Raw genomic sequence first — 56,519 nt, forward strand, 5'->3', positions numbered from 1 at the left:
GGATCAGGATGCTGATGAGCAAATCGATCAGCGGGCGGGGTTTGTGCGTGGCAGGCATGGTGTGCGTGGTATCGGTCATGTCGATCTGGGCGCAGGGATGAGTGGCGATGATCGCCTGCCTGGGCCGCCGCCGCCAGCCCAACCGTCGCCTCGACTGTGACAAAGTTGTGCGCGGGCCATGCTTAGGGGGGCTGCAGACGGCGAAAACTCGCCGGCGCGGCTGCCTGCCGGCGGGTTTTCGCCAGACGCCGGCGGTGGCGCATGCGGCCCGTGCTGATTCGCCGAGTTGGCGAGATAATTGCCTTTTATGGAGGCCGGCCGCGATCACCGCGGGCCGGCCCTGGTCCAACCGTCGCCCTGGAACCTGCCAATGCCGATCTTGCAACGAGCTTCACACCATGAACTGCGCAGCGCCTTTCGCGGCCTGCTGGGCTCCACTGGCTGCTACCACACCGCCTCGGTATTCGACCCGATGTCGGCACGGATCGCCGCCGACCTCGGCTTCGAGGTCGGCATCCTCGGTGGCTCGGTTGCCTCGCTGCAGGTGCTGGCCGCGCCGGACTTCGCCCTGATCAGCCTCAGCGAGTTCGTCGAGCAGGCCACCCGCATCGGCCGCGTCGCCCGCCTGCCGGTGATCGCCGACGCCGATCACGGCTACGGCAATGCACTCAACGTGATGCGCACCGTGGTCGAACTGGAGCGCGCCGGGGTTGCCGCCCTGACCCTGGAGGACACCCTGCTGCCGGCGCAGTTCGGTCACAAGTCCACCGATCTGATTGCCGTCGAGGAGGGCGCCGGCAAGATCCGCGCGGCCCTGGAGGCGCGGGTCGACCCCGACCTGGCGATCATCGCCCGCACCCATGCCGGCGTGCTTGCGGTGGACGAGGTGATCCAGCGCACCCAGGCCTACCAGGGCGCCGGGGCCGATGCCATCTGCCTGGTCGGCGTCGAGGATTTCGCCCACCTGGAGCGGATCGCCGAGCACCTGAGCGTGCCGCTGATGCTGGTCACCTACGGCAACCCCAAGCTGCGCGACAATGCGCGCCTGGCCGGGCTCGGCGTACGCATCGTGGTCAATGGCCACGCCGCCTACTTCGCCGCGATCAAGGCCACCTATGACTGCCTGCGCGAACAGCGTGGAATCGACGCCTGCGAGCTGAGTGCGTCCGAGCTGGCGTACAAGTACAGCCTGCCCGAGGACTATATTCTCTGGGCCAAGGAGTTCATGGACGTCGAGGAGTGAGGCTTCGCCCGCAGGGCGCGGGGCGCAAATGGGCCTGGGTCATAGCCGAGCGTGGCAAGGTGCTGCGACCAGTGGTAGGGCCCGGCGCTTGAAAAAAATGCCAGGCTGGCGCATATGCGCAGTTTGACACCGATTGAGGAGGGCAGATCATGGCAGGCGGATGGGCCAGCGATGGCGCCGTGCAGGAACAGATCGACAGCAGCATCGAGGACGCCATCGCCCGCGCCCGCAGCCAGCTGCCGCGTGGGGAAAGTCTGAGCCACTGCGAGGAATGCGACTGCGTCATTCCCGAGGCGCGCCGCCAGGCCGTGCCGGGTGTGCGGCTGTGCGTGGCCTGCCAGAGCGCCCATGACCGCGAGCAGCAGGCCGGCAGCGGTTACAACCGGCGCGGCAGCAAGGACAGCCAGTTGCGCTGAGCTAGGCTTTAAACAGGGTGCGTAATCCCGCGCGCCCGGCAGATTTGTTGGGGGGCTGCGAGTCTTTCTTCCTAGAGGAGGAGACATCATGAAACGCTACCCCCTGCTGGTCGGCGCCCTGCTTACCTCCCTGCTGCCGGCTGCCGGCCTGGCCAAGGACAAGGCCCCCTTCACCGACAGCTTTCCGCTGGCGCAATGCGCCCTGAGCAGCGTCGGATCCAACCCCTACTTCCCGCTGCAGCCCGGCCGAATGGCGCGCTTCAACAACTTCCGCTGCGTTGCCGAGGGCGACTGCGACGAGGCCGAGGAACTGGTCATCAGCGTGCTCGAGGAAACCCGGGAGGTAACCCTGCTGCTCGATGGCGTGGAGACCACGGTGGCGACCCGGATCGTCGAGGAAGTCGAGATGGTCGACGGGCAGCTGGCGGAGATCTCCCGCAACTACTTCGCCGAGTGTGCCGCCACCCAGGACGTCTATTACTTCGGCGAGGAAGTCGATCTCTACGAGGATGGTCAGCTGGTCGGCCACGAAGGGGAGTGGCTCGCCGGGGTGGACGCTGCCCGGCCTGGCATCATCATGCCGGGCGGGGCGTTCCTGCTGGGCGCACGCTATTTCCAGGAAGTGGCGCCGGGTGTCGCACTGGATCGGGCCACCCATGTCGCCAGCGGGTTGGCCGTCGCGGTACCGGCGGGCGCGATGGAGAACTGCGTCGAGGTGGAGGAAACCACGCCGCTGGACAAGAAGGCCGTCTCGACCAAACGCTATTGCCCCGGGACCGGGCTGGTGTTCGATGATGGCCTGGAGCTCGAGTTTGTGAGCGAGCCATAGGCACGAGCGGGACGCCAGCGATTATCCTGGGTGCGGAGCACGAATGGCCGTCTGCAGACGCAGGCGGCGTATGAGCAGGAGTCCCCAGGAGTGGCCGGCATGAAACCCTACCTGATGATAGCGCTGTGCTGCGGTCTGTACGCCGGCCTGGTGGCGGCGGTCGAGCCCATCACCGTGGCCTGGCGCGACAAGGCGCCCTACCACTATCGCGAGAACGGCATCGAGCAGGGCTTCCTGCTGCGGCGTGCCAAGCACATCTTCGCCCTGGCCGAGGTCCCGGCGGTATTCGTCGAGCGGCCGTCCAAGCGGATCTGGCGCGATTTCGAGCGCGGCAAGTCCTCCTACTGTTCGATCGGCTGGTACCGGCTGGCGGAGCGCGAGCGAATCGCCCAGTTCAGCGTGCCTTTCCATGTCGACCCCCCTCATATGCTGCTGGTCAGCCCCGGGGCGCGGGCGACGGTCCAGGCCCACAAGGGTGTCGCCACGCTGTTGCAGGATGGACGCATCAGCGTTGGCGTCGTCGACGGAGTCTCCTATGGGCCAGCCCTGGATCGGCTGATCGCGGGCAGTGCCAATCAGGTCGAGCGGGTCACGGTTGCTCCCGCCAGCCTGATGCAGATGGTGGCCGCCAACCGGATGGACTACATGTTCGCCGACGAAGCCGACTGGGAATACCTGCGTCGGCACGAGGAGGGGCTCGATGCGATCGTCGAGCAGCGCTTTGCCGACATGCCCGCGGGGCTCGAGCGCTATATCGTGTGCAGCAAGGATGTCCCGGCACAGGTGATGACGCGGATCAACCGGGCGATCGGGGCATTGTCCGACGCGGCTCCGGGGGACTGACCCCGGCGCCGTGGCAGGACCAGCTATCATTGGCGCATGGGAGCGGGCCAGGAAGCTGGCTTATACTCTCGGGCGGCCTGCCCGGCGGGCTGAACAGCCGCCTGCTGTGCAGAAAGAGCGCCAGACGTGGCGGCGGTAGGAGCGGTTCTTGTCCAGAATGCGATTGTTTCGACGACCTGGTTTTGCGTGCTGGCTGCTGGCGTGGCTGCTTCTCGCTGTCCAGCCATCGGCCCAGGCGGCGACGCTGAAGCTCTACACCGAGGAGAACCCGCCGCTCAACCTCAGTAGCGAGGGACAGGTGACCGGCTTCTCCACGGAGATCGTTCGGCAGCTGGCCGAGCGCACCGGCGACCGGGTGCAGATCGAACTGGGGCCCTGGACCCGCGGCTACGCCAAGGCGCAGAGTGAGCCGAACGCCGGGGTGTTCACCACCGCGCGAATTCCCGAGCGGGAGCAGACGTTCCAGTGGGTCGGTCCGCTGACCCACACCCTCAGCCGTTTCTACACCCTCAAGAGCGCCGGCCTGCGCATCGGCAGCCTGGAGGATGCACGGGCCCGGCGCCTGGTTCTGCCTCGCCAGTGGTACAGCTACGAGTACCTGGTGACCCAGGGCTTCGACAACATCTACACCGTGACCACGGCGGAAAAGATGATGCAGATGTTCAGCAGGGGGCGTGCCGACATGCTGGCTGCCAGCGAGATCGCCTTGCCCGGCCTGCTGGCGATGGTGGGCATGACGCCGGACCAGGTCGAGTCGCAGTACGTGTTCCTCCAGCACGAGTCGTACCTGGCCTTCTCCCCGCGTACCGATCGGCAGATCGTCGACCGCTGGCAGGCGGCCCTCAACCAGCTCAAGGCGGACGGCGGCTTCGCCAGCACCTTCGAGCGCTGGTTCCCCGGCCAGGCGATCCCGCCCGAACTGATCGAGACGCGCCGCTAGCGCCTCAAAACAGGAAGTAGCGTTGGGCCAGCGGCAGCACCTCGGCCGGTTCGCACCAGAGCAACTGGCCGTCGGCCTTGACTTGGTAGTTCTGTGGGTCGACCTCGATGCTCGGCAAATAATCGTTGTGGATCAGGTCGCTCTTGCGCACCCCGCGGCAGCCTTTTACCACGCCGATCTGCTTCTTCAGTCCCAGCTGCTCGGGCACGCCGGCGGCCAGCGCCGCCTGGCTGATAAAGGTCAGGCTGCTGGCGTGCAGGCTGCCGCCGAAGCTGGCGAACATCGGCCGGTAGTGCACCGGCTGCGGCGTCGGGATCGAGGCGTTGGCGTCGCCCATCAGGCTGGCGGCGATGGCCCCGCCCTTGAGGATCAGGCTCGGCTTGACGCCGAAGAAGGCCGGACGCCAGAGCACCAGGTCGGCCCACTTGCCCACCTCGATCGAACCGACCTCGTGGCTGATGCCATGGGTGATGGCCGGGTTGATGGTGTACTTGGCGATGTAGCGCTTGGCGCGGAAGTTGTCGTTGCCGGGGCCGTCGCCGGACAGCGGGCCGCGTTGCTGCTTCATCTTGTCGGCGGTCTGCCAGGTGCGGGTGATCAGCTCGCCGACCCGGCCCATGGCCTGGCTGTCGGAGCTGATCATGGAGAAGGCGCCCAGATCGTGCAGGATGTCCTCGGCGGCGATGGTCTCGCGGCGGATGCGGCTTTCGGCGAAGGCCACGTCCTCGGCGATGCTCGGGTCGAGGTGGTGGCAGACCATCAGCATGTCGAGGTGTTCGTCGATGGTGTTGCGGGTGAACGGCCGGGTCGGGTTGGTCGAGCTGGGCAGCACGTTGGCGAAGCCGCAGGCCTTGATGATGTCAGGCGCGTGGCCGCCGCCGGCGCCCTCGGTGTGGTAGGTGTGGATGGTGCGGCCCTTGAAGGCGCCCAGCGTCGTTTCGACGAAGCCGGACTCGTTCAGGGTGTCGGTGTGGATCGCCACCTGCACGTCATACTGGTCGGCCACGCTCAGGCAGTTGTCGATGGCCGCCGGGGTGGTGCCCCAGTCCTCGTGCAGCTTGAGGCCGATGGCGCCGGCCTTGACCTGCTCGATCAGCGGTTCGGGCAAGGAGGCGTTGCCCTTGCCGGTGAAACCCAGGTTCATCGGGAAGGCGTCGGCGGCCTGGAGCATGCGCATCATGTGCCAGGGGCCGGGGGTGCAGGTGGTGGCGTTGGTGCCGGTGGCCGGCCCGGTGCCGCCGCCGATCATGGTGGTCACCCCGCTCATCAGCGCCTCCTCGATCTGCTGCGGGCAGATGAAGTGGATATGAGAATCTATCCCCCCCGCCGTAAGAATCATGCCCTCGCCGGCGATCACCTCGGTGCCGGCACCGATGGCGATGGTCACGTCCGGCTGGATGTCCGGGTTGCCGGCCTTGCCGATCGCGGCGATGCGCCCGTCCTTGAGGCCGACGTCGGCCTTGACCACGCCCCAGTGGTCGAGGATCAGCGCGTTGCTGATCAGGGTGTCGACCACCTCCGCCGCGCACAGCTGGCTTTGGCCCATGCCGTCGCGGATCACCTTGCCGCCGCCGAACTTGACCTCCTCGCCGTAGGTGGTGAAGTCCTTCTCCACCTCGATCCACAGGTCGGTGTCGGCCAGGCGCAGCTTGTCGCCGACGGTGGGGCCGAACATGTCGGCATAGGCCTGGCGGGAAATCTTCATCCTTTGATCCTTGGTAGGGTGGATGGCCGCAGCCATCCACCAGTCATTCCTTGGTGGAAAAGCCTGCGGCGTTTTCCACCCTACGAAACTCGTGACTCAGAGTTGGCCCATCACCCGTCCGGCGAAGCCGAACACCCGGCGCTCGCCGGCCAGCTCGACCAGTTCCACCTCGCGGCTCTGCCCCGGCTCGAAGCGCACTGCGGTGCCGGCGGCGATGTTCAGGCGCATGCCTCGGCTACTCGGCCGATCGAAGCTCAGGGCGTCATTGGTCTCGAAGAAGTGGTAGTGCGAGCCGACCTGAATCGGCCGGTCGCCGCGGTTGGCCACGCTCAGGGTCAGGGTGCGGCGGCCGGCATTGAGCTCGATCTCGCCGCCCTGGATCTGGTATTCGCCGGGAATCATGCGTGCGCTCCGTGCAGGGTCTTGAAGTAGAGGGCGGTGGGGTGGAAGTCGCCGTTGGGGGCGCAGGTGTAGTCCGGGATCTCGCCGACCCGGCTGTAGCCGAGCGAGCGGTAGAAGGCTTCGGCCGGGGCGCCGACCTGCACGTCGAGGGTCAGCAGGCCGCGCTTGTGTTGCAGGGCGCCCTGCTCCAGGGCGGCCATCAGTTGCTGGCCGAGGCCGTGGCGTTGCGCCAGCTGGCGCACCAGCATCTTCTGCACCTGCGCCCGGTGGCCAGCATCGGGCTGCTGGCACAGCTCGAGTTGCACGCTGGCCTGCACCAGCTCGTCCCTGACCACCACCCAGAGCAGCAGCTTGCCCTGCTGGATATCCCCCAGCACCTGGTCGAAGTAGCGGCGGGCCTGCTCGGCATCCAGGTCGGCCCTGAACCCGAGCGACCAGCCCTGGCCGACGGCTTCGAGCAGCAGCTCGATCAGGCCGGGGCGGTAGTGGGCGAAGCTTTCGGCGGTGACGCGACGCAGTTGGGCAGTGTTCATGATGAGGTCACTCCGTTCAGGCGATAGGCGGCTCCGCGCCGGGGTTGAGGGTCAGTTGCATCAGGGTCAGGTCGAGCCAGCGGCCGAACTTGCAGCCGACCTGGGGCATCTGTCCGCAGGTGATGAAGCCCAGGCGCTGGTGCAGGTGGATCGAGGCGGCGTTGCCGCTCTCGATAGCGGCGACCATCACGTGCTTGCCACAGTCCCGGGCGCGCTCGATCAGCGCGCCCAGCAGCGCCGGGCCGAGACCCAGGCCGCGCTGGTCGGCGCGCACGTAGACCGAGTGCTCGACGCTGTGGCGAAAGCCGTCGAATGGCCGCCAGTCGCCGAAGGAGGCATAGCCGAGCACCTCGCCGGCGTCGTCCACCGCCACCAGGATCGGGTAGCCCTGCTGACGGCGCGCGGCGAACCAGGCCTGGCGGTTGGCCAGGTCGACCGGGCTGTCGTTCCAGATCGCCGTGCTATTGAGCACGGCGTCGTTGTAGATGGCCAGGATGCCCGGCAGGTCGGCGGTGCTGGCGTCGCGTATCGAATAGTTCATGGCTCAGGCGATCGGTTGGTGGACGGTGACCAGCTTGGTGCCGTCGGGAAAGGTGGCCTCGACCTGGATTTCCGGGATCATCTCCGCCACGCCCTCCATCACCTGGTCGCGGCTAAGCAGGGTGGTGCCGAAGTGCATCAGCTCGGCCACCGTCTGGCCGTCGCGGGCGCCCTCGAGCAGCGCCGCGGAGATCAGCGCCATGGCTTCCGGGTAGTTGAGCCGGAGGCCACGGGCCAGGCGCCGCTCGGCCACCAGGCCGGCGGTGAAGATCAGCAGCTTGTCTTTCTCTCTCGGGGTCAGGTCCATCAGGTGCTCCAGATTCGCGGGGGGACGGCGCTGCGCCCGAGCAGGGCGGGACGCAGCAGGCGCCAGAGTTCGATCAGCCAGGCGCGGGCGTGCAGGGCCTCGGCGGCCAGGCAGCGGGCCGCCAGCAGGCCCGGCAGCTGGCTGAGGTCGCCACGCAAGCCAGCCGGCGCCGGCAGCTCGCGGCAGCGTTGCAGCAAGGCGTCGTCGATTTCGCCGGTGATCAGTAGGGTGGCGAACACCGGCTGGCCGGCCAGGCCGATCGGCGAGTCGAGCAGGCCGTCGCCGCCGACCACCCGCTGGCGCTCGTGCCAGAGCAGCTGGCCGTCGCGGCGGATGTCCAGGCGGGCCTGGAAATGGCCGGCATCGAAGCGTTCGCCGCTGGCCGGGCGGCCGAGGGCGACCAGGTCCCAGTAGCACAGGCGGGCATCGCCTTCGAGCTCGATGCTTGTGCTCAGTTCGGCCTGGGCGCCGGCGTAGACGATGCTTTCCTGGGGCAGCCATTCCAGGGTGGCGCCGGAGCCGACGCGCAGCTGGATGTTCTGCTGGGCCGGGCCGGCGGCGCGGTACCACTTGGCCGCGCCCGGGCTGGTCAGCTGTGCCCAGGCGCCGGCGCCCAGTTCGGCACGGATGTCCAGGCGGTCGCCGCCGGCGATGCCGCCGGGGGGGTGGACGATGATGTGCTGGCAGACCTCGGGCCCTTCGCCGTAGAGGTGCTTCTGCACCCGCAGCGGCCCCCGGTGACGGCGCAGCACCGGGCGGGTGCTGGTGCCGTCGCGGGCGTAGCCGAGTTGCAGTTCGGCGTGCCAGCTGGGAGTGAAGAGGGCGGCGGGTGCATTCATGGGTTTACCGGAATCAGCGTCATGACTGAGATACAGCAAATGCCGTGCCTGTGCGCCAGGATAGTGCGGGCAGGGCCGCTGGCCTTGCTGACCGCAGGGTCAGGAGGGGGATCGAGGGTAGGGGCATCATGCTCACTGATGGTGCGCCAGGGTCGACGATAGGCTGCAATTGCCTGGCATTGGTGCGTCGGGAGCGCTATCGACCCTGGCTAGCTGTGAGCAGGCGGATCAGATCGCTACCAGGCCGCGCACGCCGTCGGTTTCCATGCTTTCGCCACGACCCTGCTGGACGATCTCGCCGCGGCTCATCACCAGGTACTGGTCGGCCAGTTCGGCGGCGAAGTCGTAGAACTGCTCGACCAGCAGGATGGCCATGTCGCCGCGCTCGGCCAGTTGGCGGATCACCGCGCCGATCTCCTTGATCACCGAGGGCTGGATGCCCTCGGTGGGCTCGTCGAGGATCAGCAGGCGCGGCTGGCTGGCCAGCGCGCGGCCGATGGCCAGTTGCTGTTGCTGGCCGCCGGAGAGGTCGCCGCCACGCCGCTGCTTCATCTCGGCCAGCACCGGGAACAGCTCGTAGATAAAGGCCGGCACTACCCTGGCCTGGCTGCCGGGAAAGCGCGACAGCCCCATCAGCAGGTTCTCCTCCACCGTCAGGCGGCCGAAGATCTCCCGGCCCTGGGGCACGTAGGCGATGCCGGCCTGCACCCGCTGGTGCGGCTTGAAGCTGGTGATGATCTGGTCTTCCCAGCGCACCGCGCCCTCCTTGGCCGGGATCAGGCCCATCAGGCACTTGAGCAGGGTGGTCTTGCCCACCCCGTTGCGCCCGAGCAGGCAGGTGACCTCGCCGATCCTGGCCTCGAAGGACAGGCCACGGAGGATATGGCTGCCGCCGTAGTACTGGTGAAGCTGTTGCACTTGCAGCATGGAAAGATCCTTGTGTCTTGGTGGACGGCTGCGCCGTTGTCCACCCTACAGGGGAGCGCCCTAGGCTGGATGGCCGCCGCCATCCACCGTCATAGACTCAACGACCGAGATAGACCTCGATCACCCGCTCGTCGGCCTGCACCTGCGCCAGCGAGCCTTCGGCCAGCACGCTGCCCTGGTGCAGCACGGTGACGTGGTCGGCGATCGAGCCGACGAAGCTCATGTCGTGCTCGACCACCATCAGCGAGTGCTTGCGCGCCAGCGATTTGAACAGCTCGGCGGTGAACTCGGTCTCGGCGTCGGTCATGCCGGCCACCGGCTCGTCGAGCAGCAGCAATTGCGGGTCCTGCATCAGCAGCATGCCGATCTCGAGGAACTGCTTCTGGCCGTGGGACAGCAGGCCGGCCGGGCGCTGGCGCGAGGCGTCCAGGCGAATGGTGGCGAGCACCTCGTCGATGCGGTCCCTCTGCTCGCCGCGGAGCACGGCGCGCAGGCTGGCCCACACCGACTTGTCGGTCTTTTGCGCCAGCTCGAGGTTCTCGAACACGCTCAGGGCCGCGAACACCGTGGGCTTCTGGAACTTGCGGCCGATGCCGGCCTGGGCGATCTCGACCTCGCTCATCTGGGTCAGGTCGAGGGTCTCGCCGAAGTAGGCGTGGCCGTTGTCCGGGCGGGTCTTGCCGGTGATCACGTCCATCATGGTGGTCTTGCCGGCGCCGTTGGGGCCGATGACGCAGCGCAGTTCGCCGACGCCGATGTACAGGTTGAGCTCGGTCAGCGCCTTGAAACCGTCGAAGCTGACGTTGATCCCCTCCAGCGTGAGGATGGTGCCGTGGCGGACGTTCAGGCCCGGCCCGGCCGCGCGGCCGGCGCCGATGGCGTCGCGGGCGCTGCCGATCGGGTCGAAGACCGGCTCGAGCATCAGCTCGGGGGTGGGCGTGCTTCTCATTGGTCCTTCTCCGTGAAAGTCCTCAGGAGCGCGTAGCGAGCAATTCCAGCTGCAAGGCGCGCGGCGCACAGCGACGAGGCAGTACGGTTGGGTACGGCGAGGAGCGAGCACCGCGCAACGCCGCAGATGGAATGCGCAGTAGCGATCATGATGACTTCCTCTTCAACAGACCGATTACGCCCTGGGGCAGGAACAGGGTGATGAGGATGAACAGCGCGCCGAGGGCGAACAGCCAGTATTCGGGGAAGGCCACGGTGAACCAGCTCTTCATGCCATTGACCAGGCCGGCGCCGAGCAGCGGGCCGATCAGCGTGCCACGGCCGCCGAGGGCGACCCACACGGCGGCCTCGATGGAGTTGGTCGGCGACATCTCGCTGGGGTTGATGATGCCCACCTGCGGCACGTAGAGCGCGCCGGCCAGCCCGCAGAGAACAGCGGAGAGCACCCAGATGAACAGCTTGTAGCCGCGCGGCTCGTAGCCGCAGAACATCAGGCGGTTCTCGGCATCCCTGAGCGCGGTGAGCAGCCGGCCGAACTTGCTGCGCGCCAGGCGGAAGCCCAGCGCCAGGCTGCCGACCAGCAGCGCTACGGTGGCGAGGAACAGCGCGGCGCGGGTGGCCGGCGCGGTGATGTCGTAGCCGAGGATGCGCTTGAAGTCGGTGAAGCCGTTGTTGCCGCCGAAACCGGTCTCGTTGCGGAAGAACAGCAGCATGCCGGCGAAGGTCAGCGCCTGGGTCATGATCGAGAAGTACACGCCCTTGATCCGCGAGCGAAAGGCGAAGAAGCCGAACGCCAGGGCCAGCAGGCCCGGCGCCAGCACCACCAGGCACAGCGCCCAGAGGAAGCTTCCGGTGCCATACCAGTACCAAGGCAGTTCGTTCCAGGCGAGGAAGCTCATGAATGCCGGCAGGCCTTCGCCGGCGCTCTGGCGCGACAGGTACATGCCCATGGCGTAGCCGCCGAGGGCGAAGAACAGGCCATGGCCGAGCGACAGCAGGCCGGCGTAGCCCCAGACCAGGTCGAGGGCCAAGGCGACGATGGCGTAGCAGAGGATCTTGCCGACCAGGGTCAGGGTGTAGGCGCTGACCTGCAGCGGGTGGTCCGCCGGCAGCAGGTGCAGCAGCGGCAGGGCCAGGAGCACGACCAGCGTCAGAGCGCCGACGGCCAGCGACAGTTGCGGGCCGAGCCGGGCGCTGGCGCGGGCCAGCAGGGTCTGATTGGGCGGTGTGGGCGTGAGTGGCATGGTCATCAGTCGATCACCCTTCCTTTCAGTGCGAACAGGCCCTGGGGGCGTTTCTGGATAAACAGAATGATCAGCGCGAGGATGAGGATCTTGCCCAGCACAGCGCCGATCTGCGGCTCGAGGATCTTGTTGGCGATGCCCAGGCCGAAGGCCGCCATCACGCTGCCGGCCAGCTGGCCGACACCGCCGAGCACCACCACCAGGAAGGAGTCGATGATGTAGCTCTGGCCCAGGTCCGGGCCGACGTTGCCGATCTGGCTGAGGGCCACGCCGCCGAGGCCGGCGATGCCCGAACCGAGGCCGAAGGCGAGCATGTCCACGCGGCCGGTCGGCACGCCGCAGCAGGCGGCCATGTGGCGGTTCTGGGTCACCGCGCGCACGTTGAGGCCCAGCCGGGTCTTGTTCAGCAGCAGCCAGGTCAGGGCGACCACGAACAGGGCGAAGCCGATGATGACGATGCGGTTGTAGGGCAGTACCAGGTTGGGCAGCACCTGGATGCCGCCGGACAGCCAGTAGGGGTTGGCCACCTCGACGTTCTGCGCGCCGAACAGCACCCGTACCAGCTGGATCAGGATCAGGCTGATGCCCCAGGTGGCCAGCAGAGTTTCCAGCGGGCGGCCGTAGAGGTGGCGGATAACCGTGCGCTCAAGAGCCATGCCGATGGCGGCGGTGACAAAGAAGGCCACCGGCAGCGCCACCAGCGGGTAGAGCGCCAGGGCTTCGGGGGCCAGGCGCTGGAAGCCGAGCTGGACCATGTAGGTGGCGTAGGCGCCGAGCATCAGCATCTCGCCGTGGGCCATGTTGATCACCCCGAGCAGACCGAAGGTGATCGCCAGGCCAAGGGCGGCGAGCAGCAGGATCGAGCCCAGGCTCATGCCGCTGAAGGCCTGGCCGAGCAGTTCGCCGACCAGCAGGCGGCGCTTGACCTGGGCCAGGCTGGTGGCGGCGGCGGTGTGCACCGCCGGATCGCTCTCCACCCCATCGACCAGCAGGTTCTCCAGGAGTACCCGCGCCAGCGGCTGGCCGGTCTCGCCGAGCAGGCGCACCGCGGCCAGGCGCACGGCCGGGTCGGGGTCGACCAGCTGCAGGTTGGCCAGGGCCAGGCTCAGGGCTTCGCGCACAGACTCGTCCGTCTCGCCGGCCTGGCGCTGCTCGAGGAGCGCCAGTTGCGCCGGCTTGGCCTTGTTCTGCAGGGTCTGGGCCGCGGCCTGGCGCAAGGCCGGGTCCTCGGCGAACAGCTGGTGGCTGGCCAGGGCGGTATCGATCAGGCCGCGCAGGCGGTTGTTCAGGCGCAGTTTGCGCACAGCGCCGACGGGCGTCGTGGCGCCGTCGAGGGGGCGGTACTGGCCGTCATCTTCGAGGAACGGCTGCTTCTCGCCATCGGCGACCACCCGCCCCTGGGACAGGGCCTGGAGCAGGGGCAGGCGGGCGGGTTCGGGGGCGGCGGCCCAGTGCTCGAGCAGTTTGGCCTGCTTCGACGAGCTGGCGGCGGCGAAGTCGCTGGCGTCGCCGGCGTGGCTGGGCAATGGCAGCACGACCAGCAGCAATAGGAGAAAGCGGGACAGGGCAGTGGGCATCACGGGGTCCTTCGGTATGCACCAGGAGCGGGGGCCCGCCTAAGGGAGAGGGCGGCCCTCTCCCCAAGGCGGGCCCCGCCCCACTTCCTTGGGGAAGTGAGGCGGCGACGGTTCGCTTAGTTGGACTTGACCGCGTAGTCCGGCTTGGCGTCGTTGCCTTCGATGTACGGGCTCCAGGGCTGGGCGCGCAGCGGGCCTTCGGTCTGCCAGACCACCTCGAACTGACCGTCGTCCTGGACCTCGCCGATCATCACCGGCTTGTGCAGGTGGTGGTTGGTCGCATCCATGGTCAGGGTGTAGCCGCTCGGTGCGGCGAAGGTCTGCCCGGCCATGGCCTCACGGACCTTGTCGACTTCGGTGGTACCGGCCTTCTCGACCGCCTGGGCCCACATGTTGATGCCGACGTAGGTGGCTTCCATCGGGTCGTTGGTCACCGCCTTGTCCGCGCCCGGCAGGCCCTTGGCCTTGGCGTAGGCCTTCCACTTGGCGACGAACTCGCTGTTGACCGGGTTTTCCACCGATTGGAAGTAGTTCCAGGCGGCGAGCTGGCCGACCAGGGGCTTGGTGTCGATGCCGCGCAGCTCTTCCTCGCCGACCGAGAAGGCCACCACCGGCACCTCGGTGGCTTCGATGCCCTGGTTGGCCAGTTCCTTGTAGAAGGGCACGTTGGAGTCGCCGTTGACCGTGGAGATCACCGCAGTCTTGCCGCCGGCGGAGAATTTCTTGATGTTGGCGACGATGGTCTGGTAGTCGGCGTGGCCGAACGGGGTGTAGACCTCCTCGATGTCCTTGTCGGCCACGCCCTTGCTGTGCAGGAAGGCGCGCAGGATCTTGTTGGTGGTGCGCGGGTAGACGTAGTCGGTGCCGAGCAGGAAGTAGCGCTTGGCGGCGCCGCCGTCCTCGCTCATCAGGTACTCGAGCGCCGGGATGGCCTGCTGGTTTGGCGCGGCGCCGGTGTAGAAGACGTTCGGCGACAGTTCTTCGCCTTCATATTGCACCGGGTAGAACAGCAGGCCGTTGAGTTCCTCGTAGACCGGCAGCACGGATTTGCGCGACACGCTGGTCCAGCAGCCGAAGGTCACCGCGACCTTGTCCTGGGTCAGCAGCTGGCGGCCCTTCTCGGCGAACAGCGGCCAGTTCGAGGCCGGGTCGACCACCACCGGCTCGAGCTGCTTGCCGAGCACGCCGCCCTTGGCATTGATCTCGTCGATGGTCATCAGGGCCATGTCTTTGAGCGAGGTCTCGGAAATCGCCATGGTGCCGGACAACGAGTGGAGAATGCCGACCTTGATGGTCTCGGCGGCCTGCAGGCTGAAGGGGAACAAACCGCTGAGCATCAAGGCGCTGGCGGCGAGGGTGGACTTCAGAAAGGGACGGCGTTTCATCGTAATGGCTCCGTGCGCGACTGTTGGGTGGGACCCCGAGGGTCGCCAGTCCAATGGCAGCATCCGTGCCAATCCTTGCAAGGCCTTGAAATGAAGACGCTTTTTCCGCAATGCGGCGAACGGCCGGGCGTCCTGATGCGCCGCGCTGGTGCGTGGGACGGCCGCTGTCCGGGCTAAGCGGCCGCCGCGCACCGGATCAGGGCGCGAGGTAGTTCTTCACCCCGGTGAAGATGATCTGCGCAGCCAGGGCGCAGACGAACAGGCCCATCAGGCGGCTGACGATCTGCAGGCCCTGGTCGCCGAGCAGGCGCTCGAACTGGTTGGACAGGTACAGCACCACGCCGACGGTGAAGCTGGCCAGGGCGATGGCCAGCACCGCCAGCAGCTTGTCATCCCAGTGCGGCTGGCTGGCGCCCATCAGCAGCAGCGCACCGATGGTGCCGGGGCCGACGGTCAGCGGGATGGTCAGCGGTACTATGGTCACGTCCTGCTGGACGTTGTCGCTCTGCACCGCCGACTTGCCTTGGGCCATGCCCAGGGCGGAGATGAACAGCACGCTGCCGGCGCCGATGCGGAAGGCGTCGATGGTGATGCCGAACAGGGTGAAGATGTGCTTGCCGAACAGGTACAGCAGCACGCTGGCCACCACCACGCCGGCGGCGACCTTCCACGCCAGGCGCTTGCGCTCCTTGACCGTGTAGCCGCGGCTCAGGCCGATGAAGCAGGACAACACGAAGAAGGGGCTGTAGAGCACCAGTAGCTTCAAATACAGACTGAACAGCTCGGACGCCATGGCAGGGGCTCGTCTCTTGGGCAGGGTGGGGAAGTGTAATGGCAGTATCGGCGATCAGGCGACGCGCACTGCCCGATCAGTGCGTGACGCCGGCCGCTGGGCGGCGGATTTCCCGCTGGGCAATCCAGTGCTCGATCAGCTCGCGCAACTGCGACAGCTCCACCGGCTTGGCCATGTGACCGTCCATGCCGACGTCGCGGGCGCGCTCCTTGTGCTCGTTGAGGATATGCGCGGTCAGGGCCACCACCGGGGTGCGCTCGCGCTGCTCGGCGGCTTCCCAGGCGCGCAGTTGCGCGGTGGCGGAGAAGCCGTCGAGTACCGGCATCTCGCAATCCATCAGCACCAGGTCGTAGCGCCGGGCCTTCATCGCGCTCAGCGCTTCGGCGCCGTTGCAGGCGGTGTCCGGTTGCAGGTTGAGCTTGCCGAGCATGCCGCGGATCACCTTGGTCGAGATGCTGTTGTCCTCGGCCACCAAGATACGGAAGTCGCTGGGCACCTCCAGCGGCGCGCTGGCCGGCGCGGCCTCCCGTTGCGCCGAGCTGCCGCGCTGGCTCAGCTCGTCGGCGAGGGTGGCCTTGAGGGTGTAGCCGGCCACCGGCTTGGCGAGGATGCGCTTGATCCCGGCGTTGCGCGCGATGATCTTGCTCGGCGCCTGGCTGATGCCGGTGAGCATGACGATCAGGATGTCGTGGTTGAGGCTCGGGTCTTCCTTGATCTTGGCCGCCAGCTGCATGCCGGTCATGCCCGGCATGTCCTGGTCGAGCAGAACCACGTCGAAATACTCGCGCATGTGCGCCTTGGTGCGCAGCATGGCCAGGGCCTCCTTGCCCGAGGGCACGGCGCTGACCTGCAGGCCCCAGGCGTTGCATTGCTGCACCAGCACCTTGCGGCAGGTGTCGTTGTCGTCGACCACCAGCAGGCGGGCGCCTTGCAGCGGCCCGTCCAGATCGGTGGTCGGCTGCTGCAGGCGCTCGGCGTCCAGCGGCAGGGTCAGCCACAGGGTCGAGCCCTGGTTGCCGCCGCTCTGGATACCGAATTCGCCGCCCATCAGGCGCACCAGCTGGCGGGCGATGATCAGGCCGAGGCGACCGCCGAGCTTGGTCGCGGCGAGGAAGTCCTTGCTGTGCAACTGGGCGCTGAGCAAGGCTTCGCGTTCGCTGGCCGGCAGCGGCTGGCCGCTGTCCTGCACGGCGAAGCGCAGGCGCGGCTTGCCGCTGGCGTTGTCGAGGGCGACCACCAGCAGGATTTCGCCTTCGTCGGTCTGTTTGAAGGCGTTGTCGAGCAGGCTTAGCAGGGTCTGGCGCAGGCGCGTCGGGTCGCCGCCGATCACCCGAGGCACCTGCGGCTGCATGAAGCTGATCAGCTCGACCTTCTGCTGCTCGGCCTTGGCGCGGAAGATGTCCAGGCAGTCCTCGATCAGCGCGTTGAGATCGAACTGCACGTCGTCCAGCTCGATCTGGCCGGACTCGAGCCTGGAGATGTCGAGAATCTCGTTGATCAGATTGAGCAGCTCGTTGCCCGAGCTGTGAATGGTTTGCACATAGTCGCGCTGCTTGGCCGACAGCGGCGTGCCGAGCAGCAGTTCGGTCATGCCCAGCACGCCGTTCATCGGGGTGCGGATCTCGTGGCTGATCTTGGCGAGGAATTCGGCCTTGGCCTTGAGTTCGGCGGAGCTGGCCGCCAGCGCGGTGCGCTCGCTCAGGGTGGTGCGCTGGAGCTGGCGCTGGCGCTCGGCCAGGGCGGTGCTGAGGAATATGCCGCAGACGATGGCGAGGCTGAAGGTGGCGATCACCAGCCAGCCGGGATTGAGCTGGTCGAGGCCCAGCAGCACTGGAATCAGCGCGCTGAAGCCGAGGGTGAAGACCAGCAGACCGACGACGATGAAGCGGGCCGGCTGGTAGCCGCCGTACCACAGCCAACTGGCCACCAGCAGCGTGCCCAGGGCGCCGCAGAGCACCAGCAGGTAGATCAGCCAGCCGTGCCAGAGCAGGCCGCTGACGGCGATGACCAGGCCAATGCCGAGGGTCAGCAGGGCATTGCCCAGCAGCAGGTACTTGAGCAGCCGTGGCGGGTTGGCGGTGCCGCGCATGAAGCTGATGCAGTAGACCTGCAGGCAGAAGACCGCGAGCAGCGCGCTGAGGTCGGCGACCAGCGACTGGTGCTGGCTCTGCTGCGGCAGCAGGCTGGCGAACAGTCCCAGGTTGGCGGCGGCGCAGAGCGCCAGGCTGATGTGCATGGCGCTCAACCACAGGCTGCTGCGGGTGCGGCTGTAGAGAAAACGGATGAGGTTGTACAGGGTCAGCAGGAGCAGGGCGCAGAGCAGGGCGCCCAGCAGGTAGGCGGAGGTTTGCTGGGCCAGCAAACCGCTCTCGTCGATCACCTTGAACCAGGCTATCAGTGGTTGGCTGGAGGTCATGCGCACATAGGCTTCGCGGGGCTGGCCGTCATTGGGCAGCAGCATCAGGAAGGCGCGGGTGTCGAGGGTGCTAGCGTTGCGCGGCCTGGCTTCGCCGCCATGGACGCTGCGCTCGAGCTTGCCGGCGCGCAGCAGGTAGTAGTCCAGATACTGGACACGCGGGGCGAAAATCCACAGCCAGTTGGGTTGCTGGTTAGCCGCCAGTTCGACGCGCAGCCAGATGGCCTGATCGCCGGACGGGTAGCTGAAAGCCTGCTGGCTCATGGGCTGGAAGCGCTGGGGGCGCTTGCGCACATCCTCCAGGGTCATGCTCGCCTGCGGGTCGAGCAGGTATGACCAGGCCTGCGGCGGCATGCCGGGGGCGTCCGCTGCGTCGGCTGCCAGGGCATATGAGCCAAGAGCGCTCATAAGCAGGCCGACGAGTAGTCCTATGGCAATCCCAAGCCCGCGCACGGTGAATTCCCTTCGAAAGTAAGTGGCCGAATTATAGCCAAGCCGATAGTGGGCGAAACAGGTCGCAAAAGGCCAGCGCAGAGCGATCATCCCCCGACGATTGGCGCCTGGCCAGCGGCAATCGTCGCTTATGGGGCGGGCGGCTCCTGCGCCTGTGCCGGCAATCGCCTGCGGGGAGCCGCTGCGCGGCCTTAACCCTCGCCGTGCTCTCGGGCGATTGCCCGGTAACCGATATCCCGGCGGTAGAAGCAGCCATCCCAGCGGATCTTCTCCGCCAGGCGGTAGGCCTGCTGCTGGGCATCGCCGACGCTGGCGCCAATGGCGGTGGCGCAGAGCACCCGGCCACCGGCGGTGACCACCTGGCCGTCCTTGAGCGCGGTGCCGGCATGGAACACCTTGCCATCCAGGGCTGCGGCCTCGTCCAGGCCCTCGATCACATCGCCCTTGCGATAGTCGCCCGGGTAGCCGCCGGCGGCCAGCACCACGCCCACGGTCGGACGCGGGTCCCAGGTCGCCTCGACCTTGTCCAGGGCCTTGGCCAGAGCCGCCTCGACCAGCAGCACCAGGGAGGATTCCAGGCGCACCATGATCGGCTGGGTTTCCGGGTCGCCGAAACGGCAGTTGAACTCGATGACCTTGGGCGCACCGCGCTTGTCGATCATCAGGCCGGCATAGAGGAAGCCGGTATAGACGTTGCCCTCGGCCGCCATGCCGCGCACGGTCGGGTAGATCACCTCGTCCATCACCCGCTGGTGCACCTCGGCGGTGACCACCGGGGCCGGCGAGTAGGCGCCCATGCCGCCGGTGTTGGGGCCGCTGTCGCCGTCGCCGACACGCTTGTGGTCCTGGCTGGTGGCCATCGGCAGCACGTGCTCACCGTCGACCATGACGATGAAGGAAGCCTCTTCGCCGTCGAGGAACTCCTCTATCACCACTCGCGAACCTGCCTCGCCGAAGGCATTGCCGGCGAGCATGTCGCGCACCGCGTCTTCGGCCTCGGCCAGGGTCATGGCCACGATCACGCCCTTGCCCGCGGCCAGGCCGTCGGCCTTGATCACGATGGGCGCACCCTGCTCGCGCAGGTAGGCCAGGGCTGGCTCGACCTCGGTGAAGTTCTGGTAGGCGGCGGTGGGGATGGCGTGGCGGGCGAGAAAGTCCTTGGTGAAGGCCTTGGAGCCTTCCAGCTGGGCGGCGCCGGCGCTGGGGCCGAAGATGTCCAGGCCGCGCGCGCGGAACAGGTCGACCACCCCGGCCACCAGCGGCGCCTCGGGGCCGACGATGGTCAGCTGCACGTTCTTTTCGGCGAAGTCGGCCAGTTGCTCCAGGGCCAGCACGTCGATGGCGACGTTCTCGCACTTGGCCTCAAGGGCAGTGCCGGCATTGCCCGGGGCGACGAAGACCTTCGCCACCCGCGGGTCCTGGGCGACCTTCCAGGCCAGGGCGTGTTCGCGACCGCCACTGCCGATGATCAGTACGTTCATGTTTCTCTCCTTGTGGAGGCGGGCCGGTGGCCCGTTCGGTGGATAGGAAAAGCGCTATCCACCCTACGAAATCTTGCTTCTAGCGATCTTTCGGGCCGTGATGGAGCGCCTGGCTGCTAGGCGGAGGTTGGTTCGACGAGCGCAGTTGCCGTCTGGCAATGAGCATCGGCGAGCCTGCCTCCAACAACGCAGACGGGCGCTTCAGCGCGGCCCACGCACGTTAGTGGCGGAAATGACGCATTCCCGTGAACACCATGGCGATGCCCGCTTCATCGGCGGCGGCGATCACTTCGGCGTCGCGCATCGAACCGCCGGGCTGGATCACGGCGGTGATGCCGGCCTTGGCCGCATTGTCGATGCCGTCGCGGAACGGGAAGAAGGCGTCTGAGGCCATCACCGCGCCGGCGACCGGCAGGCCGGCGTGCTCGGCCTTGATCGCGGCGATGCGCGCGGAGTTGACCCGGCTCATCTGGCCGGCGCCGACGCCGACGGTCTGGCGGTTCTTGGCATAGACGATGGCGTTGGATTTGACGAACTTGGCCACTTTCCAGGCGAAGATCAGGTCATGGATTTCCTGCTCGCTGGGGGCGCGCTGGGTGACGATCTTCAGGTCGCTTGCTGCGATCATGCCGATGTCGCGGCTCTGCACCAGCAGGCCGCCGTTGACCCGCTTGAAGTCCCAGCCGGCGGCGCGTTCGGCCGGCCACTCGCCGCACTCGAGCAGGCGCACGTTGGCCTTGGCCGCGACCACGTCGCGGGCAGCCTGGGAGATGGTCGGGGCGATGATCACCTCGACGAACTGGCGTTCGACGATGGCCTGGGCGGTGGCGCCGTCCAGTTCGCGGTTGAAGGCGATGATGCCGCCGAAGGCCGACTCGGTGTCGGTGGCGTAGGCCAGCTCATAGGCCTGGCGGATGCCGCCGTCTTCCTCGGGGACCACGGCCACGCCGCAGGGGTTGGCGTGCTTGACGATCACGCAGGCCGGCTTGACGAAGCTCTTCACGCACTCCAGGGCGGCGTCGGTGTCGGCCACGTTGTTGAACGACAGTTCCTTGCCCTGCAGCTGGATGGCGGTGGAGACGCTGGCCTCGCCCTTCTGCGCCTCGACGTAGAAGGCCGCGCTCTGATGCGGGTTCTCGCCGTAGCGCATCTCCTGGGCCTTGATGAACTGGCTGTTGAAGGTGCGCGGGAAGGCGCCGCGCGCTTCGGTGGACAGGGTCTCGGCGGTGCGGTCGATGGTGCCCAGGTAGTTGGCGATCATGCCGTCGTAGGCGGCGGTGTGCTCGAAGGCCTTGAGTGCCAGGTCGAAGCGCTGGGCGTAGGTCAGGCCGCCGGCCTTGAGGGATTCGACGATGCCGGCGTAGTCGCCGGCATTGACCACGATGGCCACGTCCTTATGATTCTTCGCGGCGCTGCGGACCATGGTCGGGCCGCCGATGTCGATGTTCTCGATGGCGTCTGCCAGGTCGCAGCCGGGCTTGGCCACGGTGGCGGCGAAGGGGTAGAGGTTGACCGCGACCAGGTCGATCGGCTTGATGCCGTGCTCTTCCATCACCGCGCCGTCCAGTGCGCGACGGCCGAGGATGCCGCCGTGGATCTTCGGGTGCAGGGTCTTGACCCGGCCGTCCATCATTTCCGGGAAGCCGGTGTAGTCGGCGACTTCCACGGCCGCCACGCCATTGTCCTTGAGCAGCTTGTAAGTGCCGCCGGTGGAGAGGATCTCCACGCCGAGGGCGGACAGTTCACGGGCGAATTCGAGGATGCCGGTCTTGTCGGAGACGCTGATCAGGGCGCGGCGGATGGGGAGGCGGGTGGTCTGGTCGGTCATTTCAGAATCCATCAGAGCGGGGAAATCAACGAAAAAGGCGGCTCTCGACGGGCCGCCCTGTTCGGGTGAATGAGGGTTAGAGCAAATCGTACTGCTTGAGTTTCTTGCGCAGGGTGCCGCGATTCAGGCCGAGCAGCTCGGAGGCCTTGGTCTGGTTGCCCTTGACGTAATTCATCACCGTCTCCAGCAACGGCGCTTCCACTTCGGTCAGCACCAGGTTGTAGACATCGGTGACGTCCGCGCCCTCGAGGTGGGCGAAATAGTTATGCAGCGCCTTCTCGACACTGCCGCGCAGGGTCTGCCCTTCTTCGCTCGGCGTATTGAGGTGCTGTTTCAAACCTGTGTTGTCGCTCACGGGTGCAATTCCACTTCCTAAGGTCTCTGTCATCAATGTCATGCGGCCACCCCATCTCCCTCGTTATGCCGTTCGCCGAAGAACTGGCGAACGCTGGCGCACTGTGCGTCCGTACTGTCCAGACGATTGAACTGGGCGCGAAACTCCCTGGCGCCTGGCAGGGTTGCGAGATACCAGCCGACATGCTTGCGGGCGATACGCACGCCCATCACGTCGCCGTAGAAGGCGTGCAGTGCGGCCAGGTGTTCTAGCAGGATGCGTTCCACTTCCAGCAGGCCCGGCGCCGGGAGCTTTTCGCCGGTGCGCAGGTAATGCTCGATTTCACGAAAGATCCAGGGCCGGCCCTGGGCGGCACGGCCGATCAGCAGGGCGTCGGCGCCGGTGGCGGCGAGCACGGCCTTGGCCTTCTCCGGCGAGTCAATGTCGCCGTTGGCGAAGACCGGGATCGATACCGCCTGCTTGATCGCGGCGATGGTGTCGTATTCGGCTTCGCCGGTGTAGAGGTCGGCGCGGGTGCGGCCGTGCACGGCCAGGGCGACGATGCCTGCCTGTTCGGCGATCTTCGCCACCTCTACGCCGTTCTTGTTCTGTCGGTCCCAGCCGGTACGGATCTTCAGGGTCACCGGCACCTCGACCGCGGCGACCACCGCCTGAAGGATCTCGCGGACCAGCGCCTGGTCCTTGAGCAGGGCCGAGCCGGCGGCCTTGTTGCAGACCTTCTTGGCCGGGCAGCCCATGTTGATGTCGATGATCTGGGCGCCCAGTTCGACGTTGCGCCGGGCCGCCTCGGCGAGCATCTGCGGGTCGCCCCCGGCGATCTGCACCGAGCGCGGCTCGGGATCACCCTGGTGCAACAGGCGCAGGCTGGATTTGCGGGTGTTCCACAGGCGCACATCGCTGGTGACCATTTCCGAGACCACCAGACCGGCGCCGAGGCGCCGGCACAGCTGGCGGAACGGGCGGTCGGTGACTCCGGCCATGGGCGCGAGAATCAACGGGTTGGGCAATGTGTAGGGGCCGATGCGTAGCGCCGACATAGGGCTTCCCTGCTCAAGAGACTCGCTGTTGAGGCCAGTAGGAGAGTGTGAAAAAGGGGAGGGAATCATACCCGCAACGAGTGACCGGATAAAGGCTGTTTTGAACAAATTATGAACAGCTGCCGGCTTATCGCCAAGGGTTAGGATGTGCGCGGATGGGCGGCCATGCCGCGGGCGACGGGCTATTCCGGCGAGTGGAAGCTGAGGCTGTAGTTCACCGCCTCGGGGCCGGGGTCGAGAATGTCCAGGGATACATGGATGGGCGTCTGCGGTGGCATCTCCGCCTGGCCGGCCAGTTCCCCGCCGAGGTACTCGCTGGCCTTGAAGCGTCGGCTGGCGAGCAGCTGGCCGTTGATGTCGGCGAAGCGCATCTCCAGCAGCGGGAAGGGTTGGGCGAAGGGTGCGCGGTTGTACAGGATCGCATCCACCACCAGGGCGCCGCTGAATTCCGGGTGGCTGCGTACCACCAGGTTGCTGCTCTTGATCTGGCTGATGTCGACCTTGGACGGCAGGCGGCAGCCGATGCTCGGGCAGAGTTGCTCGAACCAGGGGCGGTAGTCGTCCTGGCGGGCCAGTTCATCGAAATGATAGGTCGCGTACTGGCCAACCAGGGCGGCGGCGGCGAGCAGGCTCAGCAGGCTCCAGCCGATCAGTCGACCCCAGGGTTTGCGCGGCCGCTGCCAGTCCAGTTGCAGGGGTTCATCGTCCAGGTCGAACAGGTGCTCGCCGCGCAGGTCCGGTTCGTTGCGGACGGCCTTGGTGGTCGCCGCGCGGCTGGTCGGCGGTTGCTCGTCGAGCTCGTCGAGGGCGCCAGCGAGGTCTTCCGGGACCTCGTCGCGGCGAGCGGCCAGCGGCAAGTCCGTCAGGGCTGCCGCGCTGTCGTCCTCCAGCTCCGGCTCGTTCGGTTCGAGGCTTGGTTCGCGGCGTGCAGGCGCTGCCGCCGGTTTCGCCGCTGTTCGAATCTTGTCGACGGCGGGCCGCTCGGCGGTGAGTTCGGGCTTGGCGCCTTCCTCGCTGAGCAGGGCTTCGGCCCACTGCTCGTCATGCGCCTCCTGGTCGTTGTCTGGCGGCGCCTGGAAGCCCTGGCTGGGCGCGGCACTGCGCTCGAGATCGAGAAACTGCTGCGACAGCTGCTGTTCCTGCTCTTCCAGCTTGGCCAGCTCTTCGTCCAGGTCGAGGTCGTCGAGATCGAGGTCGTCGTGAATCCACAGGGTCTCACCGGCGGGTTTCTTCGTGGCGGCAGGCGGGCTGGGTCGGGCGGGTGGGGCGGCGCTACTGGGCTGGACGGATGGCGTCGGGCTGGGCGCCGCCGTGGGCAGGGCCTGGCCTTGTTCCAGCAACTGCTGCGCCGCGTTGAACACCTGCAGGCAGGCGCCACAGCGCACGGCGCCACGGGCGGCGCCGAGTTGGGTGAGATTCACGCGAAAGCTGGTGCGGCAGTGGGGGCACTGGGTGACGAAACTCTCGGTCATGCGACGATCCGGCGGCCTGCTATTCAGGTGAATCAAGGCGCTTAGTCTAACCCAAGTGCCCGCTAAAGCAGCAGGGCTGCGCCTTCGACGGTTAGCGGCGGGTGCCGCTGATACGCACCCAGCCTTCCTTTTCCGCGGTCGGGTCGAGGTCGAAGGCGTTCTGGTAGGCAGCGCGGACTTCTTCGGCCTGCTCGCCGAGGATGCCCGACAGGGCCAGGCGACCACCGGGCTTGACCAGCTGGGTGATCTGCGGCGCCAGCGCCACCAGTGGCCCGGCGAGAATATTGGCGACCACCACATCGGCCTGCTCCTGGGGCAGGTCGGCGGGCAGGTACAGGGCGAAGCGTGCCGGGTCGATACCATTGCGCCCGGCGTTGTCGCGCGAGGCCTCCAGGGCTTGCGGGTCGATGTCGGTGCCCGTCGCCCGCTCGGCGCCCAGCAGCAGCGCGGCGATGGCCAGGATGCCCGAGCCACAGCCGAAATCCAGCACGTTGCAGCCTTGCAGGTCCTGGCCGTCCAGCCACTCCAGGCACAGGGCGGTGGTCGGGTGGGTGCCGGTGCCGAAGGCCAGGCCGGGGTCGAGCAGCAGGTTGACCGCCTCCGGCTCAGGCGCGGCATGCCAGCTGGGCACTATCCACAGGCGCCGGCCGAAACGCATGGGCTGGAAGTTGTCCATCCAGCTGCGTTCCCAGTCCTGGTCCTCGATCTGCTCGACCTGATGGGCGGGCAGGGCTGCCCCGGTCAGCAGCTGCAGGTGGGCGAGCAGGGCGTCAGGGTCGGTGTCGGCCTCGAACAGCGCCAGCAGATGAGTGTTGCTCCACAGGGGGGTGGTGCCCAGGTCCGGCTCGAAGATCGGCTGGTCTTCGGCGTCCATGAAGGTTACCGAGACGGCGCCGACGTCGAGCAGGGCGTCTTCGTAGGTTGGCGCCTGATCGGGGGTGATGGCGAGACGGACTTGTAACCAGGGCATGGCAAACCTCTTGAGCGGTGAAGCGGCCAGGCAGGCCGGCGCTATAGGCGGGCAAGCTTACTTGACGGGCGGGCGCGCTGCCACCGCGCCGGCTGCCACCGCGGCCGGAAACAACGAGGGCCGCCCTTGGGCAGCCCTCGTTTGCACGGCACATTCGAGACTCAGTGCTTGTCCATACCCAGTTTCTTTTCCAGGTAGTGGATGTTCACGCCGCCTTGATTGAAGCCCTTGTCGCGCACCAGGTCGCGGTGCAGCGGGATGTTGGTCTTGATCCCGTCCACCACGATCTCGTCCAGGGCATTGCGCATGCGCGCCATGGCTTCGTCACGGGTGGCACCGTAGGTGATCAGCTTGCCGATCAGCGAGTCGTAGTGCGGCGGCACCGTGTAGCCGCTGTACAGGTGCGAATCGACCCGCACGCCGAAGCCGCCAGGGGCGTGGAAGTGCTTGACCTTGCCCGGGCAGGGCATGAAGTTGTCCGGGTCTTCGGCGTTGATCCGGCACTCCAGGGCATGGCCGCGGATGACCACATCTTCCTGCTTGATCGACAGCTTGTTGCCGGCAGCGATGCTGAGCATCTCCTTGACGATGTCGACGCCGGTAACCATTTCGGTAACCGGGTGCTCGACCTGTACGCGGGTGTTCATCTCGATGAAGTAGAAGTTGCCGTCTTCATAGAGGAACTCGAAGGTGCCGGCGCCGCGGTAGCCGATCTCGATGCAGGCGCGTACGCAGCGATCCAGCACTTCGGCGCGAGCCTGCTCGTCGATCAGCGGGGCCGGGGCCTCTTCCAGCACCTTCTGGTGGCGGCGCTGCAAGGAGCAGTCGCGATCGCCCAGGTGGATGGCGTTGCCCTGGCCGTCGGACAGCACCTGGACTTCCACGTGGCGTGGGTTGCCGAGGAACTTCTCCAGGTAGACCATCGGGTTGCCGAATACCGCGCCGGCTTCGCTGCGGGTCAGCTTGGCCGACTTGATCAGGTCTTCTTCGTGGTGCACCACGCGCATGCCGCGGCCACCGCCGCCGCCGGCGGCCTTGATGATCACCGGGTAGCCGACTTCACGGGCGATCGCCAGGGCGGTCTCCTCGTCCTCCGGCAGCGGGCCGTCGGAACCGGGGACCACGGGTACGCCGGATCTGATCATGGCGTCCTTGGCCGAGACCTTGTCACCCATCAGGCGAATGGTCTCGGCGCGCGGGCCGACGAAGGCGAAGCCGGAGTTCTCCACCTGTTCGGCGAAGTCGGCGTTCTCCGCGAGGAAGCCGTAGCCGGGGTGGATGGCGGTGGCGCCGGTGACTTCGGCGGCACTGATGATCGCCGGAATATTCAGGTAGGACAGGGCGCCGGAGGCCGGGCCGATGCATACCGATTCGTCGGCCAGGGCCAGGTGCATCAGTTCGCGGTCGGCGGTGGAGTGCACCGCGACTGTCTTGATGCCCAGCTCTTTACAGGCGCGCAAGACGCGCAGGGCGATCTCGCCGCGGTTGGCGATCAGAACTTTTTCCAACATCGCAGGCTCTCCTCGGTTCAAACGATGGTGAACAGAGGCTGGTCGTATTCCACCGGCTGGCCGTTCTCGCTCAGGATGGATTCGACCGTGCCGCTGGTCTCGGCCTCGATGTGGTTCATCATCTTCATGGCTTCGACGATGCAGAGAATGTCGCCTTTCTTCACGGTCGAACCGACCTCGACGAAGTTGCCCGAGGTCGGCGAGGAGGCACGGTAGAAGGTGCCGACCATCGGCGAGCGGACCACGGTGCCATTCAGCTTGGCGGCGGCCGGAGCGGCGGCCTCGCTGCTGGCGGCAGGGGCCGGCGCGGCGGCAACGGCAGCAGGAGCAGGCGCCTGGGCGTAGACCGGCTGCTGGGCGTAGGTCGGCTGCTTGCCGTGGCGGCTGATGCGCACGGACTCTTCGCCTTCGCGAATCTCCAGCTCGTCGATGCCGGACTCTTCCAGCAGTTCGATCAGTTTTTTGACTTTACGGATATCCATAGTGGCTCAACTCCCAGTGAGGTCAGGGTCGTTCAAGTTGTTCGAGCGCGGCCTCCAGGGCCAGCCGGTAACCGCTGGCGCCAAGGCCGCAGATCACCCCTACGGCTACATCGGAGAAGTAGGAGTGATGGCGGAAAGCTTCACGTTTGTGCACGTTGGACAGATGCACTTCGATGAATGGGATGCTCACCGCCAGCAATGCGTCACGTAATGCGACGCTGGTATGGGTAAAAGCGGCGGGATTGATCAGGATAAAGTCGACACCTTCGTCCTTCGCGGCATGAATGCGCTCGATCAGCTCGTACTCGGCATTGCTCTGCAGGTGCAGCAGGTGGTGGCCGGCTTCGCGCGCGCGGCGCTCCAGGTCGAGGTTGATCTGGGCCAGGGTGGTGGCGCCATAGACGCCCGGCTCGCGGCTGCCGAGCAGGTTGAGATTGGGGCCGTGCAGCACCAGTAGGGTGGCCATGTCGATTTTTCCCGTTGCCATTGCTGCGCAGGACTATGCCGGAGACCACTTGGTCCTGTCCAGTTCTCGGTAGTAGTCGGCACGATGGCAGCAGTTTATGCCAGAAATATGACCGAGGGGCTTAGAAACGTTCTCGTGCCCGGCTCAGGCGAGCGCTGAAGGTGGCCGCATCCACCTCGCCGACGACCCGCAGGTCCTGCCACTCTTTACCGCGGCCATCGAACAGCAGGATCGCCGGGGGGCCGAACAGCTGGTAGCGGTCGAGCAGGCTGCGCTGCGCCGGGGTGCTCGCGGTCATGTCGAAGCGCACCAGGCGGTAGTCGGCGAGTTGTCGGCCCACCGCCGCATCGGTCAGCACCTCGCGTTCGATCACCTTGCAGCTGATGCACCAGTCGGCATACCAGTCGAGCAGCAGGGGCTGGCCGCCGCTGCGCGCGCTCGCCAGGGCCTGGTCCAACTCGGCCGGGCTGCTGACCGTGTGCCAGCCGCCGCTGCTGACCGGCGCCGCCGTCGTGCCGCTCAGCAGCGCACGGCCGAGTGGGCGCAGCGGGTCGTCCTGACCCTGCAGGGCGCCGGTCCAGGCGGCCAGGGCGTACACCAGCAGGACCAGGCCGAGCAGTTGCCCGAGCTTCTGTCGGTGGGTCTTGGGGCCAAACTCCAGCGCGCCGAAGAACAGTGCCACGCCGCCGGCGAGTAGGCCCCACAGGGCCAGGGCCAGCTGCCCCGGCAGGACCCGCTCGAGCAGCCAGATGGACACCGCCAGCAGCATCACGCCGAAGGTGTTGCGAACCGTGACCATCCAGGTGCCGGATTTGGGCAGCAGGGCGCCGCCGCCGGCGCCGATCAGCACCAGCGGGGTGCCCATGCCCAGGCCCAGGGCAAACAGTTGCAGGCCCCCGCCCAGGGCGTCGCCGCTGGCGCTGATATAGAGCAGCAGGGCGGTCAGCGGGGCGGTGACGCAGGGCGAGACCAGCAGGCTGGACAACACGCCGAGGGCGGCGGCGCCGGCGATGGTGCCGCCGTGGGTTTGCGCCGCCTTGCGGTCGAGGCGTTCGCTGATGAAGTGGGGCAGGCGCAACTCGAACAGGCCGAACATGGCCAGGGCGAACAGTGCGAAGAAGCCGGCGAAGGGCACCAGGATCCAGGGCGACTGCAGCATGGCCTGCAGGTTCAGACCGGCGCCGAACAGGCCCATCAGGGCGCCGAGGAGGGCGTAGCAGGCCGCCATGGGCAGCACGTAGGCCAGCGAAAGGACCAGGCCGCGTCTGTTGCTCGGGCGTCCGCGCAATACCACCCCGGAGAGGATCGGCAGCATAGGCAGCACGCAGGGGGTGAAGGTCAGGCCCAGGCCGGCGGCGAAGAACAGGGCCAGGTCGGTCCAGTCCCAGCCGGCGCTGGCCGTGTCGACGGGGCTGGCGACGGTGCTGGCAGGCAGGGCGGCGCCATCGCCGATCTGCAGTTGCTCGGTCTCGGGTGGGTAGCACAGGCCCTTGTCGGCGCAACCCTGGTAGGTGACGCTGAGTTCGAAGGGCAGCTGGCCGGGGTTGTCCAGGGGCAGTTCGACATCGGTGATGCCGTAGTAGACCTCGACTTCGCCGAAGAACTCGTCGGTCTTGGCTTTGCCGGCCGGCAGTCGGGCCGTGCCCAGCTTGACCCCGGTGGCTTCCGCGGCGAATTTGAAGCGGTGCTGATAGAGGTAATAGCCGTCGGCGGCGACGAAGCGCAGGGTGATCCTGTCCGCGTTGCTGTCCACCAGGCTCAGCCGGAAGGCCTCGCGCACCGGCAGGAAGTCCCCGCTGTTGTTCAGAGGCCCCCCCAGCGTCGCTGCTGGCGGGGGGTTATCGAACAGGTTGGCGCTGGCGGGCAGGGCGACCAGCAGCAGGAGCAGGCAGAGCAGGCGGCGCATGGAAGTCTCGCAGGTCGAAAGTGCCTGCATCATAACCAAGCCGGCGCCGTAGCGGCAGGCCGCAAGCTGTAAGCGGCTTTGTCGGGTGCGCGGGCGGCAGGCTTCGCCCGCTTCCGCTAAACCCGGAAGGCCTGCACCGCCGTGTGCAGCTGGCCGCCCAGGTGCAGCAGCTGTTCGCCCTGCTGGCGACCCTGGCCGATGCGCAGCAGGTTGTCGCCGCCGAGCTGGTGGATGCGTTCGCTGTGACCGCGGATCTCGCTGACGGCGCCGCTCTGCTGGGCGGTCGCATCGGCGATGCGTTCGGCCATGCTGGCGATGGTGCGAATGGCCGCGACTATCGCATCCAGCGCGCCGTCGGCGGCCGCGGCCTGGCCGGCGGTCGCCTCGGCGTGGGCGACCTGGGCGCGCATGGCGTCGACCGATTGGCGCGCCGCCTGCTGCAGGCGGCCGATCAGTTCCTGGATCTCGGCGGTGGCGCTGCTGGTGCGCTGCGACAGCGAGCGAACCTCGTCGGCGACCACCGCGAAGCCGCGCCCGGCCTCGCCGGCGCGGGCCGCCTCGATGGCGGCGTTGAGGGCCAGCAGGTTGGTCTGTTCGGCGATGCCGCGAATCACCGTGAGCACGCTGCCGATGGTCGCGGTTTCCTCGGCCAGGCGTTCGATGGCCTGGGCATTGTCCTGCACCTGATCGACCAGCGCGTGCAGTCCGGTCAGGCTTTGGCCGATGACCTGCTGGCCCTGGCCCAGGGCATGGCCGGCATCGCGGCTGGCGTCGGCGGCCTGGCTGGCATCGCCGGCCACCTGCTGGATGGTCGACTCCAGGTCGCCCAGGGCGTCGCGGATCTGCGCCGTGTCGCCGGCCTGGCGCTCGGCGCCGGCATGCAGGCCGCCGCTCAGGTCGGCCAGGGTGCGGCTGGAGCCGGCAACCTGCTCGGCGTGCAGGCGGATGGTGCCGACCAGGTCGACCAGATAGGCGCGCAGGCGATTCAGCGATTCCTCGATATCGCACAGCTCGCGGGTGCGTGAGCCGAGGCGGATGTCCTCGCCGAAGTCGCCCTGGGCCCAGGCCGACAGGGCCGGCACCAGGCGGGTGAGGACGCTGGCGAGGCGGCGCTGGATGCGATCGATGGCCAGCGCACTGAGCAGGATCAGGCCGATCATGATGCCCAGCAGCAGGCGCACTTCACCCTGGATGCGGCCGTGTTCGGCGCGTACCGCCGGCTCCAGGGCGGCCAGCGCCTGCTGCACCGCGTCGACCTGGGTGCGCGTCGCCGCGGTCAGGGCGCTGCGTTGTTCGATCAGGCGGCCGGTGCGCGAGAGTTCTGCCGGGTAGCGCGCAACCAGGCTGGCGAATTCGCGCTTGAGGGCGACGCCGCGGTCCTGCGCCTGGCTGCTGTGGTCTTCGCTGTCCAGGCCGAGCAGGGCGGCGAAGCCATCGCTGGCGGAGCTGGCGTCTTCCTCGACGCCGAGCAACGGCAGGGCATCCAGCGCCTGCACCTGGCGTTCCAGCACGCCCAGCTCACGCTCGACGTCGGCCGCCAGTTCGCTGCGACCGCTGCCGACCAGCTTGTTGCGGGCATGGGCCAGGCGCGCCAAATGCTGGGCGGCGTCGAACAGCGGCCGGCGGTAACCGGCGGCGGCATCGCGCTCGGCGCTGTCGGCGTAGCCGGCCAGTTGTTCCAGTGCGCCGGCCATCTCCCGTTCCGCCTGGAGCAGCAGGCCCTGCGGGTCGCCGGCCAGCTTGCCGGCGGCCAGCAGCTGGTCGGCGGTAAAGGCGCGCAGTTCGACCAGGCTCGGGCGCAGGTTGTCGGCCAGCGAGGCGGGCAGTTCGGCGAGCGCCTCCTGCAGGCCGTCCAACGCCTGCAGGGCGGCGCTGTGACGCAAGGCATCGCCGCTGTCGAGGTAGCCGAAGATGTTGTGTGCGACCTCTTGCTGGAACTGCTGGGACAGGCTCAGGTAGCGCTCCATCAGCAGGTAGGGGCGCTCCAGCGCGCGCTGCGACCACCACAGGGTGGCGCCCAGGGCGATGCAGACGGTGACCAGCAGCAGGGTGTTGAGGTTGGTAAGGGTTTTCAGGCGCATAGGGCTCGACCGGCAACGGAACGATATGGGCCGCTCCAGCGCGTCTGGAACGGCTCCTTTGCCCTGAACTTATTGCGTTTTCATGACAGGCTGATGACGGCGTGCGCGGTGTCACGCTTTTTATCCGTGGTGCATCGTCTGGCCGGCCGATCAGCCGGCGCGGAACACCTCGATCCGGTTGCGCCCGCCGTGCTTGGCCATATAGAGCGCCTGGTCGGCCTGCTGGCTCAGCGCCTTGCTGTCCATGCCCTCGCCCAGCTGGGCGATGCCGCCGCTGAAGGTGCAGGACAGGTCCTGCTGCTGCGCCGGGTAGTGGATTTCTGCGAAGCGCTGGCGAATGCCATCGAGCACCTGGTGCGCGGTGGCGGCGTCGGTGCCCGGCATGACCACGGCGAACTCCTCGCCACCGTAGCGACCGATGCTGTCGCTCTTGCGCAGGCGCTGCTTGAGGAACAGCGCCAGGCTCTTGATCACCCGGTCGCCCATCGGGTGGCCATAGTTGTCGTTGACCTTCTTGAAGAAGTCGATGTCGAGCATGGCGAAGCTTAGCGGCTGGCCGTCGCGCTGGGCACGGTAGCGGGCATCCTCGAGCAGCTGCAGGGTGTGGGTGTGGTTGTACAGCCCGGTGAGGCTGTCGCGGACCATGCGCGCCTTGAGGTTGCGCGCCCGCGCGGCGCGGTTGCGCACCGTGGCGATCAGGTGGCGGGGCTTGATCGGCTTGGTCAGGAAGTCGTCGCCGCCCTCGCTCATGGCGTCGAGTTGCTTGTCCAGGTCGTCCTCGGCGGACAGGTAGATGATCGGTACGCTGACGTAGCGGTCGTTGTGGCGGATCACCTTGGCCAGTTCCGGGCCGCTGCAGTCCGGCATGTACATGTCGAGGATGATCAGGTCGGGCTGGAACTCGGCCAGCGCGCCCAGGGCCTGGATGGGTTCGATCAGCACCCGGGTGACGATGCCGGCGCTGTTGAGCACGCGCTCGGTATGGGTGGCCTGGGCCCGCGAGTCATCGATGATCAGCACCCGGTAGGGCTCGTACTGGGCGACATGGGTGAGCACCTCGATGCGCTCGAGCAGGCTGGAGGCGTCCAGGGTGCCGGTGAAGAACTCCTGGCCGCCGGCGCGCACGGCCGCCAGGCGAGTCGGGGTATCGGTGTCGTCGTGGCTGTAGAACAGCAGGGGCAACTTGTGCTCCAGGCCCGCCTGTACCGATTCGGCCAGCTGCACGCCGGCGCCGGGGCCGGAGAAATCGACTTCCATCAGGATCGCCGCCGGGTGGCGCTCGAGCATGGCCGCGCGGAAGGCGTTGGCGCTGTCCAGCGGTTGCGCGTTCATGCCGAAGAACTCCAGCTGGCGCGCCAGGTGCTCGGCCCGCTCCAGGTGTTGCAGGGCCAGGTAGACCGGCTTGCGCAGCGGCGGCAGGACGGTCTGCTCGAAGCGGTCGCCATGGCGCAGGCCGGTGCGCGACAGGCGCTGCATCAGCTGATTGAGTTCGTTGATCAGCTCGCTGTTGAGGCGCCCGCGGTTGTCGCTCACCGCCTGCAGGTTGCGGTTGATGCCCTGTGCCAACTGCATGTGCTCGGCCTGCTCGAAGCGCTCGGCATAGCGTTGCAGCAGCAGCGCGGCCTCGCTCAGCTCTTGCAGGCCGTCCTCGTTCCATTGGTTGCGCTGCAGGCGCTGCCAGATCTCCAGCACCTGGCGTGCCTGGTGGATCACCCGTTTGGCGAAGTGCTGCTTGAGTTTGTCGCGGCTGGGATCTTCGTGCTCGGTCATGCAGCGGCCCCTGATGGCGAATGGCGAGTGGTATTGGGTGATGGCCTCATGCTATCACCGTTGTCTCGGGCGGGATAACCGTCGATCCATTGGCGCCAGCCACCGGTCCAGTCGACCGAATGCGCCGCGCGAAGTTTCATCATCGCCACTTTTGTCTTCCGGCGCTGCGCATCAGTTCGTGCTTCCCTTATAGTGCAGCAGCGTTGCGCTACCCTTTGAGGCAGGCGCGAACAATCGAATGCCGTGGATGAAGGACATGCTCATGCTGGATTGGAAGACCCGTACTGCTGACGTTCGCGACAGCGTCGATGACTCGGTGGACAACGTGCGCAGCTACCTGGGCGGTGGCTGGCTCGGCCGTTCGTTGCTGGTGCTGCTGGTGATCTACCTGCTGTCGACCCTGGTGGTCGGCTGGTACTGGAGCCAGGAGCCGGAGCTGTTCTCCGTGCAGCAGCGCGCCCAGCTTGCTGCGGAAAAAACCCAGCGGCCGCTGGTCAACGGCTATACCACCGTGGAGACCCTCAAGCAGGTGGCGCAGACGCTGCTCGACAAGCCGGGCGGCTACCTGTCCAACGACCTGGCCCCGCCGGGGTTGTGGCTGGACAACATGCCGAGCTGGGAATACGGCGTGCTGGTGCAGGTACGCGACCTGTCGCGGGCCCTGCGCAAGGATTTCGCCCGCTCGCAGTCGCAGTCCACCGAGGACCCTGACCTGGCCAAGGCCGAGCCGCGCTTCAACTTCGACAACAAGAGCTGGGCGCTGCCGGCCTCCGAGTCGGAGTACCGCGAGGGGATCAAGCTGCTGGAGCGTTACCAGGCGCGCCTGGCCGATCCGAGTCAGCCCAATGCGCAGTTCTTCAGCCGTGCCGACAACCTGAACAACTGGCTGGGCGATACCGCCACCCGCCTGGGCTCGCTGTCCCAGCGCCTGTCCGCCAGCGTCGGCCAGGTGCGCCTGAACATGGACCAGAAGGAAGCGGGGGCGGGCGAGGACGTGGTGCTGGTGGGCGAGGGGACCTACGAGACGCCCTGGATGCAGATCGACAACGTGTTCTACGAGGCGCGTGGTCAGGCCTGGGCGCTGTCGCACCTGCTGCGGGCGATCGAGGTGGACTTCGCCGACGTGCTGGCCAAGAAGAACGCCACGGTCAGCGTACGGCAGATCATTCGCGAGCTGGAGGCCGCCCAGGAAACCCTGTGGAGCCCGATGATCCTCAACGGCAGCGGCTACGGCCTGCTGGCCAACCACTCGCTGGTGATGGCCAATTACATCTCGCGGGCCAACGCGGCGATCATCGACCTGCGCACGCTGCTGAGCCAGGGTTGAGTGGTGTCGGTATCCGAAGCCGAGGTGGCGCACCGCGTCGCCTCCGATGCCGAGGTGATTGCCTGGGTCGATGCCGATGACCGGCTGCTCGGTGCCCTGCCGCGGGCCGAGCTGCGTGAGCGCGGCCTGATCGGTCGCGGTACCTTCATCCTCCTGTTCAACAGCGCCGGCGAACTCTGCGTGCACAGGCGCACCCTGAGCAAGGCCCTGTATCCCGGCTACTGGGACGTGGCGGCCGGCGGCATGGTGCTGGCCGATGAGAGCTACGCCGAATCGGCTGCCCGCGAGTTGGCCGAAGAACTGGGTATCGGCGGGGTCGAGCTGCGCGAGCACGAGCGCTTCTTCTTCGATCAGCTGGACAACCGCCTGTGGTGCGCGGTGTTCTCCGCGGTTTCCGATGCGCCCCTGCGGCTGCAGCCGGAGGAGGTGCTGGAGGCCCGCTTCATCGCGCCCGAGCAGGCACTCGACGAGGCGCTGGCCAAGCCCTACTGCCCGGACTCGCTGGAAGCCTTGCGGCGCTACCTGGCCGCCGTCGACCGCTGAACGGCCGGTGGCCGCCGGGTCGCAGCAGCGGCGATCGATGGCGCATTTTTGCACTTAGCATTCGCCGCCTTTGCCGTTACACTGCGCGGCCTTTTCAAGCCGGACGCCAGTCCGGTTGCGCTGCCCCTGCCAGAGTGGGGCTTCGCGGCTGATTATGATCAGCCAGTCGCTATCCTGACCCCTATGAGGAATGAGCCGGTGGTCAAGAAAGCCTCTTCATTGTCCGCCCTCGGCGGCCTGGTGTACTCCACCGACAGCGGTCGGCACTGCCCGGACTGCGCCCAGCCGGTGGACGCCTGTATCTGCAAGCAGACCCAGATTCCCGCTGGCGACGGCGTCGCCCGGGTGCGCCGCGAAAGCAAGGGGCGCGGTGGCAAGACGGTCACCACCATCAGTGGCGTGCCGTTGGCCGAACCCGCCCTCAAGGAGCTGGCCACGGCGCTGAAGAAGCGTTGCGGTTGCGGTGGCGCGCTCAAGGACGGGGTCATCGAGATCCAGGGCGAGCACGTCGAGCTGCTGCTTGAGGAACTGCACAAGCGCGGTTTCAAGGCCAAGAAATCCGGCGGTTGAACGGTCTCAAGCGTCACATCTTCTAGACTTTCCCGGCAAGTCGCCCCGTCGACGCTCGGGCCATTGTCATTTCCAGCCTCTAATCTGTACCCGTCCTGGCCGTGCCAGGGCCTCTATCGCCAGCAAGGGAGAACTCGATGTCTGCACGACGCACACGCAAAGATGACGGCAGCCAGTGGACCGTAGCGGACAGTCGCAGCGTCTACGGCATCCGCCATTGGGGCGCGGGGTATTTCGCGATCAATGAAGCGGGGCGCGTCGAGGTGCGTCCGAATGGCCCCGAGAGCACCCCGATCGACCTGTTCGCCCAGGTCGACGAGCTGCGCCAGAGCGGCCTGAGTCTGCCGCTGCTGGTGCGCTTTCCGGACATCCTGCAGGATCGTGTGCGCGGCCTGACCGGCGCCTTCGACGCCAATATCGCCCGCCTGGAGTACCAGAGCCGCTACACCGCGCTCTACCCGATCAAGGTCAACCAGCAGGAGGCGGTGGTGGAGAACATCATCGCCACCCAGAACGTCTCCATCGGCCTGGAGGCCGGTTCCAAGCCGGAGCTGCTGGCGGTGCTGGCGCTGGCGCCGAAGGGCGGCACCATCGTCTGCAACGGCTACAAGGACCGCGAGTTCATCAAGCTGGCGCTGATGGGGCAGAAGCTCGGTCACAACGTGTTCATCGTCATCGAGAAGGAATCCGAGGTGCAGCTGGTGATCGAGGAGGCGGCCGAGCTCAAGGTCGCCCCGCAGATCGGCCTGCGCGTACGGCTGTCCTCGCTGGCCTCGAGCAAGTGGGCCGACACCGGCGGCGAGAAGTCCAAGTTCGGCCTGTCGGCGGCGCAGCTGCTGTCGGTGGTCGAGCGCTTCCGTGCGGCGGGGCTGGACCAAGGCATCCGCCTGCTGCACTTCCACATGGGCTCGCAGATCGCCAACCTGGCCGACTACCAGCACGGTTTCAAGGAAGCCATCCGCTACTACGGCGAGCTGCGCGGCCTGGGCCTGCCGGTCGACCATATCGACGTCGGCGGCGGCCTGGGGGTGGACTACGACGGCACCCACTCGCGCAACGCCAGCTCGATCAACTACGACATGGACGACTACGCCGGCGTGGTGGTGGGCATGCTCAAGGAGTTCTGCGATGCCCAGGAACTGCCGCACCCGCACATCTTCTCCGAGAGCGGCCGTTCGCTGACCGCGCACCACGCCATGCTGGTGGTGCAGGTCACCGATGTGGAGAAGCACAACGACGAGGTGCCGCTGATCGAGGACAAGGCCAGCCTGCCGGAAACCGTGCAGTACCTGGTCGAGCTGCTCGGCCACACCGATATCGAGATGGTCACCGAGACCTACTGGCGCGCCACCCACTACATGAGCGACGTGGCCAGCCAGTATGCCGAGGGCAAGGTCGGCCTGCGCGAGAAGGCCCTGGCCGAGCAGTGCTACTTCGCCCTGTGCCGGCGCCTGTACAACTTGCTGAAGGCCCGCCAGCGCTCGCACCGTCAGGTACTCGACGAGCTCAACGACAAGCTCGCCGACAAATACATCTGCAACTTCTCGGTGTTCCAGAGCCTGCCGGATACCTGGGCCATCGGCCAGGTGCTGCCGATCCTGCCGCTCAACCGCCTGGACGAGGAGCCGCTGCGCCGCGCCGTGCTGCAGGACCTGACCTGCGACTCGGACGGCAAGATCAAGCAGTACGTCGATGAGCAGAGCATCGAGACCAGCCTGCCGGTGCACGAGGTACGCGAGGGCGAGGACTATCTGCTGGGGATCTTCCTGGTCGGCGCCTACCAGGAGATTCTCGGCGACATGCACAACCTGTTCGGCGACACCGACTCGGTGAACATCTACCAGAACCAGGATGGCAGCGTGTACCACGCCGGCATCGAGACCCACGACACCATCGAGGACATGCTGCGCTACGTGCACCTGTCGCCCGAGGAGCTGATGACCCACTACCGCGACAAGGTCGCCAGCGCCAAGATCAGCGCCCGTGAACGCACCCAGTTCCTCGACGCCCTGCGCCTGGGGCTGACCCGTTCGTCCTACCTGGCTTCCTGACTCGGCGTCGCATAAAAAAGCCCGGCCTCGGCCGGGCTTTTTGCGTTCGGCCGCTGGCTCAGCCGGTCACCCCGAAGCCGCGCGCCATCAGCGTCGCCAAAAACGGGATGATCAGCAGCAACAGCAGTTCCACACGGATCACCATGATCACCAGCCTGCCCTGGCGGAGGCTCGGCTGCGGCAGCTGGCCGGCCTTCAGCGCGTTGCGCCAGTTGAGGAAGACCAGGGTCGGCAGGGCCGAGAGCAGGCCGACCAGGATGAACAGGCCGAACTTGGCGAGGAACAGGCCGTTGTCCAGGTAGTAGTCCAGGCCCTTGCCGTACCAGAGCACGCGCGCCACACCGGTGGCCAGGACCAGGCCGGCGGCCAGGCCATAGGCGATGTCGATGCGCATCAGGCTGCGTGCTCGTGGCAGGTCCAGCGGCAGCTTGAACAGCTGGTGCTCCAGGCTCAGCAGGGCGAACAGCAGGAAGATCGACAGGTAGTGCAGGTAGGCGGCAATTGCCTCGGCCATGGCGGAGTCCTTTCGGGCAAGTGGTCGAATCGATGCGGGCTAGGTGGCGGGATGCCGGGCGAGCGACGCCGGTGTGGCGAACCAGCGATCCTGGCGGCTCAGGCGCACAGCATAGCCGCCCAGGCACAGGCTGCGCAGCGCCATGAAGGCGAGAAAGGCCAGCCACAGGCCATGATTGCCCAGCGGCTGCAGCCACCAGCCCAGGGCCAGACTCGGCAGCAGGGCCAGGAGCATGGCGTCGCGCATCTCGCGGGCGCGGGTGGCGCCGATGAACAGGCCGTCGAGCAGGTAGCTGGACACCGCAATCAGCGGCAGCAGGGCCAGGTAGGGCAGGTAGGCAAGTGCGGTGGCGCGCACCGGGGCGATGTCGGTCTGCAGCGCGATGAACCAGTGGCCGGCCAGCAGGAAGAACAGGGCGAAGCCCAGGCTGGCCAGCAGCGACCAGGCCCCGGCGACGATCAGGCTGCGGCGCAGGGCGGGGCGGTCGCCGGCACCGAGGGCGTGGCCGCAGAGCGCCTCGACCGCGTGGGCCAGGCCGTCCAGAGCGTGGGCGGTGAGCAGCAGACCATTGAGCAGCAGGGCGTTGGCCGCCACAGTGGCGTCGCCCAGGCGTGTGCCCTGCACGGTGATCAGGAAGAACACCGCCTGCAGCGCCAGGGTGCGGATGAAGATGTCGCGATTGACCGCCAGCAAGGGTCGCCAGTGCAGCCAACGGCGCAGCGCCGCCCAGTCGATCCGCCCGGCATAGCCGCGCAGGGTCTGCCGCGCCAGGTACAGGCCGAGCAGCGCGCCGCTCCATTCGGCGATCACCGAGGCCCAGGCCGCGCCGGCCACGCCCCATTGCAGAACGAGCACGAACAGCAGGTCGAGGGCGACGTTGAGCAGGTTGCAGGTCAGCAGGATGGCCAGCGGTCCACGGGCGTTCTGGGTGCCGAGCAGCCAGCCGATCAGGGCGTAGCTGGCCAGCGCCGCCGGCAGGCCGAACAGGCGGATCTGGAAATAGTCGCGCGCCAGCGCATCGAGGGCCGCCGAGGGCTGCATCAGGCTCAGGGCCAGGCTGGCGAAGGGCAGCGCCAGGAGGATCAGCAGCAGCGCCAGGCCGCCGCCGAGCAGCAGGCCCTGCAGCAGTATCTGGCGCAGGGCGCCGCCGTCCGCACGGCCGGCGGCCTGGGCGGCGAAGCCGGTGGTGCCCATGCGCAGAAAGCCCATGGCCCAGGTCAGCAGGGTGTAGAGGCTGCCACCGACCGCCACCGCCGCCAGCTGATGGGCGTGGGGCAGGTGGCCGACCACCGCGCTGTCGACCAGCGCCACCAGCGGCACCGACAGGTTGGACAGGATCATCGGGGCGGCCAGGTTCCAGACCCGGCGTTGGGTCGGACGGTGCTGCCAGGCATCGAGCAATGCGGACATGGAGGCTCCGGGAAAACGCCGATTATAGGGCGTCGGGTCGCCGCGGGTGTCGGCGGCCGCGTCGATAGTGCCATTTCGACTATGCCGGCTGCGGCATAGCAGCAACTGTTGCTTGGCCGCGCCGCTGCGCGGGGGCGGCCTGGCTAGACTGTAGCCAGGGACATATCTGTCATGGCCGCAGAGGAGGGTGGCCGAGGAGGTGAAACATGCATGTGGCGGAAACCCTGGTGCGCAACCTGCGGCGGGCGCACTGTCAGTTCGACCTGGTCGAGCATGAGCATTCGGCGACCAGCCTGGAGTCGGCACGCAAGGCCGGCATCTCACCGGCGCGGATGGCCAAGTCGGTGATACTCGACGACCGGCGCGGGCACTACCTGATGGCCGTGTTGCCGGCCAATCGCCAGCTGGATCTGGACAAGGTGCACAAGGGGGCCAGTCGCTGGCAGCTCAGCGGCGAGCAGAGCCTGGCCACCCTGTTCAAGGACTGCGAGCGGGGCGCGGTGCCGGCGCTGGGTGAGCTCTATGGTCTGGAGATGCTGATCGATCCGCAGCTGGCCCGGCAGCAGGATATCTACCTGGAGGCGGGCGATCACGAGAGCCTGGTGCACATGAAGGTCGAGGAGTTCTTCAAGCTGGCGCCCAACGCCGAAGTTCGCGAACTCTGCCAGTGAATCGCGGCACGCTGCTCGTCCGGCGCCGCTGGCCGGACGGGCCCGTGCCCGATCCCGCTTTGCCGGCGGCGCTTGCGTCGCCGCCGAGGGGCTCGGCTATAGTGTCTGGCCACTGCACCCGGTACCACGTTGGAGCCCGCAATGCCGAACAAAGGACTGCTTCTGGCACTTGCCCTGAGCCTGCTCAGCGCCTGTGATTCATCCACCCCCGAACCCGCCAAGGTAAGCACCTTCGAGCCACCGGCGAGCACCCCGGCTGCCGCGCCGCCGGTCGACCGCGCCGCCCTGGCCGCGCGCTACGCCGGCCGCGAACTCAAGGTGGTGGATGTTTCCGAGGTCCAGCTGGATGGCGCCAGCAGCCTGTCGGTGAGCTTCTCGGTGCCGCTGGAGCCGGAGCAGGACTTCGCCGAGCGCCTGCACCTGGTCGACAGCAAGAACGGCCGGGTCGACGGCGCCTGGGAACTGGCCGACAACCTGATGGAGCTGCACCTGCGCCACCTGGAACCGCGGCGCAAGCTGGTGCTGACGGTGGATGCCGGGCTGCGCGGGGTGAATGGCGCCGAGCTGGCCGAGGAGTACGTCAGCCGCCTGCAGACCCGCGACCTGCAGGCCAGCGTCGGCTTCGCCAGCCGCGGTTCGCTGCTGCCCACCCGCCTGGCCGAGGGCCTGCCGGTGATCGCGCTGAACGTCGATGCGGTCAACGTCGAATTCTTCCGCATCAAGCCCCAGGCCCTGCCGAAGTTCCTCAGCCAGTGGGGGCGCAGCAGCAACCTCGACACCTGGGAAGCCAGAACGCTGCTGCCGATGGCCGAGCTGGTCTACGGCGGGCGTTTCGACCTCAACCCGGCACGCAACACCCGCGAGACCCTGCTGTTGCCGATCGCCGGTCTGGAGCCGTTCAAGCAGCCCGGGGTGTACCTGGCGGTGATGCGCGAGGCGGGCAACTACGGCTATTCGCAGCCGGCCACCCTGTTCAGCCTCAGCGACATCGGCCTGTCCGCCCACCGCTATCGCCAGCGCCTGGACGTGTTCACCCAGGCCCTGGCCGGCGGCAAGGCGCTGGCCGAGGTCGAGCTGGAACTGCTCGATGGCAAGGGCCGGGTGCTGGCCAGCGGCAAGACCGACGCCGCCGGCCACGCCGAACTGCCGCTGGCGGCCAAGGCCGAGCTGCTGCTGGCCAGGCAGGGCGAGCAGACCAGCCTGCTGCGCCTCGATGGCCCGGCGCTGGATCTGGCCGAGTTCGATATCGCCGGCCCCCGCGCCCAGCCCCTGCAGTTCTTCGTGTTTGGCCCGCGCGACCTCTATCGCCCGGGCGAGACCGTGCTGCTCAACGCCCTGCTGCGCGACGCCGACGGCCGCGGGGTCCAGGCGCAGCCGGTGCATGTCGAGGTGCGCCGGCCGGATGCGCAGGTCAGCCGCAAGTTCGTCTGGCAGGCCGATGACGCCGGGCTCTATCAATACCAGCTGGCCCTGGCCGAGGAGGCGCCGACCGGGCGCTGGCAACTGCAGTTCGACCTCGGCGACGGCAAGCCGCAGCTCTATGAGTTTGCCGTCGAGGACTTCCTCCCCGAGCGTCTGGCGCTGGAACTCGAGGGCAGCGACACGCCCTTCAAACCCGGCGACAGCGCCCGCTTCACAGTGAGCGGGCGTTACCTGTACGGCGCGCCGGCCGCCGGCAACCGCCTCGGAGGACAGCTCTACGTGCGCCCGCTGCGTGAGGCGGTAGCCAGCCTGCCGGGCTACCAGTTCGGCTCGGTGACCGAGCAGGAGCTGAGCCAGGACATCGAGCTGGACGAGGTCAAGCTGGACGATCAGGGAAAGGCTAGCCTGAGCATCGACAGCCGCTGGGCGGAGGCCAGGTCGCCGTTGAAACTCATCCTCCAGGCCAGCCTGCAGGAGTCCGGGGGGCGGCCGATCACCCGCCGCTTGGTCCAGCCGGTGTGGCCGGCCGAGCGCCTGCCGGGGCTGCGCGGGCTGTTTGATGGCGAACGGGTCGATGCCGACAGCCTGGCCGAATTCGAGGTGCTGGTGGCCGACGCCGCCGGCCACAAGCTGGCCGCCGAGCAGCTCAGCGTGCGCCTGATCCGCGAGCGCCGTGACTACTACTGGAATTTCTCCGACAGCGACGGCTGGAGCTATCACTACAACGAGAAGTACCTGACCCTCAGCGAGCAGCGCCTCGACATCGCGGACGGCGCCACGGCGAAGATCGGCTTCCCGGTGGAATGGGGGCCGTACCGGGTCGAGGTGATCGACAACCAGACCGGCCTGCTCAGCAGCCTGCGCTTCTGGGCCGGCTACCGCTGGCAGGACAATGCCGACGGTGGCGCGGTGCGCCCGGACCAGGTCAAGCTGGCGCTGGACCAGCCGGCCTACGTGGAAGGTGATACGGCGCGGGTCAGGGTGACGCCGCCGGCGGCCGGCAGTGGCTACCTGCTGGTCGAATCCAGCGACGGCCCGCTGTGGTGGCGGGAAATCCAGGTGCCGGCCGAGGGCCAGAGCTTCGACATCCCCATCGCCAAGGACTGGGCGCGCCACGATCTGTATGTCAGCGCCCTGGTGATCCGCCCCGGCGAGCACCGGAGCAACGCCACGCCCAAGCGCGCGGTGGGTCTGCTCCATCTGCCGCTGCAGCGGGCGCCGCGCCAGCTGGCGTTGAACCTGAGCGCGGCCGAGCACATGCGCCCCAACCAGCCGCTGAAGGTCAGGGTGCAGGCGCGCAACGCCGACGGCAGCGTGCCCGAGCAGGTGCGGGTGCTGGTGGCCGCGGTGGACGCCGGCATCCTCAATATCACCGACTACCCGACCCCCGATCCCTTCGCCGCGCTGTTCGGGCGCAAGGCCTATGGCGCCGACCAGCTGGATGTCTACGGCCAGCTGATCGAGGCCGGCCAGGGCCGGCTGGCCAGGCTGGCCTTCGGCGGCGACGCGGCCCTGGCCGCCGGCGGCAAGCGCCCGGATACCGGCGTGCTGATAGTCGCGCTGCAGAGCCAGCCGCTGCTGCTGGATGAGCAGGGCCAAGGCGAGGTCAGCCTGGACATTCCCGACTTCAACGGCGAGCTGCGCCTGATGGCCCAGGCCTGGACCGACGAGCGCTATGGCATGGCAGAAGCCAAGACCCTGGTGGCCGCGCCGCTGATCGCCGAGCTGTCGATGCCGCGCTTCCTCGCCGGTGGCGATGAGACCCGCCTGGCGCTCGACCTCAGCAACCTGTCGGGCCAGGCGCAGCAGCTCAAGCTGCAGATCGCGGCCGAGGGCCCGCTCAGTCTGGTCGAACCCTTTGAGGCGCAGCAATCGATCGAACTGGCCGCGGGCCAGCGCAGCATCCTGCGCATTCCGGTGCGCGCCCTCGGCGGCTACGGTCAGGGCCGCATCCGGGTCGAGGTGCAGGGGCTGGCGCTGCCCGCTGAACAACTGGCGCCGCTGCGCCGCGAGTGGACCCTGGGCATCCGTCCGGCCTACCCGGCGCAGCTACGGCACTTCCGCACGGTGCTCAAGGATCAGCCCTGGCAGCTGCCGGCCGGCACCCTGGAGGCCTTCGAGCCGGCAGGGCGCGAGGCGCTGCTGGCGCTGTCCAGCCGTCCGCCGCTGAACCTCGGCGAGCAGATCCGCGCGCTCAAGGCCTACCCCTACGGCTGCCTGGAACAGACCACCAGCGGCCTCTACCCGTCGCTGTATGCCGACGCCGCCAGTCTCGAACGCCTGGGCCTGAAGGCCGAGCCGGACGCGCAGCGCCGCCGCTCGATCGAGCTGGGCATCGAGCGCCTGCTGGGCATGCAGCGGCACAACGGCGGTTTCGGCCTGTGGGGCGCCGATGGCGACGAGGAGTACTGGCTGACGGCCTATGTCACCGACTTCCTCCTGCGCGCCCGCGAGCAGGGCTTCGGCGTGCCGCCCGAGGCGCTGAAGAAGGCCAGCGAGCGCCTGCTGCGCTACCTGCAGGAGCGCCACCTGATCGAGGTCGACTACAGCGATGACGCCAGTCACAGTCGCTTCGCCGTGCAGGCCTACGCCGGCTATGTGCTGGCGCGCAGCCGGCAGGCGCCGCTCGGCGCGCTGCGCAGTCTGTTCGAGCGTCGCCAGGATGCCCAGTCCGGCTTGCCGCTGGTGCACCTGGCCATCGCCCTGCAGCAGATGGGCGATGCGCCGCGGGCCGAACAGGCCCTGGCCGCCGGCCTGGCGCGCAGCCGCGACAATCGCCACTGGCTGGGCGACTATGGCAGCGCCCTGCGCGACCAGGCGCTGATCCTCGCCTTGCTGGAAGAGCATGACCTGGCCGCAGGCCGTCGCGAGGAGCGTCTGTTCGTCCTGGCCGACGAAGTCGCCAGCCAGCGCTGGCTGTCGACCCAGGAGCGCAACGCCCTCTACCTGGCCGGGCGCAAGCTGCTCGACAAGCCCGAGTCGGCCTGGCAGGCCGAACTGCACAGCGGCGCCTTGGCCTTCGCGCTGAGCAATGCCCAGCCGGGGATCAAGCTGGACGGCGGCGAGCTGGCCGCGCCGCTGAGCCTGAGAAATGCCGGCGACGAGCCGCTGTACCAGCAGCTGACCCTGTCCGGTTACCCGGTCGAGCCACCGGCCGCCGGCGGCGACAACCTGAGGATCTTCCGCGAGTACCTGGGCATGGATGGTCGGCCGCTGGACCTCAAGGCGCTGCGCAGCGGCGAGCTGGTGCTGGTGCACCTGATGGTCGAAGCCAAGCAGCGGGTGCCGGACGCGCTGGTGGTCGACCTGTTGCCGGCCGGCCTGGAACTGGAGAACCAGAACCTGGCGCAGAGCGCCGCCAGCCTGGCGGACGCCAGCGCCGCGGTGAAGGACTGGCAGAAGGCGATGAGTCATGCACGGATCAAGCACCAGGAGTTCCGCGGCGACCGCTACGTCGCGGCACTGGACGTCAACGGCTACGACAGCAGCCACCTGCTGTACCTGGCCCGCGCCGTCACCCCCGGCAGCTACCGGGTGCCGCCGCCACAGGTGGAGTCGATGTACCGGCCCAACTGGCAGGCTCTCGGTGAATCGCCGGGGCGGCTGGTGGTCGAGGAGCGCCGCTGATCAAGGCGGGGGCGGTTTGTGGGAGCGGCTTCAGCCGCGAAAAGTCGCGGCTGGATCCGCTCCCTCCTCTTCACGCCAGGGTGCCGCCAAACTGGCGCCCCTTGCTAGCGGATCAGTCCGCCGAGCAGCCACAGGCCAAGCAGCAGCCAGATGATCCCGACGAAGATCGAACGGCGCATAAAGGCGCGCACGGCGGTGTAGAGCAGCAGCAGGCCGATCACCAGCACCACGACGCCGAGCAGCGAGGGGGTGATGCCCAGGGCCTTGGACATGCCATTGATAAAACCGCCGACCGCGTCGCCCAGCAGGCCGAAGAAACCGCTCAGCGACTCGACGATAAAACGTATGACCGAGCCGAACGCCTGGCCGAGCCACTCGAAAAAACCTTCTACCCGCATCTGACCGTTCCTATCCGCCTAACGCCTGCAAGGGGGCTTAGCCGCCTTCTCCGGCAAAGGGCGTTAGTGTGCCATCTCTAGGACGGGCTCGCAGGTGGTTTGGCCAAAGCGTTGGCGTCTTGCCTGGAGGTGCATGCAAGTGGGGTTAGGCCTGCTCGTTGGCACAAGGCAACCCGCAGGGCTGTTTGCCTGCGGCAAAAAGAAGGGTGCAAGGCCGCAATGGCACCTGCACCCCGATTGGGAAGCGGCTTTCGCCGCGAGATTTATGGCGCGCTGACCAGTGAGGTGACGTTGATCAGCATGGATTGGCCAAGCGACACATAGTCCGGCTCCAACATCGGGGAACCGGGCTCTGCGGTGGCCAGTGCCTCTTCCTCCAGTCGGCAGGCCTCGATGGCGGCCGGAAGCAGGGCCGCAATCGCGTCCTCCACGTTGGGCTCAAGGCCGTAGGCGTTGTCGATCGCCGCCTGGGCCTCGTCGAAGTTCGCATCGCAATGATTGGCCAGTGCCGGGCCGGCCAGCAGCATCGCCACAACTGCCCAGACATAAGTTGAAAGCTTGTTCATGACTTATACCTCCTGGGTTGGCCGGCTAGTTGGTGTCGGCGCAGATGGCGTAGACAGTTGCGGTGATTTGGGTCGCATTGCCTGACTTATTCAACGTCGCTGTCCAACTCGTATTGCTTGCTGGGTAGCTTTGATTGACCTGCCAGGTGCTGCTGGAGCTGTAGCTCACTCCCCCGCCAAGCACCTTCTTGGCCACGCTGCTGCAGGTTGCCGTGCAGCTAATGGCGGTGGTGTTATCGGTGCAGTTGTTTGTCCTGTACTCCCAGGCGGCCAGGCCAGTAGGGCCTTGGATGCCTTGGATGCCTTGGTCGCCTTTATCGCCTTTGTCGCCTTTCGCACCTGTTGCGCCAACGTCGCCTTGCGGCCCCTGCGCTCCGGTATCGCCTTGTGGGCCAGTCGCGCCAGTATCGCCCTTGTCGCCTTGTGGCCCTTGCGGTCCGGTATCGCCTTGGGGGCCTTGTGGGCCAGTCGCGCCGGTATCGCCCTTGTCGCCTTGTGGCCCTTGCGGTCCGGTATCGCCTTGGGGACCTTGTGCGCCAGTCGCGCCAGTCGCGCCAGTCGCGCCAGTCGCGCCAGTCGCGCCAGTCGCGCCAGTCGCGCCAGTATCGCCCTTGTCGCCTTGTGGCCCTTGCGGTCCGGTATCGCCTTGGGGGCCTTGTGCGCCAGTCGCGCCAGTCGCGCCAGTATCGCCCTTGTCGCCTTGTGGCCCTTGCGGTCCGGTATCGCCTTGGGGACCTTGTGGGCCAGTCGCGCCAGTATCGCCCTTGGGCCCTTGCGGTCCCGCCGGCCCAGTCGCGCCGATATCGCCCTTGGTGCCAGGGCATTTGCCGCCGACGCCATGTTCGCAGTCCCACACTCGCTGCTCGAGCGCGCCGAGTCCGCCTTTAAGGTTGGCAATGCTATGGGCTGGGTCGTGATCGGCCAGCACCTGACCGCTCAGTCCGAGCAGCGCCGCCGACAGCAGGGTGGCTGGGAAGAGCATTCTGGGCTGACGAAATAGCGGAATCGCTGCAGCCAGTGAGCCGCGCGACGAGGATTGTCCTTTGCTGCTGTGCTGCGAACCCTGTGGGTTGTGGTATCCCATGATTGCTGTCCTGCCCGGTAAAAGAGCGCTCCTCTCCTACTCGTCAGACCATTCCGCAGCGCTGCTCCCTGTGTGGGGCTGCTCGGCCCCAGCTGGAAGCCCCGATCGGCGCTTCCAGCTTTCGCGGTATCCTGTGATCCCTGGTTTGGAGTCCTGAGGCTTGGGTTGAGGCCGATGCTTTGGTGTGCTGACCCAGGAGAACGGCCCATATCAGCCTGGTGTCAGTTTGATATGGGTTTAGGTCGGCGCCGGGGTGTTGTAAAGGCGGTGAAACAGTGGAAACGAGTTTTCCGACAGAATTCCGACGATCGGCTGGATTTGCTTAAAAGTTGATCAATAGACAAAAATGTACCGCCAAACTAATGACTTTCTCGTGCGCTGTTACTGTCGCGGCGCTATTAGGAAATAGTCGTTTAATTACAGCATCTTAGAAGGATGTTTAAGTGCCGGAAGGAAGGCGAGAAGCCCTGTTAACCTGGATACGTCCTCGGCAGCGAATTGTCACACTACCGTTACTGTTTCTGGCGCTCGTCATGCTCGCGGACCGCCTGTTTCCCCTGCCGCTGCCGGAGGACGACCTGGCCCGGGTGGTACTGGCCGAGGACGGCACGCCGCTGTGGCGCTTCGCCGATCGCGATGGAGTGTGGCGCTACCCGGTGACCCCGGTCGAGGTCTCACCCTATTACCTGGAAGCGCTGCTGAGCTACGAGGATCGCTGGTTCTACCAGCATCCGGGGGTCAATCCGTTGTCCCTGGCGCGGGCCGCCTGGCAGAACCTCAGTGGCGGGCGCGTGGTGTCCGGCGGCAGCACCCTGTCGATGCAGGTGGCGCGCCTGCTCGACCCCCACGGGCGCAGCCTGCCCGGCAAGCTCAAGCAACTGTGGCGCACCCTGCAGCTGGAGTGGCACCTGTCCAAGGACGAGATTCTCACCCTCTACCTCAATCGGGCGCCCTACGGCGGCACCCTGCAGGGGGTGGCGGCGGCCAGTTGGAGCTACCTGGGCAAGTCGCCGGCCAGCCTGACCCGCGCCGAGGCGGCCCTGCTCGCGGTGTTGCCACAGGCGCCGAGCCGGCTGCGTCCGGACCGCCATCCCGAGCGCGCCCAGGCCGCGCGGGACAAGGTGCTGGCACGCCTGGCCGACTTCCAGGTATGGCCGCAGGAGGCGATCGAGGATGCCCTGGAGGAACCGGTGCTGCTGGCGCCGCGCCAGCAACCGCGCCTGGCACCGCTGCTGGCGCGGCGATTGAACCGCCCCGGCAGTCCGCCGGTGATCCGCACCACAATCGACGCCGCCCTGCAGCGCCGCCTGGAAGAGCTGCTGCTGGGCTGGCGAGCGCGCCTGCCGGAGCGGACCTCGGCGGCGATCCTGGTGGTCGAGCAGCCGAGCATGGCGGTGCGCGCCTACCTCGGCTCGGTGGATATCGGCGACGCCCGGCGCTTCGGCCATGTCGACATGGTCCGCGCCCTGCGCTCGCCCGGCTCGACCCTCAAGCCCTTCCTCTACGGCAAGGCCCTGGATGCCGGGCTGATCCATTCCGAATCCCTGCTGCAGGACGTGCCGCGGCGCTACGGCGACTACCGTCCCGGCAACTTTTCCAGCGGCTTCAGCGGTGCGGTATCGGCCAGTCAGGCGCTTGCGACCTCGCTCAACCTGCCGGCGGTGCAGTTGCTCGAGGCCTACGGGCCAAAGCGTTTCGCCGGCGAACTGCGCGCGGCCGGGGTGCCGCTGGCCCTGCCGCCGCTGGCCGAGCCGAACCTGGCGCTGATCCTCGGTGGCGCCGGCAGCAGCCTGGAGGACCTGGTCAGCGGTTACAGCGCCTTCGCCCGCGGCGGCCAGGTCGCTCGCCTGCGCTTCCAGCCACAGGATCCGCTGTACCAGCGGCGCCTGCTGTCGCCGGGGGCGGCCTGGATCATCCGCCGTATCCTCGGCGGCCAGGCGCGCCCGGATCGTGACCCGCGGGCGCAGTTGGTGCAGCGCCCCAGCCTGGCCTGGAAGACCGGTACCAGCTACGGCTTCCGCGATGCCTGGGCCATCGGCGTGGCGCCGCGGCATGTCATTGGGGTGTGGATCGGCCGCCCGGACGGCACCCCGGTGCCCGGCCAGTTCGGCCTGGCCTCGGCCGCGCCGCTGTTGCTGCAGGTGCATGACCTGCTGGTCAACCGCGACAGCCAGCGCGGCCTCGCTGCGCCGGCCGATCCGCAGCCGACCGAGGTCGGCGTGGCGGCGATCTGCTGGCCGCTGGGCCAGCCGTTGGACAAGGATGACCCCAACTGCCGGCGCCAGCGCTTCGCCTGGACCCTGGCCGGTACCACACCGCCGACTCTGCAGGGCGAGGACCAGCCGCTGGGCCTGGGGCTGCAGGAAGCCTACTGGCTCAACCAGCGGGGCCTGCGGGTGGGCGCCGGCTGTCCCGGCGCCCGCGCCTACCCGCTGGCGCTGTGGCCGGCGCCGCTGGAGCCCTGGCTGCCGCGCCGCGAGCGGCGCAGTGCGCGGTTGCCGGCGGTCGATCCGGCCTGCCCGCCGCCGCAGCTGGCGCAGGCCGCGCCGCTGGCGATCGTCGGTGTCAGCGATGGCGACCGCCTGCAGCGTCCGGCCGGCAGCGCCGCCGCCTTGCGCCTGCGCCTCTCGGCCCTGGGCGGCAGCGGACGGCGCTGGTGGTTCGTCGACGGCCAGCCGATCGCCGAGACCGGCGCCGGTGCCGAGTTCGACCACGCCTTCACGCGCAGCGGCCAGTACCAGCTCAGCGTGCTGGACGAGAGCGGGCAGACCGCGCGGCTGGTGTTCAGCGTGCGCGACTAGGACTCACAGCAGCCCCAGGCGCTTGGCCAGGCGGTTGAGGTTGGCCCGGTCGACCCCCAGTTCGCGGGCGACCTCGGCCCATTTGCCTTGGTGGCGGGCCAGGCTCTGGTTGATCAGCTGTTTCTGGTAGTCATCCAAGCGTGCGCGCAGGGGCGCGGCGGGTTGCTCGTCGGCGACCGGATCGCTCGGCGCGCCGGGCGCGAGCGAGGGTTCTTCGAGGCCGAGGTGCGCCGGCTCCAGGGTGAGGATGCGCGGGCGCTCCTGGTGGCCGGCCAGGGCCTTGAGTACGGCGCGGTCGATCAGGTGCTCGAGTTCACGGACGTTGCCCGGCCAGCCGTAATCGAGCAGGGCGCGCTGGCTGGGCGGACTGAGGCGCAGGCTGCGCAGGCCCAGGCGGGTGCGGTTTTCTTCGAGGAAGTAGCCGGCCAGCAGGAGGATGTCGCGGCCGCGCTCGCGCAGTGGCGGTACGTGCAGCGGGTAGACGCTGAGGCGGTGATAGAGGTCGGCGCGAAAGCGCCCGGCGCGTACCTCCTCGGCCAGGTCGCGGTTGGTGGCGGCGATGATGCGCACGTCGACATGGTGCTCGCGGTCCGAGCCGACCCGCTGCAGCTGGCCGCTCTGCAGCACGCGCAGCAGCTTGGCCTGGATCGGCAGGGCCAGCTCGCCGATCTCGTCGAGGAACAGCGTGCCGCCGTTGGCCAGCTCGAACTTGCCGCTGCGTTCGCCGACGGCGCCGGAGAAGGCGCCCTTGACGTGGCCGAACAGCTCGCTTTCGACCAGGGTGTCGGGCAGCGCCGCACAGTTCAGGCTGATCAGCGGTTTCTTCGCCCGCGGCGAACTCAGGTGCAGGGCCTCGGCGACCAGCTCCTTGCCGACCCCGGTTTCGCCGGTGATCAGCACGGTCAGGGCGCTGTTGCCGACCAGCTGGATTTCCTCCAGCAGCTGCTTGTGGTTGGCGGTCTGGCCGATCATCTCGCGTGGCTGGCGACCGTCGGCGGCGCGCTTGTAGACCTCGACCAGCTGGCGCTGGTCCTCGGCGTTGCGTGCCAGCAGGCTGATTCGTTCGCTGGCCATCACCGTGGCGGCGGCCAGGCTGGCGAAGGCCTCGAGATTATCCAAGTCGACGCTGCCGAAGCTGGCCGGGTCGAGGGCGTCGAGGGTCAGCAGGCCCCAGGGCTTGTCCTGCACGTAGAGTGGGCAGCCGAGGCAGTCGTGGATCGCCAGGTGGCCCTGGTGGCCCTCGACCAGGCCGTCGTAGGGATCGGGCAGGCCGCAGTCGATGGCGAAGCGGGTCGGTCCGCGTTGCTCGAGCAGCTTGCGCAGGCGCGGGTGGTGTTCGACCTTGAAGCGCCGGCCGAGGGTATCGGGGCTCAGGCCCTCGACCGACAGCGGCACCAGGGTATCGCCCTCGAGCTTGAGCAGCGCCACGGCATCGCAGGGCAGCAGCTGGCGTAGCGCGCGCAGCAGGCGTCGGTAGCGTTCCTGGTCGGGCAGGTCGCGCGACAGGTCGGCGACCAGGGGGATCAGGGCGAGCAGCAAGGGGTTGGTCATAACGACGCTCGTCTAGTCATAAGGACTCGATAATTTCGAGTCATGATGACTCTTTGTGTTTTCAAGTAATTGATTTATATGAAAATGAAATTTGGCACGGAAACTGACTCTGTACTTGCGTCGATAACCTAACACGCAAGGAAACCACCATGAAACGATTCTCCGTCATCAGTCTCACGTTGCTGCTTAGCGTTCGCTTGGCGCTGGCCGCCGAAGTGCTTGCCGAGCAGGCCGATCACACCGCCGGGCAGGTGTTCGGTGGCCTGGGGGGAGTGCTGCTCGGTGGCGCCGCCGGCGGCCCCGTCGGTGCGCTGGCCGGTGCGGCCCTGGGCGCCTGGGCGGGTGCGGGGGCGCAGGGCGCCGCGGGGCTCAGCGAGACGGCCTATCGGGTCCGGGGCGATGATGGCCGCGAGCGCCTGGTGCGTTCGCCCAGGCTGCAGTTCCAGCCCGGTGAGCGGGTAAGCATCCGCGGCCGGCGCCTGGCGCCTTCCGAGCACTGAGGCGAGGCCTGTCGCCCGGCCCTGTCGCGCCGCCTTATTGTCCGGGGCCGATGGTCACGGATGACGCGTAGTGGGTGGTGCGCGGTACTTGTGGAGGATGGCCCGCCACGCCGGATCGCTGTGCATCTGCTCGATGATCGGCAGCAGGTAGGCCTGCACCTGCGGCATGTCCTGGGGAATCAGGATGCGCCGCTCGAAGACGTCGTGGGGTACGGGCGAGACGTACAGACGGCCCAGCTTGGGGTCCACGGCCGTCAGGTAGTCCAGGGTCGAGCGGCTGATGATGCCGACATCCACCCGGCCCTTGAGGATCATCTGCAGGACCTCGCGTTCGCCGGCGGTATTGCTCCTGAGAATCTCGCCGGCGTCGACCAGCTGGTCGATGCCCGCGTAGGAAAAACCCAGCACCCCGGCCAGGCGCATGCCGCTCAGCGAGTGTGGGTCGCTGTAGTTGAAGTGCAGGCTGGGCAGGGAAACGATCTCGTCCTGGTCGTGGAAGATGCCCGGGGTCCACAGGTAGTTCTGCTCGAGCGGATCATCGAACCAGGCCGGGGTCACGCCGATCACCATGCCTTCGAGTAGCTGGCGGTCCAGGTCGTGCTCCAGACGATTGCGTGGCAGGAACTCGGTGTGGAAGTGGTAGCGCTCGCCTTTGCTGTTCAGGTAGGCGGCGAAGTCGTAATAGAGGCCCTGGCGCTGCTGAAGGTCGACGATGAACGGCGGCTTCAGGTGATAGGCGTAGATCGTCACCAACTGGCTGTCGGGCGGCCGGGCCTGGGCCATACAGCTGGCGCACAACAGCAGAATGCCAAGCAGGGTTGCCTTCATCGTCTACTCGCGGGTGCGGCTGTCGGGCGGCCAGCGGAGCGGGCCGCCGGTGACGCAGTTGCAGGAAGTCGCGCGACGCAGGCGTCGCGCCCCGCCGGGCGGGTGAGTCGGGTCGCTACAGAGTGCTGGGCGCGGGCGCCAGCCGTCAAGCCGGGCAAACAGCCTGTGGCGGCCGCTCGGCGTTTGAACCGGCTGACAAAGCCTTGTGTACGGCGCTGGTAGTGCGCCTGAAAATCTCGCCGGCAGTCGACCCACTGCTCGCTGCCCGCGCAGGCAGCCCCCGTACCTCGGCCAGGTGTATGCCGCTCAGTCGCAGGGGTAGGCCTCGGCCAGCGCCTGGGCGATCACGTCCGAGGCGGGAGCCTGCTGCGCCGGCGGATGCGCTGCCACCCAGTCGACGAACAGCCGCACCGAGCGATCGATATCGGCGTCCGCCGGCAGGCAGGCCCGGAATCCGTTTACCCGGTCCTGGACGAGCACGTCCTGCACGGCGTGAAGGTAGATATGGCAGACGATGACGGCCAGGTTGGTCGTCAGCTGGCACTGGCCTGCCAGTTCGCCGGCCGTCCGCGAAGCGCCTGCCAGCGCGGCTGGCGGCAGCAGCAGGGTCGCCACCAGCGTGGCGACGAGCCTGCATTTGTGATCTTTCATGGCTCGCTCCCGGTTGTGCGGATTGCCCCGCACGAATGCGCGGCTATGCAGCCACCGGATGCCGGCGGCCTGGTTGCTCCCCCAGGGGATTATTGTCGCACCGGCTCGGGCGTGGCGCCCGGATGGCGAGGACCCGTCCGCTGAACGGCGGTGGCGGGCACGCCAGCGCGACGGCTGCGTGGTCCGGGCGGCCAGCCGCGTACGCCGGGCGGCGAACACTGGCCAGGAGAGGGCCGCCAGCGAAATCAACACCGTCCACTCGGCTCGCCCGGCGCCCCGCGTGGTTGGCAACGGCGCGCGATGGGCGCCGGCGCTTGGACGCCATCGCCGAGCTGTCTTACCCTTCAAGGCGAACAGCGCTGATGCAGCGGTCCCCCACGACCGTGATGCTCTGCCATGCCGGCCGGCGCCACTCCAGGAGGTCACCGATGTCTCTACTGTCTGCTTGCAAACGCCTGTGGTTGCCGCTGCTGCTGGGCGCGACCCTCGGCCTGGGCCAGGCGCTCGCCGCCGAGCCGGTGGTGGTGTCGTCGAAGATCGACACCGAAGGCGCGGTACTCGGCCAGCTGATCGCCCAGGCGCTGGAGCGCGGCGGGGTGCCGGTGACCGAACGCATCCAGTTGGGCGGCACCAGCATCGTGCGCAGCGCGCTGATCGCCGGCGAGATCGACATCTACCCGGAATACACCGGCAATGGCGCGTTCTTCTTCGATCGCGGCGACAGCCCGGTGTGGAAGGATGCGGCCAAGGCCTACGCCACGGTCAAGCAACTGGACCTGGAGCAGAACCAGCTGGTCTGGCTGCAGCCGGCCGACGCCAACAACACCTGGGCGATGAGCGTGCGCGGCGACCTGGCGCGGGCCCATCAGCTGGCCACTCTGGACGACCTGGCGCGCTACCTGAACGCCGGGGGCGAGTTCAAGTTCGCCGCCAGCGCCGAGTTCGTCGAGTCGCCCAGTGCCCTGCCGGCCTTCCAGCAGGCCTACGGTTTCGAGCTCAAGCCCGAGCAGCTGGTGATCCTATCCGGTGGCAATACCGCCGCCACCCTGCGCGCCGCGGCGCTGCAGACCAACGGGGTGAACGGCGCCATGACCTACGGCACCGATGGCGGCCTCAGCGCCCTGGACCTGCAGGTGCTGGAAGACACCCGCGGGGTGCAGCCGGTCTACCAGCCGGCGCCGCTGGTGCGCGCCGCCACCCTGCAGGCCTACCCGGCGATCGAGAGCCTGCTGGCGCCGGTGTTCGCCGCCCTCGATCTGCCGGTGCTGCAGCGGTTGAATGCCGAGGTGGCGGTCAACGGCGCCGATCCGCGTCAAGTGGCCGCGAGCTTCCTCGACAGCCTGCAGCCCTGAGGGCCTCGTGCGCCTGCTGCCGAACGCCAACCCCGTGGTCCTGACCCTGGCCGCCCTAGCCGTGGCGCTGCTGCTGTTCGCGGATTTTGCCAGCGTGCAGGCCAATCGTATCGTGCCCGGCCGCGGTCTGGGCCTGTTCGCCGCGCTGGGGCCGGCCTGGGCCCTGGGCCTGCTCGGCGCGCTGCTGACGGTAGCCGGCCTGGCCCTGCAGCCGTCGCCGGCGCGTTATCGCGGCATGCTCGCGCTGATCCTGCTGCTGTTGCTGCAGTGGCCGGCCAGCCTGGCCTGGTTCATTCACCAGCACATTGGCGCCGAGCAGCCCTATGCCCGGGCCGGGCTGGCGGGCGCTAGCTGGAGCCTGCTGTTTCTCGGCCTGCTGCTGTTGGTCGAGGTGCGCCAGCGGGTCGCGGCGCCCTGGTGGCGGCTCGGGCCGCTGGGCCTGCTGCTGGTCGCCGCCTGGCTGATCCAGGCGGGCGAGTTGGCGCCCTTGGCCCTGCTGCGCGAATACGCCAGCCGCAGCGCCGCGTTCTGGCAGGCGTTGCGCGGCCACCTGGGCCTGGTCGGCGGCACGCTGGGGCTGAGCCTGTTGCTGGGCATGGCCCTGACCGCGCTGATCGTCCGCCTGCCGCGGCTGCAGCGGCCGGTGTTCGGCGTGCTGAACTTCTTCCAGACCATTCCCAGCCTGGCCCTGTTCGGCCTGCTGCTGGCGCCCTTGAGCTACCTGGCGGCGCATTCGCCGCTGCTGCAGAGCCTGAACGTGCGCGGCATCGGCTGGGCCCCGGCGCTGCTGGCGCTGGTCGCCTACAGCCTGCTGCCGGTGGTGCGCAACACCTGGGTGGCCCTGCAGGAGGTGGCGGCCGAGGTGCTGGAGTCGGCCCGCGGCATGGGCATGAGCCGCTGGCAGGTATTCAGCCAGGTGCGCCTGCCGCTGGCCTTGCCAGTGATTCTCGAGGG

49 protein-coding genes (2 of these 49 cut by a window edge) are annotated in these 56,519 nt (G+C 67.7%); 15 read left to right on the forward strand and 34 right to left on the reverse strand.

Annotated features, from left to right (window positions below; all coding sequences use genetic code 11):
- A protein-coding gene (locus AB5S05_RS05570; protein WP_369286500.1) for a VC0807 family protein crosses the window boundary here: on the reverse strand, positions 1-79 show its beginning. It extends 650 nt beyond the left edge of the window; 79 of the gene's 729 nt are visible here — the first part of the coding sequence; its start codon is at positions 77-79; its stop codon lies beyond the left edge, outside the window.
- A 300-nt stretch (positions 80-379) separates the two neighbouring features.
- On the opposite strand from AB5S05_RS05570, the gene AB5S05_RS05575 reads away from it, so the two are divergent.
- From AB5S05_RS05575 to AB5S05_RS05595, 5 genes are all read left to right on the forward strand, one after another.
- A complete protein-coding gene (locus AB5S05_RS05575; RefSeq protein WP_369286776.1) occupies positions 380-1,243 on the forward strand; it encodes an isocitrate lyase/PEP mutase family protein in 864 nt (287 codons plus the stop codon).
- Between the two features lie 149 nt (positions 1,244-1,392).
- Entirely contained in the window at positions 1,393-1,659 is a 267-nt protein-coding gene (locus AB5S05_RS05580) for a DksA/TraR family C4-type zinc finger protein (protein ID WP_369286501.1), read from the forward strand.
- A gap of 88 nt (positions 1,660-1,747) precedes the next feature.
- Positions 1,748-2,488 (forward strand): hypothetical protein, encoded by a 741-nt coding sequence (locus AB5S05_RS05585; RefSeq protein ID WP_369286502.1) that lies wholly within the window; start codon positions 1,748-1,750, stop codon positions 2,486-2,488.
- A gap of 99 nt (positions 2,489-2,587) precedes the next feature.
- Entirely contained in the window at positions 2,588-3,331 is a 744-nt protein-coding gene (locus AB5S05_RS05590) for a transporter substrate-binding domain-containing protein (protein WP_369286503.1), read from the forward strand.
- Positions 3,332-3,488: 157 nt separating this feature from the next.
- Entirely contained in the window at positions 3,489-4,271 is a 783-nt protein-coding gene (locus AB5S05_RS05595) for a substrate-binding periplasmic protein (protein ID WP_369286777.1), read from the forward strand.
- A gap of 4 nt (positions 4,272-4,275) precedes the next feature.
- Here AB5S05_RS05595 and ureC read toward each other — a convergent pair whose 3' ends face one another.
- From ureC to AB5S05_RS05720, 25 genes are all read right to left on the reverse strand, one after another.
- Positions 4,276-5,976, reverse strand: coding sequence for an urease subunit alpha (gene ureC / locus AB5S05_RS05600; protein ID WP_369286504.1), 1,701 nt, complete (start codon positions 5,974-5,976; stop codon positions 4,276-4,278).
- A 96-nt stretch (positions 5,977-6,072) separates the two neighbouring features.
- Positions 6,073-6,378 (reverse strand): urease subunit beta, encoded by a 306-nt coding sequence (locus AB5S05_RS05605; RefSeq protein ID WP_369286505.1) that lies wholly within the window; start codon positions 6,376-6,378, stop codon positions 6,073-6,075.
- Entirely contained in the window at positions 6,375-6,911 is a 537-nt protein-coding gene (locus tag AB5S05_RS05610) for a GNAT family N-acetyltransferase (protein ID WP_369286506.1), read from the reverse strand. Before AB5S05_RS05610 ends, AB5S05_RS05605 begins: the two co-directional genes overlap by 4 nt.
- 16 nt (positions 6,912-6,927) lie before the next feature.
- Positions 6,928-7,452 (reverse strand): GNAT family N-acetyltransferase, encoded by a 525-nt coding sequence (locus AB5S05_RS05615; RefSeq protein WP_369286507.1) that lies wholly within the window; start codon positions 7,450-7,452, stop codon positions 6,928-6,930.
- 3 nt (positions 7,453-7,455) lie between these two features.
- On the reverse strand, positions 7,456-7,758 hold the full coding sequence (gene ureA, locus AB5S05_RS05620; RefSeq protein WP_369286508.1) for an urease subunit gamma: 303 nt from the start codon (positions 7,756-7,758) through the stop codon (positions 7,456-7,458).
- Entirely contained in the window at positions 7,758-8,597 is an 840-nt protein-coding gene (locus AB5S05_RS05625; protein ID WP_369286509.1) for an urease accessory protein UreD, read from the reverse strand. The genes ureA and AB5S05_RS05625 overlap by 1 nt, the downstream gene beginning before the upstream one ends.
- A 228-nt stretch (positions 8,598-8,825) precedes the next feature.
- Entirely contained in the window at positions 8,826-9,524 is a 699-nt protein-coding gene (urtE, locus tag AB5S05_RS05630; protein ID WP_369286510.1) for an urea ABC transporter ATP-binding subunit UrtE, read from the reverse strand.
- Between the two features lie 97 nt (positions 9,525-9,621).
- Complete coding sequence (gene urtD / locus AB5S05_RS05635) at positions 9,622-10,473, reverse strand: urea ABC transporter ATP-binding protein UrtD (RefSeq protein ID WP_369286511.1); 852 nt, start codon at positions 10,471-10,473, stop codon at positions 9,622-9,624.
- A 145-nt stretch (positions 10,474-10,618) separates the two neighbouring features.
- Positions 10,619-11,722 carry an urea ABC transporter permease subunit UrtC gene (gene urtC, locus AB5S05_RS05640; protein ID WP_369286512.1) on the reverse strand — a complete coding sequence of 368 codons (1,104 nt, stop codon included), beginning with the start codon at positions 11,720-11,722 and terminating at the stop codon, positions 10,619-10,621.
- The gene (gene urtB / locus AB5S05_RS05645) at positions 11,722-13,293 is read right to left on the reverse strand and encodes an urea ABC transporter permease subunit UrtB (protein WP_369286513.1); all 1,572 of its coding nucleotides are present in this window, start codon (positions 13,291-13,293) and stop codon (positions 11,722-11,724) included. The genes urtC and urtB overlap by 1 nt, the downstream gene beginning before the upstream one ends.
- 116 nt (positions 13,294-13,409) lie before the next feature.
- Positions 13,410-14,678, reverse strand: coding sequence for an urea ABC transporter substrate-binding protein (urtA, locus tag AB5S05_RS05650; RefSeq protein WP_369286514.1), 1,269 nt, complete (start codon positions 14,676-14,678; stop codon positions 13,410-13,412).
- A 196-nt stretch (positions 14,679-14,874) separates the two neighbouring features.
- The gene (locus tag AB5S05_RS05655; protein WP_369286515.1) at positions 14,875-15,471 is read right to left on the reverse strand and encodes a MarC family protein; all 597 of its coding nucleotides are present in this window, start codon (positions 15,469-15,471) and stop codon (positions 14,875-14,877) included.
- 76 nt (positions 15,472-15,547) lie between these two features.
- Positions 15,548-18,340: a hybrid sensor histidine kinase/response regulator gene (locus AB5S05_RS05660; RefSeq protein WP_438943546.1), complete on the reverse strand. Its 2,793-nt coding sequence runs from the start codon at positions 18,338-18,340 to the stop codon at positions 15,548-15,550.
- A gap of 191 nt (positions 18,341-18,531) precedes the next feature.
- Positions 18,532-19,821 (reverse strand): phosphoribosylamine--glycine ligase, encoded by a 1,290-nt coding sequence (gene purD / locus AB5S05_RS05665; RefSeq protein WP_369286517.1) that lies wholly within the window; start codon positions 19,819-19,821, stop codon positions 18,532-18,534.
- Between the two features lie 220 nt (positions 19,822-20,041).
- Positions 20,042-21,649 carry a bifunctional phosphoribosylaminoimidazolecarboxamide formyltransferase/IMP cyclohydrolase gene (gene purH, locus AB5S05_RS05670; RefSeq protein ID WP_369286518.1) on the reverse strand — a complete coding sequence of 536 codons (1,608 nt, stop codon included), beginning with the start codon at positions 21,647-21,649 and terminating at the stop codon, positions 20,042-20,044.
- 76 nt (positions 21,650-21,725) lie between these two features.
- On the reverse strand, positions 21,726-22,046 hold the full coding sequence (fis, locus tag AB5S05_RS05675; protein ID WP_369286519.1) for a DNA-binding transcriptional regulator Fis: 321 nt from the start codon (positions 22,044-22,046) through the stop codon (positions 21,726-21,728).
- The gene (gene dusB / locus AB5S05_RS05680; protein WP_369286520.1) at positions 22,043-23,041 is read right to left on the reverse strand and encodes a tRNA dihydrouridine synthase DusB; all 999 of its coding nucleotides are present in this window, start codon (positions 23,039-23,041) and stop codon (positions 22,043-22,045) included. Before dusB ends, fis begins: the two co-directional genes overlap by 4 nt.
- Before the next feature lie 182 nt (positions 23,042-23,223).
- Entirely contained in the window at positions 23,224-24,513 is a 1,290-nt protein-coding gene (locus tag AB5S05_RS05685) for a DUF3426 domain-containing protein (protein ID WP_369286521.1), read from the reverse strand.
- A 91-nt stretch (positions 24,514-24,604) separates the two neighbouring features.
- Entirely contained in the window at positions 24,605-25,483 is an 879-nt protein-coding gene (gene prmA, locus AB5S05_RS05690) for a 50S ribosomal protein L11 methyltransferase (protein ID WP_369286522.1), read from the reverse strand.
- Between the two features lie 161 nt (positions 25,484-25,644).
- Positions 25,645-26,994 (reverse strand): acetyl-CoA carboxylase biotin carboxylase subunit, encoded by a 1,350-nt coding sequence (gene accC, locus AB5S05_RS05695; RefSeq protein WP_369286523.1) that lies wholly within the window; start codon positions 26,992-26,994, stop codon positions 25,645-25,647.
- 17 nt (positions 26,995-27,011) lie between these two features.
- Entirely contained in the window at positions 27,012-27,476 is a 465-nt protein-coding gene (accB, locus tag AB5S05_RS05700; protein WP_369286524.1) for an acetyl-CoA carboxylase biotin carboxyl carrier protein, read from the reverse strand.
- Positions 27,477-27,498: 22 nt separating this feature from the next.
- Positions 27,499-27,942, reverse strand: coding sequence for a type II 3-dehydroquinate dehydratase (gene aroQ / locus AB5S05_RS05705; RefSeq protein ID WP_369286525.1), 444 nt, complete (start codon positions 27,940-27,942; stop codon positions 27,499-27,501).
- Between the two features lie 121 nt (positions 27,943-28,063).
- A complete protein-coding gene (locus tag AB5S05_RS05710) occupies positions 28,064-29,848 on the reverse strand; it encodes a protein-disulfide reductase DsbD (protein WP_369286526.1) in 1,785 nt (594 codons plus the stop codon).
- Between the two features lie 116 nt (positions 29,849-29,964).
- On the reverse strand, positions 29,965-31,929 hold the full coding sequence (locus tag AB5S05_RS05715) for a methyl-accepting chemotaxis protein (RefSeq protein ID WP_369286527.1): 1,965 nt from the start codon (positions 31,927-31,929) through the stop codon (positions 29,965-29,967).
- A 150-nt stretch (positions 31,930-32,079) separates the two neighbouring features.
- Positions 32,080-33,699, reverse strand: a complete 1,620-nt coding sequence (locus AB5S05_RS05720) for a diguanylate cyclase (protein WP_369286528.1) — start codon at positions 33,697-33,699, stop codon at positions 32,080-32,082.
- Positions 33,700-33,961: 262 nt separating this feature from the next.
- Here AB5S05_RS05720 and AB5S05_RS05725 point away from each other — a divergent pair, with 262 nt between their 5' ends.
- From AB5S05_RS05725 to speA, 4 genes are all read left to right on the forward strand, one after another.
- Entirely contained in the window at positions 33,962-35,026 is a 1,065-nt protein-coding gene (locus AB5S05_RS05725) for a DUF2333 family protein (protein ID WP_369286778.1), read from the forward strand.
- Positions 35,027-35,029: 3 nt separating this feature from the next.
- Positions 35,030-35,569: an NUDIX hydrolase gene (locus tag AB5S05_RS05730; RefSeq protein WP_438943547.1), complete on the forward strand. Its 540-nt coding sequence runs from the start codon at positions 35,030-35,032 to the stop codon at positions 35,567-35,569.
- 198 nt (positions 35,570-35,767) lie between these two features.
- The gene (locus AB5S05_RS05735; protein WP_369286530.1) at positions 35,768-36,139 is read left to right on the forward strand and encodes a translation initiation factor Sui1; all 372 of its coding nucleotides are present in this window, start codon (positions 35,768-35,770) and stop codon (positions 36,137-36,139) included.
- Between the two features lie 137 nt (positions 36,140-36,276).
- Positions 36,277-38,190, forward strand: coding sequence for an arginine decarboxylase (gene speA, locus AB5S05_RS05740; RefSeq protein ID WP_369286531.1), 1,914 nt, complete (start codon positions 36,277-36,279; stop codon positions 38,188-38,190).
- Positions 38,191-38,248: 58 nt separating this feature from the next.
- Here the strand turns inward: speA and AB5S05_RS05745 are convergent, their stop codons facing one another.
- Both AB5S05_RS05745 and AB5S05_RS05750 read right to left on the reverse strand, forming a co-directional pair.
- Positions 38,249-38,704: a DUF2214 family protein gene (locus AB5S05_RS05745; RefSeq protein WP_369286532.1), complete on the reverse strand. Its 456-nt coding sequence runs from the start codon at positions 38,702-38,704 to the stop codon at positions 38,249-38,251.
- A gap of 39 nt (positions 38,705-38,743) precedes the next feature.
- Positions 38,744-40,114 carry an MATE family efflux transporter gene (locus AB5S05_RS05750; RefSeq protein ID WP_369286533.1) on the reverse strand — a complete coding sequence of 457 codons (1,371 nt, stop codon included), beginning with the start codon at positions 40,112-40,114 and terminating at the stop codon, positions 38,744-38,746.
- Positions 40,115-40,320: 206 nt separating this feature from the next.
- Here AB5S05_RS05750 and AB5S05_RS05755 point away from each other — a divergent pair, with 206 nt between their 5' ends.
- Positions 40,321-40,785: an aminoacyl-tRNA deacylase gene (locus AB5S05_RS05755; RefSeq protein ID WP_369286534.1), complete on the forward strand. Its 465-nt coding sequence runs from the start codon at positions 40,321-40,323 to the stop codon at positions 40,783-40,785.
- A gap of 141 nt (positions 40,786-40,926) precedes the next feature.
- On the forward strand, positions 40,927-45,834 hold the full coding sequence (locus AB5S05_RS05760) for an alpha-2-macroglobulin family protein (protein WP_369286535.1): 4,908 nt from the start codon (positions 40,927-40,929) through the stop codon (positions 45,832-45,834).
- 104 nt (positions 45,835-45,938) lie between these two features.
- Here the strand turns inward: AB5S05_RS05760 and AB5S05_RS05765 are convergent, their stop codons facing one another.
- From AB5S05_RS05765 to AB5S05_RS05775, 3 genes are all read right to left on the reverse strand, one after another.
- A complete protein-coding gene (locus tag AB5S05_RS05765; RefSeq protein WP_369286536.1) occupies positions 45,939-46,232 on the reverse strand; it encodes a hypothetical protein in 294 nt (97 codons plus the stop codon).
- A 263-nt stretch (positions 46,233-46,495) separates the two neighbouring features.
- Positions 46,496-46,798: a hypothetical protein gene (locus AB5S05_RS05770; protein ID WP_369286537.1), complete on the reverse strand. Its 303-nt coding sequence runs from the start codon at positions 46,796-46,798 to the stop codon at positions 46,496-46,498.
- A 25-nt stretch (positions 46,799-46,823) separates the two neighbouring features.
- Entirely contained in the window at positions 46,824-47,882 is a 1,059-nt protein-coding gene (locus AB5S05_RS05775) for a collagen-like domain-containing protein (RefSeq protein ID WP_369286538.1), read from the reverse strand.
- 533 nt (positions 47,883-48,415) lie between these two features.
- Here AB5S05_RS05775 and pbpC point away from each other — a divergent pair.
- On the forward strand, positions 48,416-50,683 hold the full coding sequence (gene pbpC, locus AB5S05_RS05780) for a peptidoglycan glycosyltransferase PbpC (RefSeq protein WP_369286539.1): 2,268 nt from the start codon (positions 48,416-48,418) through the stop codon (positions 50,681-50,683).
- A 3-nt stretch (positions 50,684-50,686) separates the two neighbouring features.
- Here pbpC and norR read toward each other — a convergent pair whose 3' ends face one another.
- Positions 50,687-52,234: a nitric oxide reductase transcriptional regulator NorR gene (gene norR / locus AB5S05_RS05785; RefSeq protein ID WP_369286540.1), complete on the reverse strand. Its 1,548-nt coding sequence runs from the start codon at positions 52,232-52,234 to the stop codon at positions 50,687-50,689.
- A 149-nt stretch (positions 52,235-52,383) separates the two neighbouring features.
- On the opposite strand from norR, the gene AB5S05_RS05790 reads away from it, so the two are divergent.
- Complete coding sequence (locus AB5S05_RS05790) at positions 52,384-52,734, forward strand: hypothetical protein (RefSeq protein WP_369286541.1); 351 nt, start codon at positions 52,384-52,386, stop codon at positions 52,732-52,734.
- A 54-nt stretch (positions 52,735-52,788) separates the two neighbouring features.
- On the opposite strand, the gene AB5S05_RS05795 is transcribed toward AB5S05_RS05790, so the two are convergent.
- Positions 52,789-53,562, reverse strand: coding sequence for a substrate-binding periplasmic protein (locus AB5S05_RS05795; RefSeq protein ID WP_369286542.1), 774 nt, complete (start codon positions 53,560-53,562; stop codon positions 52,789-52,791).
- Positions 53,563-53,868: 306 nt separating this feature from the next.
- Entirely contained in the window at positions 53,869-54,213 is a 345-nt protein-coding gene (locus tag AB5S05_RS05800) for a Rap1a/Tai family immunity protein (RefSeq protein ID WP_369286543.1), read from the reverse strand.
- 428 nt (positions 54,214-54,641) lie between these two features.
- On the opposite strand from AB5S05_RS05800, the gene osmF reads away from it, so the two are divergent.
- Together osmF and AB5S05_RS05810 are read left to right on the forward strand one after the other, a co-directional pair.
- Entirely contained in the window at positions 54,642-55,565 is a 924-nt protein-coding gene (osmF, locus tag AB5S05_RS05805; RefSeq protein ID WP_369286544.1) for a glycine betaine ABC transporter substrate-binding protein OsmF, read from the forward strand.
- A gap of 7 nt (positions 55,566-55,572) precedes the next feature.
- On the forward strand, positions 55,573-56,519 hold the 5' portion of the coding sequence (locus tag AB5S05_RS05810; protein ID WP_369286545.1) for an ABC transporter permease. The gene runs 214 nt beyond the window's last position; the window shows 947 of its 1,161 coding nt (coding positions 1-947); the start codon lies at positions 55,573-55,575; its stop codon lies off the right edge, out of view.

Source organism: Pseudomonas zhanjiangensis (genome assembly GCF_041027545.1).
Taxonomy (GTDB): domain Bacteria; phylum Pseudomonadota; class Gammaproteobacteria; order Pseudomonadales; family Pseudomonadaceae; genus Aquipseudomonas; species Aquipseudomonas zhanjiangensis.

Bases quoted from the DNA above. Each gene is read 5' to 3' on its own strand.
- AB5S05_RS05580 (WP_369286501.1), top strand. From the start codon at position 1,393: ATGGCAGGCGGATGGGCCAGCGATGGCGCCGTGCAGGAACAGATCGAC.
- AB5S05_RS05585 (WP_369286502.1), top strand. From the start codon at position 1,748: ATGAAACGCTACCCCCTGCTGGTCGGCGCCCTGCTTACCTCCCTGCTG.
- AB5S05_RS05590 (WP_369286503.1), top strand. From the start codon at position 2,588: ATGAAACCCTACCTGATGATAGCGCTGTGCTGCGGTCTGTACGCCGGC.
- AB5S05_RS05595 (WP_369286777.1), top strand. From the start codon at position 3,489: ATGCGATTGTTTCGACGACCTGGTTTTGCGTGCTGGCTGCTGGCGTGG.
- ureC (WP_369286504.1), bottom strand. From the start codon at position 5,976: ATGAAGATTTCCCGCCAGGCCTATGCCGACATGTTCGGCCCCACCGTC.
- AB5S05_RS05605 (WP_369286505.1), bottom strand. From the start codon at position 6,378: ATGATTCCCGGCGAATACCAGATCCAGGGCGGCGAGATCGAGCTCAAT.
- AB5S05_RS05610 (WP_369286506.1), bottom strand. From the start codon at position 6,911: ATGAACACTGCCCAACTGCGTCGCGTCACCGCCGAAAGCTTCGCCCAC.
- AB5S05_RS05615 (WP_369286507.1), bottom strand. From the start codon at position 7,452: ATGAACTATTCGATACGCGACGCCAGCACCGCCGACCTGCCGGGCATC.
- ureA (WP_369286508.1), bottom strand. From the start codon at position 7,758: ATGGACCTGACCCCGAGAGAGAAAGACAAGCTGCTGATCTTCACCGCC.
- AB5S05_RS05625 (WP_369286509.1), bottom strand. From the start codon at position 8,597: ATGAATGCACCCGCCGCCCTCTTCACTCCCAGCTGGCACGCCGAACTG.
- urtE (WP_369286510.1), bottom strand. From the start codon at position 9,524: ATGCTGCAAGTGCAACAGCTTCACCAGTACTACGGCGGCAGCCATATC.
- urtD (WP_369286511.1), bottom strand. From the start codon at position 10,473: ATGAGAAGCACGCCCACCCCCGAGCTGATGCTCGAGCCGGTCTTCGAC.
- urtC (WP_369286512.1), bottom strand. From the start codon at position 11,722: ATGACCATGCCACTCACGCCCACACCGCCCAATCAGACCCTGCTGGCC.
- urtB (WP_369286513.1), bottom strand. From the start codon at position 13,293: ATGCCCACTGCCCTGTCCCGCTTTCTCCTATTGCTGCTGGTCGTGCTG.
- urtA (WP_369286514.1), bottom strand. From the start codon at position 14,678: ATGAAACGCCGTCCCTTTCTGAAGTCCACCCTCGCCGCCAGCGCCTTG.
- AB5S05_RS05655 (WP_369286515.1), bottom strand. From the start codon at position 15,471: ATGGCGTCCGAGCTGTTCAGTCTGTATTTGAAGCTACTGGTGCTCTAC.
- purD (WP_369286517.1), bottom strand. From the start codon at position 19,821: ATGAACGTACTGATCATCGGCAGTGGCGGTCGCGAACACGCCCTGGCC.
- purH (WP_369286518.1), bottom strand. From the start codon at position 21,649: ATGACCGACCAGACCACCCGCCTCCCCATCCGCCGCGCCCTGATCAGC.
- fis (WP_369286519.1), bottom strand. From the start codon at position 22,046: ATGACATTGATGACAGAGACCTTAGGAAGTGGAATTGCACCCGTGAGC.
- dusB (WP_369286520.1), bottom strand. From the start codon at position 23,041: ATGTCGGCGCTACGCATCGGCCCCTACACATTGCCCAACCCGTTGATT.
- AB5S05_RS05685 (WP_369286521.1), bottom strand. From the start codon at position 24,513: ATGACCGAGAGTTTCGTCACCCAGTGCCCCCACTGCCGCACCAGCTTT.
- prmA (WP_369286522.1), bottom strand. From the start codon at position 25,483: ATGCCCTGGTTACAAGTCCGTCTCGCCATCACCCCCGATCAGGCGCCA.
- accC (WP_369286523.1), bottom strand. From the start codon at position 26,994: ATGTTGGAAAAAGTTCTGATCGCCAACCGCGGCGAGATCGCCCTGCGC.
- accB (WP_369286524.1), bottom strand. From the start codon at position 27,476: ATGGATATCCGTAAAGTCAAAAAACTGATCGAACTGCTGGAAGAGTCC.
- aroQ (WP_369286525.1), bottom strand. From the start codon at position 27,942: ATGGCCACCCTACTGGTGCTGCACGGCCCCAATCTCAACCTGCTCGGC.
- AB5S05_RS05710 (WP_369286526.1), bottom strand. From the start codon at position 29,848: ATGCGCCGCCTGCTCTGCCTGCTCCTGCTGCTGGTCGCCCTGCCCGCC.
- AB5S05_RS05715 (WP_369286527.1), bottom strand. From the start codon at position 31,929: ATGCGCCTGAAAACCCTTACCAACCTCAACACCCTGCTGCTGGTCACC.
- AB5S05_RS05720 (WP_369286528.1), bottom strand. From the start codon at position 33,699: ATGACCGAGCACGAAGATCCCAGCCGCGACAAACTCAAGCAGCACTTC.
- AB5S05_RS05725 (WP_369286778.1), top strand. From the start codon at position 33,962: ATGCTGGATTGGAAGACCCGTACTGCTGACGTTCGCGACAGCGTCGAT.
- speA (WP_369286531.1), top strand. From the start codon at position 36,277: ATGTCTGCACGACGCACACGCAAAGATGACGGCAGCCAGTGGACCGTA.
- AB5S05_RS05745 (WP_369286532.1), bottom strand. From the start codon at position 38,704: ATGGCCGAGGCAATTGCCGCCTACCTGCACTACCTGTCGATCTTCCTG.
- AB5S05_RS05750 (WP_369286533.1), bottom strand. From the start codon at position 40,114: ATGTCCGCATTGCTCGATGCCTGGCAGCACCGTCCGACCCAACGCCGG.
- AB5S05_RS05755 (WP_369286534.1), top strand. From the start codon at position 40,321: ATGCATGTGGCGGAAACCCTGGTGCGCAACCTGCGGCGGGCGCACTGT.
- AB5S05_RS05760 (WP_369286535.1), top strand. From the start codon at position 40,927: ATGCCGAACAAAGGACTGCTTCTGGCACTTGCCCTGAGCCTGCTCAGC.
- AB5S05_RS05765 (WP_369286536.1), bottom strand. From the start codon at position 46,232: ATGCGGGTAGAAGGTTTTTTCGAGTGGCTCGGCCAGGCGTTCGGCTCG.
- AB5S05_RS05770 (WP_369286537.1), bottom strand. From the start codon at position 46,798: ATGAACAAGCTTTCAACTTATGTCTGGGCAGTTGTGGCGATGCTGCTG.
- AB5S05_RS05775 (WP_369286538.1), bottom strand. From the start codon at position 47,882: ATGGGATACCACAACCCACAGGGTTCGCAGCACAGCAGCAAAGGACAA.
- pbpC (WP_369286539.1), top strand. From the start codon at position 48,416: ATGCTCGCGGACCGCCTGTTTCCCCTGCCGCTGCCGGAGGACGACCTG.
- norR (WP_369286540.1), bottom strand. From the start codon at position 52,234: ATGACCAACCCCTTGCTGCTCGCCCTGATCCCCCTGGTCGCCGACCTG.
- AB5S05_RS05790 (WP_369286541.1), top strand. From the start codon at position 52,384: ATGAAACGATTCTCCGTCATCAGTCTCACGTTGCTGCTTAGCGTTCGC.
- AB5S05_RS05795 (WP_369286542.1), bottom strand. From the start codon at position 53,562: ATGAAGGCAACCCTGCTTGGCATTCTGCTGTTGTGCGCCAGCTGTATG.
- AB5S05_RS05800 (WP_369286543.1), bottom strand. From the start codon at position 54,213: ATGAAAGATCACAAATGCAGGCTCGTCGCCACGCTGGTGGCGACCCTG.
- osmF (WP_369286544.1), top strand. From the start codon at position 54,642: ATGTCTCTACTGTCTGCTTGCAAACGCCTGTGGTTGCCGCTGCTGCTG.